Source organism: Streptomyces griseicoloratus, assembly GCF_014534645.1.
In the GTDB taxonomy this organism is placed as follows: domain Bacteria; phylum Actinomycetota; class Actinomycetes; order Streptomycetales; family Streptomycetaceae; genus Streptomyces; species Streptomyces griseicoloratus.
Genome location: NZ_JACVQF010000192.1, coordinates 57,672 through 114,325, shown reverse-complemented (window position 1 = coordinate 114,325; position 56,654 = coordinate 57,672). Strand labels below are relative to the sequence as shown.

The window sequence follows — 56,654 nt, the reverse complement described above, 5'->3', positions numbered from 1 at the left end:
TCGACTCCACGGGCCACCGCAGGGCCAGCGCCGTGGACAGGAACGCCACCAGCGTCCCCGCCGACAACTGCCCGTCCGCCACCCGCACCGCCCCGACCACCAGCGCCGCCCCGATCGCCAGCTCCGGCAGCGTCACGATGACCGCCCAGATCGCCGCCAGCAGCCGGGCCTTGCGCAGCTCCGTGCCCCGCAGCGTCCGCGACAGCTCCCGGAACTTCCGCGCCTGGCTGCGGTGCCGCCCGAAGCCCTTGACGATGCGGATGCCGAGCACACTCTCCTCGACGACCGTGGTCAGATCCCCGACCTGGTCCTGCGCGAGCCGCGCCACCTCGGAGTACTTCTTCTCGAAGACCGCGCAGGTCACCATGACGGGCACGGCCGGCCCGAGCACGACCAGCCCCAGCGTCCAGTCCTGCACCAGCATGATGACCACGCCGACGAGGATCGTCACCCCGTTGACCAGCAGGAACGTCAGCGGGAAGGCGAGGAACATGCGCAGCAGCATCAGGTCCGTCGTCCCGCGCGACAGCAACTGCCCCGAGGGCCACCGGTCGTGGAAGGCCACCGGCAGCCGCTGCAGATGCCGGTACAGAGCGGCCCGCATCTCCGCCTCGACGCTCGACAGCGGCCGGGCCACCAGCCACCGCCGCAACCCGAACAGCAACGCCTCCGCGAAGCCCAGGAGCAGCAGGTACAGCGCCCCGAGCCACACGCCCGCCGGGTCCCGGTCGGCGACCGGCCCGTCCACCATCCACTTCAGGACGAGCGGGATCACCAGCCCCACGCAGGAGGCGACGATCGCCACGAAGGCCGCCGTCAGCAGCCGCGCCCGCACGGGCCTCACGAACGGCCACAGGCGCAGCAGCGAACGCACGGCGGAGCGGTCCTCGGCGGAAACGGGTGTCGTGGGCATCAGCAGCGAGCCTACGGTTCACCACTGACACTGCCCACCGAGTTTTCGGTGCTCGCCGGGGTCGTACGGGGGCATCAACCGTTCGGCCGATGCGCCGGCCGGGGTCAGGACGCCGGGTACGGAAGCAGACCGCTGTCGATCTTCTCCCAGGCCGCCTTCAGCTCGGCGAGCAGCTGCGGCCGTGCGGCGGCGAGGTCGGCCTGCTCGCGGGCGTCGGCGGCGAGGTCGAACAGGTGGTCCCTGCCGTCCGCGTCCCGGTAGTACTTCCAGTCGCCGCGCCTGAGCGCCCGGTTGCCCCGCACCCGCCAGAACAGGTCGCGCTCGGGCACGTCCTCACCGCGCAGCAGGTAGCCCGCGAGGCTGTGCCCGTCCAGCGGGTACGCCGGGTCCGGCCGGGCCCCGCCCAGCTCCAGCAGGGTCGCCGTCCAGTCCGGGGAGTAGACGGGCTCGTGGCTGACCTGGCGGCCGTCGATCCGGGCCGGCCAGCGCAGGATGGTCGGCACGCGGATGCCGCCCTCCAGCAGTTCGGACTTGGCGCCGCTGAGCGGCCACTGGTACGAGAACCGCTCGCCGCCGTTGTCGCTGGCGAAGACGACGACCGTGTTCTCCTCCTGGCCAAAGCGGCGCAGCGCGGTGAGCACCTTGCCGACGGAGGCGTCCAGGCTCTCCACCATCTCCTTGTACTTCTCCACCGAGCCGCCGTCGTTGTGCCGCAGCCCGCCCAGCACGTTCCCGGCGCGGATCCGCGCGGCGATCTCGGCGCCCGTCTCCTCGTCGTCCTCGGTGAGCCAGGGCCAGTGCGGGGTCGTGAAGTTGAGGTTGAGCAGCCAGGGCCGGTCGTGGTCGCGGCCCACGTACTCGACGGCGCGCTCGGTGAGGACCGTCGTGTAGTAGCGCAGGTCCTGGTAGGTGGCGTCGCCCTCGTACAGGTCGTAGTCGCCGAGCTGTCCGAGCTTGGAGAAGTACTCCAGGGCGCCGCCGAAGTTGCCGAAGAACTCGTCCCAGCCGGACTTGGTGGGGCTGTAGTCCGGCAGCCAGCCGCAGTGCCACTTGCCGATGAGCGCGGTGGCGTAGCCCGCCTTCTTCAGCAGGGAGGCGAGGGTCGGGTGGTTCGGGTCCAGGCCCTGCGTGCGGTTGCCGATGGGCTCGGCGAGCCCGCCCTTCGTACGGCCCGGGTGGCGGCCCGTGTAGAGGCTGAACCGGGTCGGGGAGCAGGTCGCCGAGCCCGCGTAGGCGTTGGTGAACCGCACGCCCTGCGCGGCGAGCCGGTCCAGGTGGGGCGTCCTGATGTGCGGGGAGCCGTAGGAGGACAGGTCGGCCCAGCCGAGGTCGTCGCCGAGGATGAACAGGACGTTGGGGCGTCTGCCGGGCCGGCCGCCGGCACGGGCCTTGAACGGGCGTTCGGCGGGCGTGGCGGCCTCGGTGGTCGCGGACGTGCCGGCGACGGCCGTCACCGCGCCGCCGCCGACCAGACCACCGAACGCACGACGGGATATTTCGGGCATGCGTGATCCTCGGAGGAAGAGGCGGAACAAGGAGGAGGGGAGAAGAGGGCGCGGGTCAGCGACAGAGCGCGCCGGACTGGCGGCACAGGTCGACGTGGCGTCGCCGCACGAGCGCGACGCGCACGCACCGGCGAGCAGCGGCAGTCCTCATGACCAGGGACGTTCCCAGGCAGCCCGGCCGCCGGTCAACGAGATCGCCGCCGATTTCACGGAGCCGAAAAGATTGCTCAGCCGACGACCTTCAGCAGCAGTACCGTCCGGGCCGGCACCGTGACCGGCGCCCCCGCGGGGTGCCCGGTGCCCGGTGCCTCCGCCTGTTCCTCACGGCTGGTGTCGACGACGACCTCGTACCGCTCCGCCCACGGCGCCCCCGGCAGTACGAAGCTCACCGGCCGCTCGCCGGCGTGCAGCACGGCCAGGAAGCTGTCGTCGGTGACCGGCGCGCCGCGCTCGTCGCGCCCCGGGATGTCCCGCCCGGACAGGTACATGCCGAGGGTGGCGGCGGGCGCGTACCAGTCCTCTTCCGTCATCTCCGTGCCCCGGGACGTGAACCAGGCCAGGTCCCGCAGCCCGTCCGCGGAGTGCGCCCGGCCGGAGAAGAAGGCGCGGCGGCGCAGGACAGGGTGCCGGTGGCGCAGCGCGATCAGACGGGCGGTCAGCTCGGTCAGGGCCCGCCAGCCCGGGTCCTCCAGCAGGGTCCAGTCCACCCAGCCGGTCTCGTTGTCCTGGCAGTAGGCGTTGTTGTTCCCGCCCTGGGTGCGGCCCATCTCGTCGCCCGCCACGAGCATCGGCACCCCGGTCGACAGCAGCAGCGTGGTCAGCAGGTTCCGTATCTGCCGCCGCCTGAGACCGCGTACGTCCTCGTCGTCCGTCTCCCCCTCCGCGCCGCAGTTCCACGACCGGTTGTCGTTCGTGCCGTCCCGGTTGCCCTCGCCGTTGGCCTCGTTGTGCTTGCGTTCGTAGGAGACCAGGTCCCGCAGCGTGAAGCCGTCGTGCGCGGTGACGAAGTTGACCGACGCGTAGGGGCGCCTGCCGCCCCACGCGTACAGGTCGCTGGAGCCGGACAGGCGGTAGCCCATCTCCCGCACGTCCGGCAGGGAGTGCCGCCAGAAGTCCCGTACGGCATCCCGGTAGCGGTCGTTCCACTCCGTCCACAGCGGGGGGAACGCGCCCACCCGGTAGCCCCCCGAGCCGATGTCCCACGGCTCGGCGATCAGCTTCACCCGCCGCAGCACCGGGTCCTGCGCGATCACCGCGAGAAAGGGGGACAGCATGTCGACGTCGTGCATCGAGCGGGCCAGCGCCGCCGCCAGGTCGAAGCGGAAGCCGTCCACGCCCATCTCCGTCACCCAGTAGCGCAGGGAGTCGGTGATCAGGCGCAGCACGTGCGGCTGGACGACGTGCAGCGTGTTGCCGCAGCCCGTGTAGTCCGCGTACCTCCGGGCATCCGGCTGCAACCGGTAGTAGCCGCGGTTGTCGATGCCCTTCAGGGACAGCGTCGGGCCCAGCTCGCCCGCCTCGGCGGTGTGGTTGTAGACCACGTCGAGGATGACCTCGATCCCGGCCGCGTGCAGCGCGCGCACCATCCGCTTGAACTCGCCGACCTGCTGCCCGGTGGTGCCGGAGGCCGCGTAGGCCGCGTGCGGTGCGAAGTAGCCGATGGAGTTGTAGCCCCAGTGGTTCCGCAGGCCCCGCTTCAGCAGGTGGTCCTCGTGGGCGAACTGGTGGACCGGCAGCAGCTCCACCGCCGTCACGCCCAGCCGCACCAGGTGCTCGATCGCCGCCGGGTGCGCGAGACCGGCGTACGTGCCGCGCAGCTCCCCGGGGATGCCGGGGTGCAGCCTGGTGAAGCCGCGCACGTGCAGCTCGTAGATCACCGAGTCCGCCCACGGCGTCTTGGGCCGGTGGTCGTCCGCCCAGTCGTCGTCGTCATGGACGACGACGCCCTTGGGCACGAACGGCGCCGAGTCCCGGTCGTCGCGCACGGTGTCCGCCACATGCTGCTCCGGCCAGTCCCGGACGTGCCCGTACACCTCCGGCGGCAGCTCGTACTCGCCGTCCACCGCCCGCGCGTACGGGTCCAGGAGCAGCTTCGCCGGGTTCCAGCGGGCGCCGGTCCACGGGTCCCAGCGGCCGTGCACCCGGTAGCCGTAGCGCTGCCCCGGCAGCACGCCGGGCACGAAGCCGTGCCAGATCTCGTGCGTCAGCTCGGTCAGCCGCACCCGGCTCTCCACGCCCTGCTCGTCGAACAGGCAGAGCTCCACCGCCTCCGCCCCGCCCGCCCACAGTGCGAAGTTGGTCCCGGCCACCCCGTCCGGGCCGGTCCTGAACCGTGCGCCGAGCGGCACCGGCGTGCCCGGCCACGCGGGCACGGCGGGCGGCGGCGCCGCGCGCCGCACGCCGTTCACGGCGGCGGCCGTGCGCCCGTTCCCGGCGGCCCGCCGCTTCCCGGCCTCCGCCTCCTGCTCGGCTGCGCTGGACACCTGTCAGCCTCCCGCGGCTCGTGGAACGACTCGGGAAAGGGCATGCGGCGTCCCGACCGCTGCTCCCCGTCGCGTCGTCCTCCCCCCTGTTCTGCCCAGAGCTTGGCTCGCACTCACGTTTCCCCGGAGCGGACCGGTCGTTACGGGTGGATATGAGGCACGTACATGGACGCGCACGGCGCGCGGGGGCCGCACTGGCGGCCGCACTCACCTGGGCAGGACTGCTGGCCGCAGCCGCCGGCTGCACGTCGCACGGCACCGGCACCGGCACCGGCGGCGCGTTCGACAAACCCCCCGTCCCCGAGGACGTCATCCGCGTCTTTCCGGACGACGGCAGCAAGGACGTGCGGCCCGGGAAGAGGCTGTCGGTGTGGCTGCCGGAGGGCGGCCGGCTGGAGTCGGTACGGGTGGTGCGGTCGCAGGACGCGCGGGAGACCCCGGTGCCCGGGCGGATCTCCGCCGACGGGCTGCGCTGGGAGCCGGCCGAGGACCGCCTCGCGCTCGCCGCGCGGTACACCGTCGACGTCGTCGCCCGGGACGGCCGGGGGCGCCGCTCGGCCCGGCACACCACCTTCAGCACCCACGTTCCCGACCAGCGCTTCATCGGGTACGTGACCCCCGAGAACCGCTCCACCGTCGGCACCGGCATGATCGTCTCCCTGGAGTTCAACCGGGAGATCACCGACCGGGCCGCCGTCGAACGGGCCGTCACCGTGACCGCGGAGCCCGCCGTCGACGTCCGCCCCCACTGGTTCGGCGGCGAACGCCTCGACTTCCGCCCCGAGCACTACTGGAAGCCCGGCACCCGCGTCACCGTCTCCCTGCGCCTCAGGGACGTGGAGGCGGCACCGGGGGTGTACGGGATGCAGCACAAGACGGTCTCCTTCACGGTGGGCCGCAGCCAGGTCTCCGTGGTCGACGCGGCCCGGCACACCATGAGGGTCGAGCGGGACGGCGAACTGCTCGCCACCGTGCCGATCACCGCCGGGTCCCGGAAGAACCCCACCTACAACGGCACGATGGTCGTCACGGAGATGCACGACGTCACCCGCATGAACGGCGCCACGGTCGGCTTCAGGAAGACCAACGGCAAGAGCGAGTACGACATCCCCGACGTCCCGCACGCCATCCGCCTGACCGACTCCGGAACCTTCCTGCACGGCAACTACTGGGCGTCGGCCGGCACCTTCGGCCGGTACAACACCAGCCACGGCTGCATCGGCCTGCGCGACGAGAAGGGCGGCGCCGCCGACACCCCGGCGCGGTGGTTCTTCGACCGCACTCTCATCGGCGACGTCGTCGAGGTGGTCAACAGCATCGACGAGCAGGTCGCCCCCGACAACGGACTCGGGGGCTGGAACATGCCGTGGAAGGAGTGGAAGGCCGGAAGCGCGCTGACGTAGCCCGAGCCGAGGGGCCGGTTCCGTCCACCGTCCGGCGACGCCGGAACCGGTCCCGGTACGCCAACTCGGTACGGAACGGTGACAATTCCCCGACGCCGACGCCCCTGGCCTGCGGTTACTATGCGCCGGTGCGCGCGCGGGCGCGCAGGGGCGCGGGCCCGACCAGGCCCGGCGAGGGGAGACAACTTGAACGTGCGTCCGATATCGGGGGCGTCGTCGGCCGGCGTCCGGGGGCGGGGCGGCAACGGACTGCTGGCGCTGGTGCTCGGGGTGCTGCTGCTGGCGGTGACCGCGTGCGGCGGGGGAGGCTCGGGCACCGGATCCGGTGACGGCGAGGGCAAGGACGCCAAGGACTCCACCGCCGCCCAGAGCAAGCAGTCCGAGGCCGTCGTCACCATCGCCCCCGAGGACGGCGCCAAGTCCGTCGACACCAGCGGCGCCCTCAAGGTCGGCGCGGCGAAGGGCAGGCTCACCGAGGTCGTCGTCAAGGACGCCGACGGCGAGCGGGTCGACGGAGAGATATCCGGGGACGGCGCCACCTGGACGCCGTCCACCCATCTGGCCGCCTCCACCACGTACACCGTGCACGCGGTCGCCAAGGACGCCGAGGGCCGTACGGCCGCCGAGGACTCCCGCTTCACCACCCTGACGCCGAAGAACACCTTCATCGGCACCTTCACCCCCGAGGACGGCTCGAAGGTCGGCGTCGGCATGCCGTTCTCCCTCCGCTTCACCCGGGGCATCACCAACCCCGAGGACGTCGAGAACGCCATCCGCATCAAGACCGATCCGCCCGTCGAGGTCGCGGGCCACTGGTTCGGCAACGACCGCCTCGACTTCCGTCCCGAGAAGTACTGGAAGGCCGGCACCAAGGTCACCGTCGATCTCGACCTCGACGGCGTCGAGGGCCGTGACGGGGTCTACGGCAAGCAGGACAAGACCGTTTCCTTCACCATAGGCCGCAGCCAGGTCTCCGTCGTCGACGCCAAGAAGCTCACGATGAAGGTCATGCGGGACGGCAAGCTCGTCAAGACCATCCCGGTCACCACCGGCGCGCCCGGCTACGAGACCTGGAACGGCAAGATGGTCATCAGCGAGAAGCTCGCGGTGACCCGCATGAACGGCGAGACGGTCGGCTACGGCGGCGAGTACGACATCAAGGACGTTCCGCACGCCATGCGCCTGTCCACCTCCGGCACCTTCATCCACGGCAACTACTGGGGCGGCGGCGCCTTCGGCAACTACAACGCCAGCCACGGCTGCGTCGGACTGCGCGACGTGCGCGGCGGCTGGGACGAGAAGGCCCCGGGCGCCTGGTTCTTCGACAACTCGCTCATCGGCGACGTGGTCGAGGTCAAGAACTCCAACGACGCCACCATCGCCCCGGACAACGGCCTCAACGGCTGGAACATGTCCTGGGAGAAGTGGAAGGCCTGACAGGCGGGGCGTGACCACCACCGGCCGCGGCCGACGCCGTACCGAGACTGCCGAGGCGCGTGAACGACCGCTAACCTGCGGAGCATGACCGTACACCTCGAAGTCGCGGACGGCGTCGGCACGCTGCGCCTGGACCGCCCGCCCATGAACGCGCTGGACATCGCCACGCAGGACCGGCTGAAGGAACTCGCCGAGGAGGCCACGCGCCGCGAGGACGTGCGCGCCGTGGTGATCTACGGCGGCGAGAAGGTGTTCGCGGCGGGCGCGGACATCAAGGAGATGCAGGTGATGGACCACGCGGCGATGGTCCTGCGTGCCCGGGCCCTTCAGGACTCCTTCACGGCCGTGGCCCGCATCCCCAAGCCGGTGGTCGCGGCGGTGACGGGATACGCGCTGGGCGGCGGCTGCGAACTCGCCCTCTGCGCCGACTACCGCATCGCCGGGGACAACGCCAAGCTGGGCCAGCCCGAGATCCTGCTCGGCCTGATCCCGGGCGCGGGCGGCACCCAGCGGCTGTCCCGGCTGGTCGGTCCCTCCAAGGCCAAGGACCTGATCTTCACCGGCCGGCAGGTGAGGGCCGACGAGGCCCTGACGATGGGCCTGGTGGACCGGGTCGTGCCCGCCGCCGAGGTGTACGAGCAGGCGCACGCCTGGGCCGCGCGGCTCGCGCAGGGGCCCGCGATCGCGCTGCGCGCGGCGAAGGAGGCGATCGACACGGGCCTGGAGACGGACATCGAGACCGGCCTCGCCGTCGAACGGAACTGGTTCGCGGGCCTGTTCGCCACCGAGGACCGCGAGCGCGGCATGCGCAGCTTCGTGGAAGAAGGCCCCGGAAAGGCGAAATTCCTCTGAGTGACTTGCCGTTGACATGATGTCTGATACGGGTCCCTCGATGGGGCGGTCTGTGACAGCCTTGGGGCAGCCCTGAGAGCGCCTTGTCGAGGGGGTCCGTGGATTGCCTTCAACCGAGCCGTCCGCGCAGGTCACCGGGGCTTTTCCCGGCTCCGAACTGCCTGTGGCATATGCCGTTCGCCGCTCGCGGGGCCCGCACGGCGCTACGGCGTATTACTCCGGAACCGCCACGGAGCGTCTCCCGGGCGGCCATGATGGGGGCATGGCGGGGCTGGAGGGTACAGGACAGCCGCGGGGAGCCGGACGTGCGACCGTGGCGCGCTGGTCGCCGGCGGTCGAGGACGAACACGCTCTGAAGGCAGTGGAGTTGTTCGGCAATCCGACGGAGCGCGAGGTCCGGCTGCCGTCCCGTCCCGAGTCCGCGGCCACCGCGCGCCGGCTGGCCCAGGTCGTGTCCCTGCGCCAGTGGAAGCTCGGCCCGAAGGTGACGGAGGACGCCGTCCTGCTCGTCTCCGAACTGGTGGGCAACGCCGTACGCCACACCGGCGCCCGCGTCTTCGGCCTCCGCATGACCCGCCGCCCCGGCTGGATCCGCGTCGAGGTCCGCGACCCCTCCCGGGGGCTGCCCTGCCTGATGCCGGTGCAGGAGACGGACATCAGCGGGCGCGGACTCTTCCTCGTCGACAAGCTCTCCGACCGCTGGGGCGTCGACCTGCTGCCGCGAGGCAAGACGACCTGGTTCGAGATGCGGGTCACGGACCGCTGACGGCGGACGTACGCCCATCGGGGCGCACCGTCGGCCCGCTCCTTGAGTCTCCAGCCGCTGGAAGGCCCAGACTCGCAGACATGACCGACGACGGCACCGGACTCCTCACCATCGGCGAACTGGCCCGGGCCACCGGACTGACCGTGCGCACCATCCGCTACTGGTCCGACGAGGGCGTCCTGCCCCCGGTGGCCCGCTCGGCCGGCGGCTACCGGCTCTACGACGCCGAGTCCGCCGCCCGCCTGGAACTGATCCGCACCCTGCGCGAACTGGGGCTCGGCCTGGACGACGTACGCCGGATCCTGGCGGGCGAGACGACGGTCGCACAGGTCGCGGCGGCCCACGTCAGTGCGCTGGACGCACAGATCCGTTCCCTCAAAGTGACCCGTGCGGTGCTGTCGACCGTGGCACGACGCGGCTCGACCGCTGAGGAGATGACCCTGATGAACAAGCTGGCGCGACTGTCCGCCGCCGAGCGGAAGCGGATCGTCGAGGAGTTCGTGGAGGAGATGTTCCAAGGGCTGGACACCGCCGACCCGGTCGTCCTGGAGCGGATGCGCAACACCGCCGCCGACCTGCCGGACAACCCGACCCCGGAGCAGGTGGACGCCTGGGTGGAGCTGGCCGAGATGCTCCACGACCCCCGGTTCCGGGCCGAGATGCGGGCGGTCGCCGAGTTCAACGCGGCCGACCGGGGGTACGAGACGCCCGCCGGGGCGTCCCTGTGGTTCGCCCGCCGCCTGATCCAGCTGGCCGCCTCGGCCCGGGAGCGGGGGATCGCGCCGGAGTCGCCGGAGGCCGGCGAAGTGCTCCGAGACCTGCTCGGCGACGCGGACCGCGAGGCCGTACTGGAACGCATGGAATCGGCGTCCAACGACCGGCTCGCCCGCTACCGCGAACTGCTCGGCGTGCTCAAGGGCACTCCCGTGCCGCCGCACCGCGAGGAGTTCGCGTGGGTGGTCGCCGCACTGCGCGCTCGCGCGGGCAGTTAATCTGACCTGCGTCAGTACGACAGCAACGTGTAGCAAAGTGTGACGAAGAGGGGCGGACCGGTGGCCGACATCGAGGAAGCACGCAAGCAGTTCGAGCGGATCGACACGGACGGTGACGGTCAGATCACCGCGGCCGAGTTCAAGGCCGCCCTGGCCCAGGGGGGCGACTGGAATGTCACGGAGACGGTCGCCGAGGCGATCATCGCCAGCCGTGACCTCAACGGCGACAAGCTGCTGTCGTTCGACGAGTTCTGGGCCCACCTGAACAAGTGACGCGTGCCGCACGGGGCGCCCGCATCCCGGCTCCGGGAGCGGGCGCCCCTCTGCGTCATGCGCGGTGCCGGACCCGGACGCTCCAGCGTCCGTCCTGCCGCGTCAGGGTGAGCGGCAGGTCGAAGCACTTGCCGACCGCGTCGTCGGTGAGCACCCGCGCCACCGGGCCGGCCGCCAGGGTCCGGCCCTCGCGCAGCAGCAGCGCGTGCGTGGTGCCGGGCGGCAGTTCCTCCAGATGGTGGGTGACCAGGACCGTCGCCAGACGGGGATGTCCCCGGCGCAGCTCGTCCAGCGCACCGATCAACTGCTCCCGGCCCGGCAGATCCAGGCCGGTGGCCGGTTCGTCCAGGAGCAGCAGCCGGGGCTCCGGCATCAGGGCCCGCGCGATCAGGGTCCGGCCGCGCTGCCCCTGGGAGAGCGTGGGCCAGCGCGCCTCGCGCAGGCCCGCCACCCCGAGCGTCCGCATCAGCTGCTCGGCCCGCTCCTCCTGCTCCGGCGTCGGCCGCCAGCGCGGCAGCCGCTCCACCGAGTTGGTCAGCCCGGTCAGGACGACGTCCCGGACCCGCAGCGGAGAGGTGAGCGGATGACGCGGGTCGACATGGCCGACGTACGCGCGCAGTTCCCGCAGGTCGACGCGGCCCAGGCGGCGGCCCAGCACCTCCACCGAGCCCCGCGTCGGGTGGACCAGGGCGCCCAGCAGGCTCAGCAGCGTGGACTTGCCCGCTCCGTTGGCGCCGAGCAGCGCCCAGTGCTCGCCGGCCCGGACGGTGAGGGACACCTCCTGGAGGATCGGCCGGCCGTCGCGCACGACGTGGACGTCCTCGGCACGCAGGACCTCGGTCATCGCACCGCCGCCCGGTTCACCGCGGACAGCACCGCCCGCACGGTCGCCTCCGGTGCCGAACGGCCCTCGCCCGCACCCCACAGCGTCCTGCCGCCCACCCGGCACTCGGCGTAGGCGACGCAGCCGCCGTCCACCGGGTGCGCCGAGGTCTCCAGGACGTCCACGGCGAATCCGGCGCCCGCGAGCGCGTCGACGAAGGCGGCGAGGGTGTCCTCGCCGGTGCCCTCCTGGTCCCCGGGGCGGCCACCGGTCTCCAGGGTGCCCACGAAACGCCGGCCGCCGGACGGGTCGGGCTGCGCCGACCAGGCCGCGAGCCGCACCGCGGTGTCGCCGCCGTCGTCCAGATACGTCGTCCGGAACAGCTCGTGCAGCTCCTTGCCCGTGGCCTCCCGTCCGCTGTCGTCCGTCGCCTCCTGCACGAGGCGGGCGAACTCGGGCCGCATCCGCGGCGGCAGGTCGTAGCCGGCGTGCGTACGCAGCAGATACGCCACCCCGCCCTTGCCCGACTGGGAGTTCACGCGGATCACCGCCTCGTAGGACCGGCCCACGTCGGCCGGGTCGATCGGCAGGTACGGCACCGCCCACGGCGCCTGCCCCTCGGGCACCCCCGCCTCGGCCGCGGCACGGGCGTGGCGGGCCAGCCCCTTGCTGATCGCGTCCTGGTGGGTGCCGGAGAACGCCGTGTACACGAGCTCGCCGGCGTACGGGTGCCGGACGTGCACGGGCAGCCGGTTGCAGTGCTCGACGGTGTCGCGGACCGTGTCGATGTCGCTGAGGTCGACCATCGGGTCGACGCCCTGGGCGTACAGGTTGAGGGCGAGGGTGACCAGGTCGACGTTGCCGGTGCGCTCGCCGTTGCCGAACAGGCAGCCCTCCACCCGCTGGGCGCCGGCCAGCACGGCGAGTTCGGCGCAGGCGACGCCCGTGCCGCGGTCGTTGTGCGGGTGCACGGAGAGGATGACGCTGTCACGGCGGGCCAGATGCCGGTGCATGTACTCGATCTGGTCGGCGTAGACGTTCGGGGTGGCGATCTCGACCGTCGCGGGGAGGTTGTGCGTGACCGGCCGGTCCGGGCTCGCGTCCCACAGCTCCGTCAGCCCGTCGCACAGCTCCAGGACGAAGTCGGGCTCGGTGAGGTTGAAGGTCTCCGGCGAGAACTGGAAACGGACGCAGGCGGCGGGGTCGGCACGGCGGGCCATGTGCTCGGCGGCCTCCCGCACGGTCCGCCGCACCTCGTCCCGCCCCCGGCCCAGCACGACGTCCCGCCACACCGGCGAGGTCGCCACGTACAGGTGCACGACCGCCCGCGGCAGCCCCGCGATCGCGTCGAAGGTGCGGTCGATCAGGTCCCGCCGGGCGGGCGTGAAGACGACCGGCGTGACGTCGTCCGGCACGGCGCCGCTGGTCGCCAGGTGCCGTACGAAGTCGAAGTCGGTGCGGCTCGCGGACGGGTAGCCGACCTCGATCTCCTTGAAGCCGGTGGCGACCAGCAGGTCGAAGAACCGGCGCTTGCGGGGCGTGTCCATCGGCTCGGCGAGGGCCTGGTTGCCGTCGCGCAGATCGACGGGGACCCACAGCGGGGCCTGCCGGAGCCGGCCGGAGGGCCAGCTGCGGTCGGTGACGGGCACGTCGACGCGCTCGTCGAAGGGGCGGTAGCGGTGGAACGGCATGGGGCTGGGCCGCTGCGGGTTCCACAGCGGCCGCTCGTACGGGGTGGTGGTCATCGTCTGCTGGTGGCCTTCCGGCTCGGTCGGACGGTGACCGGCAGCACGGCGACCCGCGGCGGGGTGCCGGTCGCGTCAGGCCCCGCCGCGGCAGCCGAGGAGAAGGAGACCGCAGAGCGTCATGCCCGGTACGCTATCCACAACTCAGGTCCTCAGACAAGTGTGAAACCGGTAGGTGACCCCCGATGCCGCTAGGCGCCGTCCGCCCCAGCCCCCTGGTCGAACAGGCCGCCGAACGTCTGCGCGCGCAGATCACCGGCGGCCACTGGCCCGTCGGCACCCGGCTGCCCGGCGAGACGACCCTGGCCAAGGAACTCGGCGTGGGCCGCTCCACCGTGCGCGAGGCCCTGCGCGCGCTGGCCGGCGCGGGCCTCGTCCAGCCCCGGCAGGGCGCCGGCGTCTTCGTCATCGCCACCGAGCCCGTCGAGGACTGGCCCACCCGGCTGCGCCGGGCCGCGGTGACCGATGTGTACGAGGTCCGCATGGCGGTCGAGGTCCACGCCGCCCACCTGGCGGCGGCCCGGCGCACGGACGACGACACCGCCGCGCTGCGGACCGCGCTCGACGAACGCCGGGCCGCGTCGGCGCGGGACGACACCGCCTTCGTCGACGCCGACATCGCCCTGCACCGGGCCGTGGTCGCCGCCGCCCACAACCCCCTGCTCACCGACCTGTTCACCGAGTTCGTCCCCACACTGCGCGAGGGACTGCTCGACATGCTCGACCTCGTACGCGTCCGCGAGCACGACCCGAACACGGGCGACGACACCCACACCGCCCTCGTCGAGGCGGTCGTGGCCGGAGACCCGGAGGCCGCGGCGGCCGCGCTCCGGGGCGAACTGGAGAACACGCTGGCCCTGCTGCGGCGGAGTGAAGGCGGGCCGGCCGCGGAATAGCGGGCGCCGCGCGGAGGTTGGTGGTGATCACCGGCACTCATCGCCGGACGTCGCAGGACACGACCTCCGAAAGGCCAGGCGAGTCAGCATCATGAAGATCGGCATCATCGGCGCGGGCAACATCGGCGGCAATCTCACCCGGCGGCTGACCGCCCTCGGGCACGACGTCTCCGTCGCCAACTCCCGCGGGCCGCACACGCTCACCGAACTGGCCGAGGAGACCGGCGCACGACCGGTACGGGCCGAGGAGGCGGCGCGCGGCGCCGAGATCGTGGTCGTCACGGTCCCCTTCAAGGCGGTGCCCGACCTCCCGTCCGGCCTGCTCGACGGCGCCGCCGAGGGCGTGGCCGTCATCGACACCGGCAACTACTACCCCCGCGAGCGCGACGGGCGGATCGCGGCCGTCGAGGACGAGGGACTCACCGAGAGCCGCTGGACCGAACGCCACATCGGCCACCCGGTCATCAAGGCGTTCAACGGCACCTACGCCCAGGACATCCTGGACCGCCACCGCCCCGCCGGCGCCCCCGACCGCCTCGCGCTCCCGGTGGCCGGCGACGACGAGGCGGCCAAGGCCAAGGTGCGGGCCCTGATCGACGAACTCGGCTTCGACACCGTCGACGCGGGCGGCATCGACGACTCCTGGCGCCAGCAGCCCGACACCCCGGTCTACGGCCTCCGCGAGGGCGTCGAAGCCGTCACCAAGGCCCTCTCCGAAGCCTCGCCGGAACGCCCGGCCGCCTTCCGAGGCTGACCCGCCTCAGGCGCCCTCGGCCCACTCGCGCAACGCCGACTCGCTGGAGAAGTCCGCGACGTTCTTGTCCAGCGGGTCGTCGGTGTACTGGTGGAAGCGCCACTTGGCCTTGATGCGCGGCTCGCCGGCCGTCACGTAGTCGGCGATCCAGAGGCCGTCACCGGCGTAGGACGTCGTGTCCTTGGTGAGCCAGAAATGCCTGTTGCAGTAGAGGACGACCCTGTTGTCCGGCCGCAGCTCCTTCACCTTCCGGATGAAGCGGTCCTTCTCGGCGTTGCTCGCGTGGGTGCCCTCGCCCGTCGTCTCCCAGTCGACGGCGAGGAGGTCGCCCTTCTTCTCCGGGGCCTTGGAGACGAAGTACTCGGCCTGGGCGGTGAGGTTGCCGGGCCACAGGAAGTGGTAGAAGCCGACGACGAGACCGGCGTCGCGGGCCCGCTTCGTCTGGGCCTCGAGTTTGGGGTTGACGTAGGAACGGCCCTCCGTCGCCTTGATGAAGACGAAGGAGAGGCCGTCCGTGTCGTAGGTGGCGGACTGGTACGCGCTCACGTCGATGCCGCGCAGCATGGGGACTCCCTCGGGTGCCGGTGGGGCTCAAGTGCCCCGGGGGCGTGAGTTGTTGTTATGCCCCGCAGCGGCGGCCGTACGCCGGGCGCGTGGATGTCCGAAACCCGGTGGTGGTGAACGCCGGTCGGATCAGGAGGGAGAGGCTGACACGGCGGCCGCGGGGCGCGTGCCGTCGGCGGCGGAGGTGTCCTCGCCGTCGTCCAGGGAGATGTCCTTGGTCTCCTTGCCGAGGAGCAGCGCGATCAGCGTCAGCACCGCCATCGACGAGAGGTAGACGCCGACCAGCCACGGCGAGCCGTCGCCGGCCTCCCACAGCGCCACCGCGATGAACGGGGCGACGGCGGCGCCGAGGATCGAGCTGACGTTGTACGAGACGCCGGATCCGGTGTAGCGCACGCTCGTCGGGAACAGCTCGGGCAGCAGCGCGCCCATCGGGCCGAACGTCATGCCCATCAGGGTGAAGCCGAGCACGAGCCACAGCACCACGCCGAGCGTGCCCAGACCGATCAGCGGCACCCAGACCAGTCCGAAGACCACGATCGCGGCGGTGATCCAGATCAGGGTGGTGCGGCGCCCGTACTTGTCGGCGAGCGGGCCGGAGACCAGGGTGAACGCGGCGAAGAACAGCACCCCGAAGATCATCATCAGCACGAACGTGGTGTAGCTGTAGCCCAGGCCGGGCACGGCGGCGTCCTCGGCGGTGCGTCCGTAGCTCAGCGAGAACGTGGTCATCAGGTAGAAGAGCACGTACGTCGCCAGCATGATGAAGGTGCCGAGGATCAGCTGCTTCCAGTGGCCCCGGACCACGGTGGCCAGCGGCAGCTTGCGGACCTTCCCGGTCTCCTGCGTCTTGGTGAACACCGCCGACTCCACGAGCCGCGACCGCACCCACAGGCCGATCGCGACCATCACGGCGGAGAACAGGAACGGGATGCGCCAGCCCCAGCTGACGAAGGCGTCGGAGGGCTGCGAGGGGTCGGCGCCGGCGGCGGACGGCAGCAGCGCCCCGATGATCAGGAACAGGCCGTTGCCGATGATGAAGCCGAGCGGGGCGCCCAGCTGCGGGAAGGTGCCGTACAGGGCGCGCTTGCCGCTGGGGGCGTTCTCGGTGGCGACCAGGGCGGCGCCGCTCCACTCGCCGCCGAGCGCGAAGCCCTGCGCGAGCCGCATCAGCACCAGCAGTGCGGTGGCGATCCAGCCGGCCTGCGCGTAGGTGGGCAGCACGCCGATGAGGAACGTCGCTATGCCCATGGTGAGCAGCGAGACCACCAGCGTCTTCTTGCGGCCGAGCCGGTCACCGAGGTGTCCGAAGAAGACGGCCCCGATCGGGCGGGCGACCATCGCGGCGCCGAAGACCGCGAAGGACGACAGCAGCGCCGTGGTCGGGTCGCTGCTCGGGAAGAAGAGCTCGGGGAAGACCAGTACGGCCGCGGTCGCGTAGATGTAGAAGTCGTAGAACTCGATCGTCGTGCCGATCAGGCTGGCGACGAGGACGCGGGACCGCGGATTGACGGGCGTCTGGGCGGAGCCGGTGGCTGGTGCGGGCATGTGCTCGGTCTTTCACGTGCGAAAGGTGCTTGCACCGCAACGATCTCAGGCGTCTTATTTTTCGAAAAGCAGGTGTCAGGATGTGAGACGCGAGAAGCCCGTCCGCCGGCCCCGCTCAGCACTCGATGATGTTGACCGCCAGCCCGCCGCGCGCCGTCTCCTTGTACTTCACCGACATGTCGGCGCCGGTCTCCTTCATCGTCTTGATGACCTTGTCGAGGGACACCTTGTGGGACCCGTCGCCGCGCATCGCCATCCGGGCCGCCGTGACCGCCTTGACCGCGGCCATGCCGTTGCGCTCGATGCACGGGATCTGGACCAGGCCGCCGACCGGGTCGCAGGTCAGGCCGAGGTTGTGCTCCATGCCGATCTCGGCGGCGTTCTCCACCTGCTCGGGGCTGCCGCCCAGGACCTCGGCGAGCGCGCCCGCCGCCATCGAGCAGGCGGAGCCGACCTCGCCCTGGCAGCCGACCTCGGCGCCGGAGATGGAGGCGTTCTCCTTGAAGAGCATGCCGATCGCGCCGGCGGCCAGCAGGAAGCGGACCACGCCCTCCTCGTCGGCGCCGGGCACGAAGTTGACGTAGTAGTGCAGGACCGCCGGGATGATGCCCGCGGCCCCGTTCGTCGGGGCCGTGACGACCCGGCCGCCGGCCGCGTTCTCCTCGTTCACGGCCATCGCGTAGAGCGTGATCCACTCCATGGCGAGGGCCTGCGGGTCGCCCTCCGAGCGCAGCTTGCGCGCGGTGTTCGCGGCACGGCGGCGCACCTTCAGACCGCCGGGCAGGATGCCCTCGCGGGACATGCCTCGGGAGACGCACGCCTGCATCACCCGCCAGATCTCCAGCAGCCCCTCGCGGATCTCGTCCTCGGTGCGCCAGGCGCGCTCGTTCTCCAGCATCAGGGCGGAGATGGACAGGCCCGTCTCCCTGGTCAGCCGCAGCAGCTCGTCGCCGGTGCGGAAGGGGTACTTCAGCACCGTGTCGTCGAGCTTGATGCGGTCCGCGCCCACCGCGTCCTCGTCGACGACGAAGCCGCCGCCGACGGAGTAGTACGTCTTCGACAGCAGCTCGGTGCCCCGGGCGTCGTACGCCCACAGGGTCATGCCGTTCGCGTGGTAGGGGAGGGCCTTGCGGCGGTGCAGGACCATGTCGTCGTCGAAGGAGAACGCGATCTCGTGGTCGCCGAGGAGGCGCAGGCGGCCCGTGGCCTTGATCGTCCCGACGCGTTCGTCCGCCGTCTCGACGTCCACCGTGCGCGGCGATTCGCCCTCCAGGCCGAGCAGCACCGCCTTGGGCGTGCCGTGGCCGTGGCCGGTCGCGCCGAGCGAGCCGTACAGCTCGGCCCGGACCGTGGCGACCGAGCCCAGCAGTTCCTCGTTGCGCAGCCGCCGGGCGAACATGCGGGCCGCGCGCATCGGGCCCACCGTGTGGGAGCTGGACGGGCCGATGCCGATCGAGAACAGGTCGAAGACCGAGATGGCCACGGGGGGACTCCTCAAGACGGGGGTGGTGCAGAGGGGCGGGGCACCGTGCTCACTTGTGGCGGGCACGGTGCCCCAGGGGTTCTTCTTGTTGTTCGTCCGGACTCGGTTTGGTACTCGTCCGGACCCGGTTACTTGTTCAGGCCCGGGTACAGCGGGTGCTTGTCGGCCAGGGCCTTCACCCGGGCCTTCAGCGCCTCGGCGTCGTACGACGGCTTCAGCGCCTCGGCGATGACGTCCGCGACCTCGGCGAAGTCCTCGGCCGTGAAGCCGCGGGTGGCCAGGGCCGGGGTGCCGATCCGCAGACCCGACGTCACCATCGGCGGGCGCGGGTCGTTCGGGACGGCGTTGCGGTTGACCGTGATGCCGACCTCGTGGAGGCGGTCCTCGGCCTGCTGACCGTCCAGCTCGGAGTCGCGCAGGTCGACCAGGACCAGGTGGACGTCCGTGCCGCCGGTGAGGACGGAGACGCCCGCGGCCTTCGCGTCGTCCTTCACCAGGCGCTCGGCGAGGATGCGGGCACCCTCCAGCGTACGACGCTGGCGCTCCCGGAAGTCCTCGCTCGCCGCGACCTTGAAGGCGACCGCCTTGGCGGCGACCACGTGCTCCAGGGGACCACCCTGCTGACCGGGGAAGACAGCGGAGTTGATCTTCTTCGCCAGCTCGGCCGTGGAGAGGATCACACCGCCGCGCGGGCCGCCCAGCGTCTTGTGCGTGGTGGTCGTCACCACGTGCGCGTGGGGGACCGGGTTGGGGTGCAGGCCCGCCGCCACCAGTCCGGCGAAGTGCGCCATGTCGACCATCAGGTACGCGCCGACCTCGTCGGCGATCCGGCGGAAGGCGGCGAAGTCCAGCTGCCGCGGGTAGGCCGACCAGCCGGCCACGATCAGCTTCGGCTTGGACTCCTTGGCCAGCCGCTCCACCTCGGCCATGTCGACCAGGCCGTCCTCGCCCACGTGGTAGGCGACGACGTCGTAGAGCTTGCCGGAGAAGTTGATCTTCATGCCGTGGGTCAGGTGCCCGCCGTGGGCGAGGTTCAGACCCATGATCGTGTCGCCCGGCTTGAGCAGCGCGAACATCGCGGCGGCGTTGGCCTGGGCGCCCGAGTGCGGCTGCACGTTGGCGTGCTCGGCGCCGAAGAGCGCCTTGATGCGGTCGATGGCGATCTGCTCGACCACGTCGACGTGCTCGCAGCCGCCGTAGTAGCGGCGGCCGGGGTAGCCCTCGGCGTACTTGTTGGTGAGGACCGAGCCCTGGGCCTCCATGACCGCGACCGGCGCGAAGTTCTCGGAGGCGATCATCTCGAGGGTGGACTGCTGGCGGTGCAGCTCGGCGTCGACGGCGGCGGCGACGTCGGGGTCGAGCTCGTGCAGGGGCGTGTTCAGGATCGACATGTCGATACGGCTCCTCAGCCGGCGATGAAGGCGGTGTACTCGTCGGCGGAGAGCAGGTCGGCCGGCTCGTCCGTGACGCGCACCTTGAAGAGCCAGCCGCCCTCGAAGGGCGCGGAGTTCACCAGCGACGGGTCGTCCACGACGTCCTCGTTGACCTCGGTGACCTCGCCGGAGACGGGGGAGTACAGGTCGGAGACCGACTTGGTCGACTCCAGCTCGCCGCAGGTCTCGCCCGCGGACACCGAGTCGCCGACCGTCGGGAGCTGGACGAAGACGACGTCACCGAGCGCGTTGGCCGCGTGCTCCGTGATGCCGACCGTCGAGACGCCGTCCTCGGCGGCCGACAGCCACTCGTGCTCCTTGCTGTAGCGCAGCTGCTGGGGGTTGCTCATGGCCTGAATTCTCCTGTACGCGGGGGAGTGCTGATGAAGGGGGACTGATGGCACCGCTGATGAGCAGCGCGAATGTGCGCGGAGTCACGGAGGACGACCGCGGCCGGTGTCCGTCTGCTGTCTACTTCTGGCGCTTGTAGAACGGCAGCGCAACGACCTCGTAGGGCTCGTGGCTGCCCCGGATGTCCACGCCGACCCCGGGCGTGCCCGGTGCCGCGTGCGCCGCGTCGACGTAGGCCATGGCGATCGGCCTGCCCAGCGTCGGGGAGGGGGCACCGGAGGTGACCTCGCCGATCACCTCGCCGCCCGCGACGACCGCGTACCCGGCGCGCGGGACCCGGCGGCCCTCGGCGACCAGTCCGACCAGGACGCGGGGCGGCTCGGCGGCGGCGCGCTCGGCGGCCTCGGCCAGCGCCGCGCGCCCCACGAAGTCGCCCTCCTTCTCGAACTTCACCACCCGGCCCAGCCCGGCGTCGAAGGGGGTCAGCGAGGTCGTCAGCTCGTGCCCGTACAGGGGCATGCCCGCCTCCAGGCGGAGCGTGTCCCGGCAGGACAGACCGCAGGGGACGAGCCCGGCGCCCTCGCCCGCCTTGGTCAGCGCCTGCCACAGCTCGACGGCGTGCTCGGGCTTCACGAACAGCTCGAAGCCGTCCTCGCCGGTGTAGCCGGTGCGCGCGATGAGCGCCGGGACGCCGGCCACGGTGCCGGGCAGGCCCGCGTAGTACTTCAGGCCGTCCAGGTCGGCGTCGGTGAGGCTGCCGAGGATCCCCGGGGACTCGGGGCCCTGCACGGCGATCAGCGCGTAGGCGTCGCGGTCGTCGCGCACCTCGGCGTCGAAGCCGGCGGCCCGCTCGGTCAGCGCGTCCAGCACCACCTGGGCGTTGGAGGCGTTGGCGACGACCATGTAGTGAGAAGACCCGGCCTCGGTGTCGGCCAGCCGGTAGACGATCAGGTCGTCCAGGATGCCGCCGTCCTCGCGGCAGATCATGGTGTACCGGGCGCGGCCCGGCTTGACGCTCCCGATGTGGCCGACCAGCGCGAAGTCCAGCAGGGCGGCGGCGCCGGGGCCGGTGACCGTGATCTCACCCATGTGCGAGAGGTCGAAGAGACCGGCCCGGGTGCGCACGGCGAGGTGCTCGTCGCGCTCGGAGCCATAGCGCAGGGGCATGTCCCAGCCGGCGAAGTCGGTCATCGTCGCGCCCAGTGCGCGGTGCACGGCGTCGAGCGCGGTGCGGCGGAGTTCGGTACTGCTCATCGGTCGGTCGTCTCCCAGGACAGGACGGCACGGGCGAGGGGGATCCTCCCCATCTGTCATCGGAACCTGAGAGGTTCGCCATGACCACCGGGACGCGGCGGCCAGGACTTGCACCTTGGGTGGGGCAGCCGTCGGACGGCGGCCCGCTTTTCAGATGTGCCTCGCCCGCGCGGTAACGGGGCCTGAGAGATTCAAGGGAGGGACTTGCTCCTTCGGCGCCCCGGCGACGGCCGGGGACTCTCCCGCGCGGATTCAAACGGCCGGTATGCAGTTGGCGCGGACATCATTGCACGCCTCGCCCTCCGGCGGCAGGCCGCGATCTGTAACCGGCTTGTGGCACTGAGCGAACGAAATCGCGAGACTGCCGCATTACCTTCTCTTTACACTCGACGGGGATGGAACTCGTGAACCGCCCCAGGGGAGGACGATCACGGTGAACAGGACCACGGCGTACGCCACCACCTCGGGCCTCGCGCTGCCCAAGCAGCCCGTCACCCCGGCCCCGCAGGCGTGCGCCGGGGTGCCCGCACCCGTCGTCCGCGACCTGCGGGACCGCTCCGGCCACAGCCCGCACGCCCTGCTCTTCGGCCCCCGCGACCTCGTCGTCGTCACCGGCCTGCCCGGCAGCGGCAAGTCCACGCTGATGGAGCGCACGGTGCGCGGCAGGCGCATCGACTCCCAGGACACCCGCGACCGCTTCGACCGCCGCATGCCGCGCTTCCTGCCGTACGCGCTCTACCGCCCCCTCGTCCGCCTCGCCCACTACGCCGGGCTGCGCCGCGCGCTGCGCTCCGGCGAGGGCGTCGTCGTGCACGACTGCGGCACCCAGGCATGGGTGCGCGCCTGGCTGGCCCGCGAGGCCCGCCGCCGGGGCACCACCCTGCACCTGCTGCTGCTCGACGTCGGCGCCGAGACGGCGCTGGCGGGCCAGCGCGAGCGCGGCCGGGGCGTCTCCCGGTACGCGTTCCGCCGGCACCGGGCGGCCACCGCCCGCCTGCTGCGCTCCGCGGCGAAGGGCGAGCTGCCCGCCGGGTGCGCCTCGGCGATCCTCCTGGACCGGGCCGCGGCCGACACCCTGCGCCGGATCGCCTTCACGGGCTGACGGCCCGTGGGTGCCGCGGCCCCCACGCGTTAGCCTTTCAGCCACAGCAGCGGTACCAGGCAGGCGGTAGGCAGATGGACTTCCCGGCGGACCACTCCGCGCACTTCCCGGCGCAGGCGCACCCCCACCCGCACGGCGGATGGCCCGGCAACGAGCTGGAGGAGGTGCTGTCGGCCTCCCTCGGCGTCCCCGGCGCCGGCGGCCGGATCGTGGAGGTGCTCGGCCGCAGCTTCGTCTGGATACCGCTGCCGAACGGCGGCGGTCCGCACAGCGGACCGCTCGACCTGCCCACCGTGGAGATCGAGGGCCAGGCCTACGTGCCGGTGTTCAGCTCCGAGGAGCAGTTCCGGCAGGTCGTCGGCGCCCACATGGCGTACACCATCGCCCCGGCCGCGGAGTTCGCCCGCGGCCTGCCCCCGCAGGTCGGCATCGCGGTGAACCCGGACGGCGTGGTCGGCGTCCCGCTCCCGCCGCCGGCCGTGGCCGAACTGTGCCGGGCCGGACGGACCCCGCTGGACGGGCCCGCGAGCGGCGGCCGGGTCCGGCTGTTCGAACCCGACTGGCAGGACGACCCGGTGGACTTCCTGTCCGCGGCCTCCGCCGAGTTCGCCGCCACCGGCGTCGTCCGCACCGCCCGCCGCTGCCTGGCCGCCGTCGAGACCGCCGACCCGGTCATGTTCGTCGGCGTCGAACTCTCCCACTGGGAGGGTGACGCCCGGGCCGTCCCCCTGGACGCCCTGGGCCGGGCGCTCGGCAAGGTGCCGGTCCGCTGGCCGGTCAACCTGGTCCTGCTGGAAGCCGCCCAGGACCCGGTGTGCGACTGGCTGCGGGAGAAGGTCCGGCCGTTCTATCAGCAAGACTTCTGAACGCCGGTCCGGGGCAACCCCGTCGGGGCGCGGGGCTGTGACGGCATGCGGCTCCGCCGCGTGGGCGCGACCAGCCACGACGGACCGCACCCGCCCATGGGCAACAAGCCCCGCGCTCTCCCGCGCAAGCTGTCCGCCAAGCCACCTAAGCTGGTTTCATAACAGGGGACGATTCTCGAAGGGTCGGTAAAAGGTGAGCGCGAGCGGTACCGCCGCGACCGGGCAGGTCGAGCACATGCTGCGCCAGGTGACGCCCGGGCGCTACGACGCCTACGAGGCACTCCTGCGCGCGCTCGCCACCCCCACCTCCGGCCAGATCTGGATGCTGCTGTGGCACGGCCAGGCCGGCTCCCCCGACGCCCAGTACGGAAACATGGAGGTCGACGGCTACGGCTACGCGCCCTGCGTCACCTCCGCCCAGGAGCTGTCGGCCAGCGGCTGGAACCGGTCGTACGAGGTGGTCGACGGCCTGGAAGTGGCCCGCGCCCTCTACCCCGACCACTACGGACTCTGGCTGAACCCGCACGCCCCCGGCGGCGGGGTCGGCATCCCCTGGCTGGACCTGCGCCGCATCGCCACCGGCCTGGACCGCCAGCCCGCCGGGCCCCTGCGGCTGTCCGAACCGGCCATCGAGATCCCCCAGTTCTACGCCCTGCTCGCGCAGAACGCCCACCGCACCGCCGCCGTCCGCGCGCTGCGCCGTGCCTGGGTGCAGCCGGCGCTGGGAGCGCCGTACCTCGCCATCGGACTCGACGTGTACGACACCTCCCCGCCCGCCGTCGACGCGGTGCGCGCGATGATGCAGCAGTCGGTCGGCGCGGTACCGGACGGGCTGCCGGTGTCGACGGTGGCGATGTCGGACACCCACGACCCGGTCGCCATGTGGCTGCGGCACAACGCCCGGCCCTTCTACGACCGCGAGGCCCACGCGGCCCCCGCCCAGGCCCCGGCGGGCGGATACGGCTACCCCCCGGCCGGGGGCCGGTACTGACCGCCATACGGTCCGCCCCACCGGTGGGCGAACATCTTCGCGCGTAGAGAGGGGCGTAAAGGCCCGCTCTGCCTGTGATGTCCAACTCGTCCGCGTCCGGCCCCCGTTACCTGGTGTCCGGATAACGGAACCCCTCAGACAGCATCACGTTTACGCATCCATTCCCCGTCAAGTCTGGCAACAGATCGCCAAAGCGTTGAAGACTCCCGCACCAAGGGGTGTTCGCCCCTGTGTACGACGGACTGATCACGCCGCTACAGCGGCAAGTGCGGGCCGGCTACCGCCGGTTGAGAGGGGTCCCTGCCAGATGACGGCACCATTGCACGAGCCGACCGCGGAAGCGGCCCCGAGTGCGGCCGAGGAAGCGGCGGTTGCCGGCGCCGAGGCCAAGGCGGTTCAGGGGCGTTCCCTGGGCCGGATCGCCTGGGAGCGCCTGAAAAGGGACAAGCTGGCCCTCACGGGCGGCATCGTGGTGCTCATCCTCGTCGCGGTCGCGCTGCTCGCGCCGGTCATCACGGGCCTGCTCGGACAGGACCCCAACGAGTACCATGAGGACCTGATCGACCCGCTCTTCGGCACCCCCGTGGGGTCGCTCGGCGGCATCAGCGGCGAGCACCTGCTGGGCGTCGAGCCGGTCAACGGCCGTGACATCCTCGCCCGCATCCTCTACGGAGCCCGGATCTCCCTGCTGGTCGGCTTCCTGTCCGCCGTCGTGGCCGTGATCCTCGGAACCGTCCTGGGCATCCTGGCGGGCTTCTTCGGGGGCTGGGTCGATTCCCTCATCAGCCGGATCATGGACGGCCTGCTCGCCTTCCCGCAGCTGCTGTTCATCATCGCGCTCGTCTCCGTGATGCCGAACGACATGCTGGGTCTGCACGGCACCGGCGTGCGCGTCTTCGTGATGATCCTGGTCATCGGGTTCTTCGGCTGGCCTTACATCGGACGGGTGGTCCGCGGCCAGACCATTTCGATGCGTGAGCGCGAGTACGTGGAGGCAGCCCGGTCACTGGGCGCGGGACGCTTCTACATCCTGTTCAAGGAGCTGCTGCCGAACCTGGTCGCGCCGATCATCGTGTACACGACGATGATGATCCCGACCAACATCCTCACCGAGGCGGCGCTCAGCTTCCTGGGCGTGGGCGTCAAGCCGCCCACCGCGTCCTGGGGCCAGATGCTGTCGAGCGCGATCGAGTACTACGAGTCGGATCCCATGTACATGGTGGTCCCCGGTGTCGCGATCTTCATCACCGTGCTTGCCTTCAATCTCTTCGGCGACGGCGTGCGTGACGCGCTGGACCCGAAGGCCTCCCGCTGAACTGCCGTACAACAAGCGTCCCGTGGCTCCTGACACGGGGTCTCTCATCTAATCCGGAGGATCCGAGATCGTGACTACCCAACGCACCTCAGGGCGGCGCAAGCAGGCTTTGGCCGCTGCCGCAGTGGTCGCCGCGCTGCTGACCACGGCGGCGTGCGGCGGCGGCGACAGTGACGGCGACGGCGGGGGATCGAAGAACGGCGCGGCCGGCTTCGACGCCGCCAACAACAAGGTCGCCCAGGCCGACCTGGCCAAGAAGGGCGGCACGCTGAAGTTCGGCGGCGCGCAGGACGCCGACTCGTGGGACACCACGCGCGGCTACTACGGCTTCATGTGGAACTTCTCGCGCTACTACTCCCGTCAGCTCGTCACGAACGCGGCCGAGCCGGGCAAGGCCGGCGCCGGGGTCACCCCGGACCTCGCCACCGGGCTCGCCAAGGTCTCCGACGACGGCAAGACCTACACGTACACCCTGCGTGACGGCATCACCTGGGAGGACGGCAAGCCGATCACCTCCAAGGACATCAAGTACGGCATCGAGCGCGTGTGGGCCCAGGACGTGCTGTCCGGCGGCCCGACGTACCTGAAGGAGGTGCTCGACCCCAAGGGCGAGTACCAGGGTCCGTACAAGGACAAGTCCAAGGACAAGCTCGGTCTGAAGGCGATCGAGACGCCGGACGACAAGACCATCATCTTCAAGCTGCCGAAGGCCAACTCGGACTTCGAGGAGATGCTGGCGCTCACGTCCGCCTCCCCGGTCCGCCAGGACAAGGACACCAAGTCCAAGTACGGCCTGCACCCGTTCTCCTCGGGTCCGTACAAGTTCCAGTCCTACAACCCGGGCAAGGACCTGACCCTGGTCCGCAACACCGAGTGGAAGCAGGAGTCGGACCCGGTCCGCAAGGCGTACCCGGACAAGATCACCGTCCAGTTCTTCTCGGACGCCAACCAGCTCGACCAGCGTCTGCTCAGCGGTGACCTGGACCTCGACATCAACCAGACGGGCATGTCCCCGCAGGGCCGCACCACCGCCCTGAAGGAGCACAAGGCCAACCTGGACAACCCGGTCTCCGGCTACATCCGCTACGCGGTCTTCCCGCAGAGCGTGAAGCCGTTCGACAACATCGAGTGCCGCAAGGCCGTCATCCTCGGCGCCGACCACGTCTCGCTCCAGACCGCGCGCGGCGGCCCGGTGGCCGGTGGTGAGATCGGCACCAACATGCTCCCGCCGTCCGTCCCGGGTGCCGAGGGTCAGAAGTACGACCCGTACAAGATCGCCGGTGAGAACAAGAAGGGCAACGTCGCCGAGGCCAAGAAGGCACTCGAGGCCTGCGGCAAGCCCAACGGCTTCAAGACCACCATCGCCGTCCGGAACAACAAGCCGGTCGAGGTGGCCACCGCCCAGTCCCTCCAGGCGTCGCTGAAGAAGATCGGCATCACCGCCGAGATCGACCAGTACGACGGTTCGCAGACCGCCGGCATCATCGGCAGCCCTTCGAACGTCAAGAAGAAGAACTACGGCATCATCATCATGGGCTGGGGCCCGGACTTCCCGTCCGTGCAGGGCTACGGTCTGCCGCTGTGGGACAGCGACTACATCCTCGAGAGCGGTAACAACAACTACGCGCTCATCAAGGACAAGGAGATCGACGGCCTGTTCGACAAGTACGTCGACACGCTGGACGACGCCGGCAAGCAGCAGATCGCCACGGACATCAACCACAAGGTGATGGAGGGCGCGTACTACCTGCCCTTCGTCTTCGAGAAGTTCGTCAACTGGCGCTCCAGCCGACTGGCCAACGTCTACACCACGGACGGCTACAGCGGCATGTACGACTTCGTCAACCTCGGTCTGAAGTCCTCGAAGTAACCGGCACACCCGCCGTACGGCACGAAAGGCAGGTGAAGGCCGGCGCGGCGTGACCGCGGGCCACGGAAGACCTCCGTGCGCCCGCGGTCCGCGGCGGGCCGTAAGCTGTGCTCGCTTACCTCATCAGGCGGCTGTTCGCCGCCGCAGTGATGCTCGTGGTCATCATCATGGTGGTCTTCGGCATCTTCTTCCTCGTCCCCAAGTGGGCGGGCGTCGACATCGCCTCGAGCTTCGTGGGCAAGCAGGCCGACCCGGCCGCCGTGGAGGCGGTGCGGCAGAAGCTGGGCCTGAGCGACCCGATCTACTCCCAGGTCTGGGAGTTCTTCAAGGGCATCTTCACGGGCCGCACCTACTCGGGTGGCGGGGACGTCACGCACTGCTCCGCTCCGTGCTTCGGCTACTCCTTCCGCAGTGAGCAGGCCATCTGGCCCGTGCTGACCGACCGCTTCCCGGTGACCCTGGCGCTGGCGCTCGGTGCGGCCCTGCTCTGGCTGCTCTTCGGTCTGGCCGCCGGTGTGCTCTCCGCGCTGAAGCGGGGCAGCTTCTGGGACCGCGGCGCCATGGTCGTGGCCCTGGCGGGCGTCTCCCTGCCCGTCTACTTCACCGGCATGATCGCCCTGGCGGTCTTCGCCTTCGGGCTCGACTGGCTCGACGCCCAGTACGTGCCGCTGGCCGACAGCTTCACCGGCTGGCTCGGCGGCCTGATCCTGCCGTGGATCACCCTGGCGTTCCTCTACGCGGCGATGTACGCCAGGATCACCCGCGCGACCATGCTGGAGATCCTCGGCGAGGACTACATCCGCACCGCCCGCGCCAAGGGTCTGCGGGAGCCGGTCGTCATCCGCAAGCACGCCATGCGCTCGACGCTGACGCCCATCCTCACCATGCTCGGCATGGACCTCGGCGCCCTCATCGGCGGTGCGATCCTCACCGAGTCCACGTTCAACCTGCCCGGCCTCGGCCAGGCGGTGCTGAACGCGATCAAGACCCAGGACCTGCCCGTCATCCTGGGCGTCACCCTGATCACTTCTCTCGCGGTGCTCATCGCCAACCTCGTGGTGGACGTCCTGTACGCCGTGATCGACCCCCGAGTGAGGCTCGCATGACCGAACTCAGCAAGAGCGGAGCCGCGGTGGGCGAGCCCACCGTCGCCTCTCCCGCGCCGAGTGCCTTCCTGGAAGTGCGCGACCTGAAGGTGCACTTCCCCACCGACGACGGTCTGGTCAAGTCCGTCGACGGGCTCACCTTCCAGCTGGAGAAGGGCAAGACCCTCGGCATCGTGGGCGAGTCCGGCTCCGGCAAGTCGGTGACCAGCCTCGGCATCATGGGCCTGCACACGGCCGGCCAGTACGGCAAGCGCAAGGCGCGGATCTCCGGCGAGATCTGGCTCGACGGCACCGAGCTGCTGTCGGCCGACCCCGACCACGTGCGCAAGCTGCGCGGCCGCCAGATGGCGATGATCTTCCAGGACCCGCTGTCCGCGCTGCACCCGTACTACACGATCGGGCAGCAGATCGTGGAGGCGTACCGCATCCACCACGACGTGGACAAGAAGACCGCCAAGCGCCGGGCCGTGGAGATGCTCGACCGCGTCGGCATCCCGCAGCCGGACAAGCGGGTGGACAACTACCCGCACGAGTTCTCCGGCGGTATGCGCCAGCGCGCGATGATCGCGATGTCGCTGGTCAACAACCCCGAACTGCTGATCGCGGACGAGCCGACGACCGCCCTGGACGTGACCGTCCAGGCGCAGATCCTCGACCTGATCCGGGACCTGCAGAAGGAGTTCGGCTCCGCGGTCATCATCATCACCCACGACCTGGGCGTCGTCGCCGAACTCGCCGACGACCTGCTGGTGATGTACGGCGGACGCTGTGTGGAGCGTGGCCCGGCCGAGAAGGTGTTCTACGAGCCCCGCCACCCCTACACCTGGGGTCTGCTCGGCTCGATGCCGCGGCTCGACCGCGACCAGCAGGAACGCCTCATCCCGGTCAAGGGCTCCCCGCCCTCCCTCATCAACGTCCCGTCCGGCTGCGCCTTCAACCCGCGCTGCCCGTACGCCGATGTGCCCAAGGACAACGTCACCCGCACGGTCCGCCCCGAGCTCACCGAGGTCGGCAGCAAGCACTGGGCCGCCTGCCACATGTCGCAGGAGCAGCGGGAGCGTATCTGGACCGAAGAGATTGCGCCGAAGCTGTGAGCGACAAAGCCAAGGACGAAGCAGTGGCCATCCCCGCGCAGAGCGACGGCACCACGCTCACTAAGGACCCCGCCGCCGGCGACGTCCTGCTGAAGGTGACCGGACTGCAGAAGCACTTCCCGATCAAGAAGGGCCTGCTCCAGCGGCAGGTCGGGGCGGTGCACGCGGTCGACGGCCTCGACTTCGAGGTCCGCGCCGGTGAGACCCTCGGCGTTGTGGGCGAGTCGGGCTGCGGCAAGTCCACGATGGGCCGGCTGATCACCCGGCTGCTCGAACCGACCGGCGGCAAGATCGAGTTCGAGGGCACGGACATCACCCACCTCGGGGTCGGCGGGATGCGCCCGCTGCGCCGCGACGTGCAGATGATCTTCCAGGACCCGTACTCGTCGCTGAACCCGCGCCACACGATCGGCACGATCATCGGCGCCCCCTTCAAGCTCCAGGGCGTCGAGCCCGAGGGCGGCATCAAGAAGGAGGTGCAGCGGCTGCTGTCGGTGGTCGGTCTCAACCCCGAGCACTACAACCGCTACCCGCACGAGTTCTCCGGCGGTCAGCGCCAGCGCATCGGCATCGCCCGTGCCCTCGCGCTGAACCCGAAGCTGGTCGTCGCCGACGAGCCGGTCTCCGCGCTCGACGTGTCGATCCAGGCCCAGGTCGTCAACCTGCTCGACGACCTCCAGCAGGAGCTGGGCCTGACGTACGTGATCATCGCGCACGACCTCTCGGTCGTCCGGCACGTCTCGGACCGGATCGCGGTGATGTACCTCGGCAAGATCGTGGAGCTGGCCGACCGCGACCTGCTGTACAAGACGCCGATGCACCCCTACACCAAGGCGTTGATGTCTGCGGTCCCGATCCCGGACCCGGCGCGCAAGTCGGCCAAGAGCGAGCGCATCCTGCTCAAGGGCGACGTGCCCTCGCCGATCTCCCCGCCGAGCGGCTGCCGCTTCCACACCCGGTGCTGGAAGGCGACGGAGATCTGCAAGACCAAGGAGCCGCCGCTGCTGGAGCTGCGGCCCGGTCAGCAGGTGGCCTGCCACCACCCGGAGAACTTCGAGGACCAGGCCCCGCAGGACACCGTCCTGCTCTCCGACGCCAAGGAGGCGGCGGAGCTGGTGTCGGAGGAGGCCCTGGCCGAGTCGGCGGCGACCTCGGCGGCGCTGGCCGCGGAGGTGGAGGCGGCTTCCGGAGCCGGTGACGCGGAGTCCGGCGACGCCGAGTCCCGGGACGCGGAGGCCGGTGACGCGGAGGCCGGTGACGCCGAGGCCGACGGGTCCGCCGAGTCGGAGTCGGCCAAGGAGGAGGCAGCGGCTTCGGAGTCCGCCGAGTCGGAGTCCGCCGAGTCGGAGTCCGCCGAGTCGGAGCCGGCCGAGTCGGAGCCGGCCGCTTCCGAGCCGGTCGCTTCCGAGCCGGCCGCTTCGGAGTCCACCGAGAGTGAGCCCCCGGCCAAGGAGAAGTGACCTTCCCTGTCAGCGAGCCCCCGCCTTCATTTGTAAGGCGGGGGCTCCTCGGCAGGTGAGAATGGCAGGGTGTACGAGGAACTCTTCACCCCCACCGTCCAGCACACGCTCGACCTGATCGGCATTTTCGTCTTCGCGATCTCCGGTGCGCTGCTGGCCGTGCGCAAGAACTTCGACGTGTTCGGCATCGCCGTCCTCGCCGAGGTCACGGCGCTGGGCGGCGGGCTGTTCCGGGACCTGATCATCGGAGCCGTACCGCCCGCCGCGTTCACGGATCTCGGGTACTTCGTCACCCCGCTGCTCGCCGCCCTGCTGGTCTTCTTCCTGCACCCCCACGTCGAGCGCCTCCAGACCGGCGTGAACATCTTCGACGCGGCCGGCCTCGGCCTGTTCTGCGTCGCCGGGACGACCAAGGCGTACGACTACGGGCTCGGCCTGACCGCCTCCGCCTGCCTGGGCCTGGCGACCGCCGTGGGCGGCGGTGTGCTGCGGGACGTCCTGGCCAACGAGGTGCCCTCACTGCTGCGCTGGGACCGCGACCTGTACGCGGTCCCGGCGATCGTCGGCTCCGCGATGGTCGCCCTGTGCATCCGCTTCGAGGCCCTGACGCCGTTCACCAGCGGCCTCGCGGTGGTCACCGCCTTCCTGCTGCGCCTGCTCGCGATGCGCTTCCACTGGCGGGCGCCGCGCGCGTGGAACCGGCGGTCGGCCGTGGTCGAGGGGGAGTGAGCGGCCGGCACCGGACCCGATCCCAAGCTACCGCTTAGTAATTTCATGTTGTACCGTGCAGCCATGCCAGAAGCAGCCTCCGCACCGGCCGCGCGGGCCACCATCGGCGACAGCGAGTTCGACCGGGACACCTCGCTCACCCGGCGCTCACCCGGCGTCTACGACATCGACCTCTCCGCCGGCTGGACGATCATGAACGCCGTCAACGGCGGATACCTGCTGGCCGTCCTGGGCCGCGCCCTCGCGGACGCCCTCCCGCACCCCGACCCGTTCACCATCTCGGCGCACTACCTCACGGCCTCCCGGCCGGGCCCCGCCGTGGTGCGCACGGAGACCGTCCGCACGGGCCGGACGCTCTCCACGGGCCAGGCGTCCCTCTTCCAGTACGACGACCGGGGCAACGAGGTCGAGCGCATCCGCGTCCTCGCCTCCTACGGCGATCTCGGCGCCCTCCCCGCCGACGTGCGCACCTCGGCGCAGCCGCCCGCCCTGCCGCCCATGGACCAGTGCTTCGGCCCGGAGGACGGACCCTCCCCCGTCGACGGGGGCTCGGCCATCGCCGACCGGCTGATGCTCAAGCTGGACCCGGCCACCCTGGGCTGGGCGCTCGGGCAGCCCTCGGGCAAGGGGGAGATGCGGGCCTGGTTCGGGCTCGCCGACGGTCGTGACGCCGACCCCTTCTCCCTGCTGCTGGCGGTGGACGCGCTGCCCCCGACCGCCTTCGAGCTCGGACTGAAGGGCTGGGTCCCGACGGTCGAGCTGACCGTGCACGTGCGGTGCCGCCCCGCGCCGGGGCCGGTGCGCGTGTCCATCACGACCCGTAACCTCGCCGGCGGCTTCCTGGAGGAGGACGCCGAGGTCTGGGACAGTGCCGGCCGGCTGGTGGCGCAGTCCCGGCAGCTGGCCCGCGTCCGGCTCGGCTGACCCGGCGCCCGGGGAGGGGGCAGGCTGGGTGCCGTGAAATCCGACCGCCTGCTGTCCATCCTGCTGCTGTTGCAGACCCGCGGCCGCGTCCCCGCCCGCGAACTCGCCGAGCGGCTGGAGGTGTCCGTACGCACCGTCTACCGGGACGTGGAGGCCCTTTCCGCCTCCGGCGTCCCGGTCTACGCCGAACGCGGGCGGCACGGCGGCATCGCGCTGCTCGAAGGGTTCCGTACGGACGTCACCGGGCTGACCGCCGACGAGTCCCGCGCGCTGTTCGTGCTGGCCGCCCGGGGCGCGCACGCCGCCCTCGGGCTGGACGAGGCGCTCGGCTCGGCGCTGCGCAAGGTGATGGCGGCGCTCCCGGCACCGTTCCGGCCGGCCGCGGAGACGGCCTCCCGCCGGATCCTCGTCGACGCCACCCGCTGGAAGGGCGGGCCGCAGCCCGCCGTCGACCTGGACACCCTGAAGGACGCGGTGTTCGCCGACCGGCGGTTGCGCCTGCGCTACCGGCACAGCGGGGAGCGGCGGACGAGGACGTACACCGTCGACCCGTACGGCCTCGTCGCCAAGGCCGGGGTCTGGTACCTCGTCGCCGACCTGCTCGGCAGCCCCCGGCTCTTCCGCGCGGACCGGGTGCGTGGGGCGACCGTCCTCGACGACGCCGTGCGGCGCCGGCCGGGCGCGGAACTCGCCGATGTCTGGGAGGTGTTGCGCCGCGGGGTCGAGGAACGTCCCGGCGGGCTCGTCGTCACCGTCCGCGTCCGTCCCGACCGCCTCGACATGTTCCTGCGGCTGAACGCCGCGTCGCTGGCCGGCCGGCCCGAGGGCGGTGGTGGCGGTGACGACGAGTGGGCGACCGTACGGCTCGCGTACGGCTCCGTCGTCGAGGTCCGGCAACTGCTCGCGTTCTCCGACCGGATCGAGGTGGTCGACCCGCCCGAGGCGCGGGAGGAGCTGGCCCGTGCCGCGACCGCCGTCGTGGAGATGTACCGGTCCGACGGCTGACGTGCCGTCAGCCCGCTTGTCGGGCCGGTCGGTCCGCCCAGTGCCGGCGGCCGATGGCGATCAGCCGCATCCGGCGGGTGGCGACCTCGGTGACGCGCCGCCGTTCCTCCTCCGGGGCGTCCAGGGCCTCCAGGAACAGCGAGGCCGTGATCAGCATCTGGTCGACGTACAGGCCCGCCAGCATCAGCAGGTCGTCGTCGCTCCAGCCCGCCGAGAGGGGGTCCTTGGCCAGCTCGGCCTTCACCTCCTCGGCGAACCGCGCCAGTTGGGCCCGTATCGCCTCCCGCACCGGCTGCACCCCGCCGTGCCGCTCCCGGGCGATGAAGCGTACGTGGGCGGGGTGCGCGGCCACGTGGCCCGCGATCAACTCCACGGCGCGGTCGATCCGTTCGTCACCGTCCTCCGCCGGGGACACCGTCGTCCGGATCATCGGGTGCAGACTGCCCAGGGCCTCCTCGACCAGGGCCACGCCGAGGTCGGCCGTGGAGCGGAAGTGCCGGTAGAAGGCGGTCGGCGCGACGCCGACGGCACGGGTGACCTCGCGCAGTCCCAGGCTGCTCAGGCTCTGCTCCTCCAGCAGTGCGAGCGCCGCGTCCAGGAGCGCCCGCCGGGTCTTCTGTTTCTGGGCCTGCCGGACGCCGAGGGTGTGACTCATGCCATGCAGTTAACAACTGTTCTCTGGAATTGGAAAGCCGCGGGACGCGCTAGACTCAGTAGTCAGTGAACAACTGTAACTACAAGCGTTCACCGAATCCTGGGGGTCCGCTCCATGCTGTTTCTCGTCGCCGCCCTCCTGCTCCTCGGCGTCGTCCTGGGCACCGTCGCCCACGCGCCGCTCACCTTCTCCGTCGCGGCCGGGGCCGTCATCGCCGTCTGGCTCGGCGTCTTCGCGGTCCGCGAGCGGCACGGCCGCCGCCGCAGCAGCACCTCCGCCCGCTGACGCACCGTCGGGAGACCACCATGCAGCTCACCGCACCGGCCGCGCGCCGAACCGGCATCCGGGACACCGACGGCATGGCCGTCGCCTCCTTCGTCCTGGGCCTGCTCGGCCTGCTGGTCCTCAACGTCTTCCTGGGCCCGGTCGCCATCGCCCTCGCGGGCATCGCCCTGGTGAGGGGCACCACCCGCCGCGGCCGCGCCCTCCTCGGCCTCGGACTCGGTGTCGCCGACCTCCTGGTCCTGGCGGCTTTCATGTCCGCGGACAACACCCTGTCGTGGAGTCTGTGAACCGTCCGCCGAAGAGGCCAACCTTGATCTGAGGCCGAGCGGGGCCGCCCCGTAGAATCGGCCTCACCATGGCTTACCTCGACCACGCCGCGACCACCCCGATGCTTCCCGAGGCGGTCGAGGCACTCACCGCGCACCTCGGCGTCACCGGGAACGCCTCCTCCCTCCACGCGTCCGGCCGCCGCGCGCGCCGCACCGTCGAGGAGGCCCGCGAGACCCTTGCCGAGGCCCTGGGCGCCCGCCCCAGCGAGGTCGTCCTCACCTCCGGCGGCACCGAGGCCGACAACCTCGCCGTCAAGGGCCTGTACTGGGCGCGCCGCGCCGCCGACCCGGCCCGCACCCGCATCCTGGCCAGCCCCGTCGAGCACCACGCCGTCCTCGACGCCGTGCACTGGCTCGGCGAGCACGAGGGCGCGACCGTCGAGTACCTGCCGGTCGACACCCACGGCCGCGTCCACGCCGACGTCCTGCGCGAGGCCATCGCCCGCAACCCCGACGACGTCGCCCTCGCCACCGTCATGTGGGCCAACAACGAGATCGGCACGATCATGCCGGTCCGCGAACTCGCCGACGTCGCCGCCGAGTTCGGTGTTCCGCTGCACGCCGACGCGGTCCAGGCGTTCGGCCAGCTCCCCGTCGACTTCGGCGCGTCGGGCCTCGCCGCGATGACCGTTTCCGGCCACAAGATCGGCGGGCCGTACGGCATCGGCGCGCTGCTCCTCGGCCGCGAGTACGCCCCCGTGCCCGTCCTGCACGGCGGCGGACAGGAACGCCACGTCCGCTCGGGCACCCTCGACGTCCCCGCGATCGCCTCCTTCGCCGTCGCCGGCCGGCTCGCCGCCGGGCAGCGCGAGTGGTTCGCCCGCGAGATCGGCGCCCTGCGCGACGACCTGGTCGACGCGGTCCGCAAGGCGGTCCCCGACGCGATCCTCGGCGGTGACCCGGCCCCCGGCGGCCGCCTCCCGGCCAACGCCCACTTCACCTTCCCGGGCTGCGAGGGCGACTCCCTGCTGCTCCTGCTCGACGCCCAGGGCATCGAGTGCTCCACCGGCTCCGCCTGCACCGCGGGCGTCGCCCAGCCCAGCCACGTCCTGCTGGCCACCGGCACCGACCCCGACCTGGCCCGAGGCACCCTGCGCTTCTCCCTCGGCCACACCTCCACCGAGGCCGACGTCGAGGCGCTGGCCAAGGCGATCGGCCCGGCGGTGGAACGGGCCCGGGCCGCGGGGCTGACCTAGGACGCCGTCCCCGTGGCGCCGGCCGTCCGGGCGGTCTCGGCAGTGCCGGCCGTGCGGGCGCGTCGCACCAGCTCCATGTACCGGTCCCAGTCCCAGTGCGGCCCCGGATCGGTGTGGTCGGTGCCCGGCACCTCCACGTGGCCGATGATGTGCTCGCGGTCGACGGGTATGCCGTACCGCTCGCAGATCCCCGCCGTCAGCCGCGCCGAGGCGGCGTACATCGCGTCCGTGAAGTCCTGCGGCCGGTCCACGAAGCCCTCGTGCTCGATGCCGACACTGCGCTCGTTGTAGTCGCGGTTGCCCGCGTGGTACGCCACGTCCAGCTCGCGGATCATCTGCGTGACCCGGCCGTCCTGACCGACGATGTAGTGCGTGGCCGCCTGGTGCCCCGGGTCCTGGAACGCCTTCACCGCGCTCGCGAAACTGCCCTGGGTGACATGGATGACCACCATGTCGACGCCGTAGTCGTCGGGCCGGTCGGCGCGCCGCCAGTTCGCCTCCGACGCCGCCACCCACCGGGCGCCCCGGTAGTCGACCGCCCCCTCCTCGCGGGGCCTCTCCACGCCGGGCACCCGCCACCACAGGCGGCCCAGCTCGTCGCGTGCCAGCACCGCCGTGCCCACGGCCGCCGCCGTGCCGCCGATGATCAGCGCCCGGCGGCCGATGCGCCGGTCGGTGTCCTTGGATCCGCTCGCGGATCGGCTGCTCGCCCCCATGTGATCGTGAACGGATACTCGCGGGCTCTGGTTCCCGGTCCCCCGTACTCTGGAAGGGCTATGACTGACACCCCGCAGCGCACCCGCCCCCTCCGCGTCCTCGCCGCCATGTCGGGCGGAGTCGACTCCGCCGTCGCCGCCGCCCGTGCGGCCGAGGCGGGGCACGACGTGACCGGCGTCCACCTCGCGCTCTCCGCGAACCCGCAGTCCTTCCGCACGGGCGCGCGGGGCTGTTGCACCATCGAGGACTCCCGTGACGCCCGCCGCGCCGCGGACGTCATCGGCATCCCGTTCTACGTGTGGGACCTCGCCGACCGCTTCCGCGAGGACGTCGTCGAGGACTTCGTCGCCGAGTACGAGGCCGGGCGCACCCCCAACCCGTGCCTGCGCTGCAACGAGAAGATCAAGTTCGCCGCGCTCCTGGACAAGGCGCTCGCGCTCGGCTTCGACGCGGTCTGCACCGGTCACTACGCCAAGGTGATCACCAAGGAGGACGGCACGCGCGAGCTGCACCGCGCCTCCGACATGGCGAAGGACCAGAGCTACGTCCTCGGCGTGCTGGACGACCGGCAGCTCGCCCACGCGATGTTCCCGCTGGGCGACACCGTCACCACCAAGGACGAGATCCGCGCGGAGGCCGAGCGCAGGGGACTGGCGGTGGCCAAGAAGCCCGACTCCCACGACATCTGCTTCATCGCCGACGGCGACACCCAGGGCTTCCTCGCCAAGAGGCTGGGCCGCGCCGAGGGCGACATCGTCGACGAGGCCGGCAACAGGCTCGGCACCCACGAGGGCGCCTACGGCTTCACCATCGGCCAGCGCAAGGGACTCAGGATCGGCACCCCCGCCCCCGACGGCAAGCCCCGCTACGTCCTCGACATCTCCCCGGTGACCAACACGGTGACGGTCGGCCCGGCCGACGCCCTGGACGTCGGCGCGCTCACCGCGATCAAGCCCCGCTGGTGCGGCGCCGCCCCTTCCGGCCCCGGCACCTACACGGCCCAGCTGCGCGCCCACGGCGGCGAGACCGAGGTGAGGGCCGAACTGGTCGACGGCACCCTCCAGGTCACCTTCACCGAGTCGGTCCGGGGCGTCGCCCCCGGCCAGGCGATCGTGCTGTACGACGGCACGCGCGTGGTGGGCTCGGCGACGATCGCGTCCACCACGCGCGCGACGGCCGGCGTGGCCTGAGACGACGGCGGGGCCACCGCCCGCGTCACTGCGCGAAGTACTCCATGAGCACCGGCGCCAGCACTCCCGGCTCCACCATGTGGCTCTGGCCCTCCAGGGTGCGGTAGGTGCCCTGGGGGACCGTCTCCGCCACCGCCCGGGCCGCCTCGCGCATCCAGCCGGCGCTCGCCCCGCCCGCGAGCGACAGCACCGGCACGGCGATCGAGGCCAGCAGCGACCGGGGGAGGCGGCCGTCGCCCATCACGGCGTCGTCGTACGCCAGACTCGGCGCGATCGACTCCATGCCGGCCCACATGGGGGACTGACGGGCACCCCGGATCACTGCCTCGCCCAGTCCCGTGAGCCGCAGGAACAGCTCCACCGCGTCCCCGCGCCGGCCCTGTGCGAGCGCCTCGGTCAGCCGCGCGGTGTACTCCGCGCGGGCCCCGGCCTCGGCGTCGTCCATGGCGTACGGCACCTCGTACACGGCGAGCCGGCGCACCGGCAGTCCGCTAGCCGCCGCCCGGAGCACCAGCGCGCCGCCCGACGAGATGCCGTACAGCGACGCCTCGCCGCCCACCGCGTCGATCAGCGCCGCCAGGTCCTCGATCTCGCGTTCCACCGCGTAGGGCGGCGTGTCACCGCTCTCGCCGCGTCCCCGGCGGTCGTACACGGTGACGCCGAAACGCTCCGCCAGCGGCAGGGCCAGGGGCGCGAGCGTGGCGCCCGTCGACATCGCGCCGCTGACCAGGACGACCGCCGGCCCCTGCCCCGAGCGTTTCCAGGCGATGCGTGTGCCGTCGCGCGAAAGGGTCTTCGTCTCCATGCCTGTGCAGACTGCCCTACAGCGCGCGATTAATCCCTCATGACACTTCCACCTCGTAGAAGCAGAGGTGGTCCTTGATCTCCTTCACGTCCGGCTTCGGCTCCGGGTACGCCCAGACCGCGTCCGCCGCGTCCGGCAGCGACCAGTAGGACGCGGTTCCCTTGAAGGGGCAGTACGTGTGCGTCCCGGACGGCGTCAGCAGGTCCAGGCGTACGTCGTCCGCCGGGAGGTAGTAGCGGTCGGGACAGCCCGTCTCGCGCAGGACCAGCGCCTCGTCGCTCTCCGCCAGCACCTGGCCGCCGTGCACCACGCGCACGTGCCGGCCGCTCCGCTCGATGGTGATGCGATGCCCTTCGGTCACGATCGCCCTCCTTGGGTAGCCGAGTCACCACCTTCAGCGCACGCTGGACCCGAGTTCTTCCCCCGCTTCCGCAGGAGGCCGCCATGGGAGCCACGCACCCCGACCGGAACCGCAGCAGCCTCGCCCACCGGGCCCGGTACGCCCTGCGCCACCCGGAGCGCGTCCCCGCCCACGCGCGCAGGGCGGCGCGGGACGCCTGGCTGCGGCTGCGGTACCGCGGCGACCACATCGCGTACTACCGGGCCGTGATGGCCTCCGACACGGCCCGCAGCGCCGAGGGGGCCGTGGGACACAACCCCTCCCGCGAGAGCTGGGAGCGCATCGGCCGCATGCAGTTCGACTACCTGGTGGCGCACGGGCTGAAGCCGCACCACCGGATGCTGGAGATCGGCTGCGGCAACCTGCGCGCGGGCCGGCTGTTCATCGACCACCTCGACACCGGCCACTACTACGGCATCGACATCTCCCCGCACATCCTGCTCGCCGCCCAGGACACCCTCGTACGCGAGGGGCTGCAGGCGAAACTGCCCCACCTGACGCTCGCCGCCGACCTGACCTTCGCCTTCCTGCCCGAGGGCCACTTCGACGTCGTGCACGCGCACAGCGTCTTCTCGCACTCGCCGCGCCACATCGTGGAGGAGTGCCTCGCCCACGTCGGCCGGGTGCTCGCGCCCGGCGGGTTCTTCGACTTCACGTTCGACCGGACCGAGGGCGAGGAGCACCAGGTGCTGCGGGAGGACTTCTACTACCGGACGCAGACCCTGGTCGAACTCGCCGCGCGCCACGGCCTGTCGGCCCGCTTCATGGACGACTGGGAGCGGCTGCCGCACCGGCAGTCGAAGATCCGGGTGACCGCGATGCCGGACCCGGCCCGTACGGTGGGGGCATGAACATCTGCGTCTTCCTCTCCGCCGCCGACCTCGACGAGCGCTACACGCGCCCCGCGAAGGAGTTCGCCACCCTGCTGGGCAAGGGCGGGCACACACTCGTGTGGGGCGGCTCCGACGTCGGGCTGATGAAGGTGGTCGCCGACGGCGTGCAGGAGGCCGGAGGGCGGCTCCTGGGGGTCTCCGTGGACTTCCTGGCCGCCAAGGCGCGCGAGGGTGCCGACGAGATGGTCGTCGCCAAGGACCTCGCCGAGCGCAAGCGGCTGCTGCTGGAGAAGTCCGACGCCGTGGTGATCATGGTCGGCGGCACCGGCACGCTGGACGAGGCCACGGAGATCCTGGAGCTGAAGAAGCACGGGCACACCGACAAGCCGGTCGTCCTGCTCAACACGGCGGGCTTCTACGACGGCCTCAAGGAGCAGTTCCGCCGCATGGAGGACGAGGGCTTCCTGCCCCGTCCGCTCACCGAGCTGGTGTTCTTCGCCGAGGAGCCGGTCGGGGCGCTCGCCTACCTGGAGGAGAGCCGGGGCGTGGTCTGAGCCCGCGGTGATGCGAGCATGGCGGGCATGGCTACACATGTGATCACCGGAGCGGGCTCCGGCATCGGCGCGGCCGTCGCCCGCCGCCTGCACGAGCGCGGCGACGACATCGTGCTGCACGCGCGCGACGCGGGCCGGGCGAAGGAACTGGCGGCCGCGTTCCCCGGCGCGCGGACGCTGGTGGGCGACCTGGGCGACCCCGACAAGCTGTCCTGGGCCCTCTCCCACCAGTCCCTGCCCGAGCGCGTGGACTCCCTGCTCCACATCGCGGGCGTGGTCGACCTCGGCCCGGTCGGCGAGCTGACCCCCAAGACCTGGCGCAACCAGCTCAACGTCAACCTGATCGCGCCCGCCGAGCTGACCCGCCTCTTCCTGCCCCAGCTCCGCGTCGCCCAGGGCCACGTCGTCTTCGTCAACTCCGGCGCCGGCCTCAGCGCCCACGCGGACTGGTCCGCGTACGCCGCCTCCAAGCACGGGCTGAAGGCCCTGGCCGACTCCCTGCGCCAGGAGGAGCACGCGAACGGCGTCCGCGTCACCTCGGTGTACCCCGGCCGCACCGCCAGCCCCATGCAGGCCAAGGTGCACCGGCAGGAGGGCAAGGAGTACGACGCGTCGAGGTGGATCGACCCCGAGTCGGTCGCCACGACGATCCTGATGGCCCTGGATCTGCCCAGGGACGCCGAGGTCAACGACCTGACGGTGCGTCCGGGGCGGTGATGTCCGCCGCGTCGTTCCGTAGGCTGCCGGTGTGAGTGAGAACAGCCAGTTCAGGTTCGGTGCCGCCACCGGCGTCGGCTCCCTGCCGGGGGACGACGCGCGCGAGGCCGTCAAGACCGCCGCCGGCACCTTCGAGGACTTCCCCTTCCTGCCCGAGCTGCCCGCCCGCGGGCCCGGCGCGGACATGATCGGCCGCAGCGCCGGGATGCTCGTCGAGCTCTACGCGCGCGTGGAGCCCAGCGGCTGGCGGCTCGGCGACCGCCCGGGCCGGGACACCCGGCGGGCGCGGGCGTGGCTCCGGGAGGACCTCGACGCGCTGGAGGAGTTCACCCAGGGCTACGAGGGCCCCCTGAAGGTGCAGGCCGTCGGCCCCTGGACGCTGGCCGCCGCCCTGGAACTGCGAGGCGGCGAGGCGGTCCTGTCCGACGCCGGCGCCTGCCGGGACCTGGCCGCCTCGCTCGCCGAGGGGCTGCGCCTGCATCTCGCGGAGGTGCGGCGCCGGGTGCCGGGCGCCCAGCTCGTGCTCCAGCTCGACGAGCCGTCCCTCACCGCCGTCCTGCGCGGCCGGGTCAGGACCGCCAGCGGCTACCGCACCCACCGGGCCGTCGACCGGCAGATCGCCGAGGCCACGCTGCGGGACGTCGTCGGCGTCCACGACGACGGCCCCGTCGTGGTCCACTCGTGCGCACCGGAGGTCCCCTTCGCCCTGCTGCGCCGGGCGGGAGCGGCGGGCGTCTCCTTCGACTTCTCCCTCCTCACGGAGCGTGACGACGAGGCGATCGGCGAGGCCGTGGAGGGCGGCACCCGGCTGTTCGCCGGTGTCGTCCCGGGCACGGACGGCCCATTGTCAGACCCTGCCGGTAGCGTCATGGGTGTCAGGACGCTGTGGCGCAGGCTGGGACTGCATCCGGGGCTTCTCGCCCGGGCGGTCACGGTCACTCCGTCGTGCGGACTCGCGGGCGCGTCCCCCGAGTACGCCCGCCGGGCGCTGGCCCACTGCGTCCGGGCGGCGAGATCCCTCGCGGACAACCCAGAGTAACGGGAGGACGACACGGTGGCCGGCGACAAGCAAGCGGAGACGACGAGCGTGCCCGCCGAGGCACGGGAGAAGCACGCGCAGCTCGCTGAGCAGATCGAGGAGCACCGCTTCCGGTACTACGTGAAGGACGCCCCCGTCATCAGCGACGCGGACTTCGACCGGCTGCTGCGCTCTCTGGAGGCCCTGGAGGACGAGTATCCGGCGCTGCGCACCCCGGACTCGCCGACGCAGAAGGTCGCCGGCTCCTACGAGACGGAGTTCACGGCCGTCGAGCACCGCTCGCGCATGCTCTCCCTCGACAACACCTTCAACGACGACGAGCTCGCCGCCTGGACCGAGCGCATCCGCAAGGAACTGGGCGAGCAGAAGTACCACTTCCTGTGCGAGCTGAAGGTCGACGGACTCGCCGTCAACCTCACCTACGAGCGCGGCCGCCTGACCCGGGCGGCCACCCGCGGCGACGGCCGCACCGGCGAGGACATCACACCCAACGTCCGCACGATCGCCGAGATCCCCGAGCGCCTCAAGGGCGACAAGGTGCCCGACCTCGTGGAGATCCGCGGCGAGGTCTACTTCCCGATGGAGAAGTTCCAGGAGCTCAACGCCCGTCTGGTCGCCGCCGGTGACAAACCCTTCGCCAACCCGCGCAACGCGGCGGCCGGTTCGCTGCGCCAGAAGGACCCGCGGGTCACCGCCACCCGCCCGCTGCACATGGTCGTCCACGGCATCGGGGCCCTGGAGGGCTTCGACGGCATGACCCGCCTCTCCGAGGCGTACGACCTGCTGAAGACCTGGGGCCTGCCCACCTCCGGGCACAACAGGGTGGTCGACGACCTCGGCGGCGTACGGGAGTTCATCGCGTACTACGGCGAGAACCGGCACTCCGTGGAGCACGAGATCGACGGCGTCGTCGTCAAGCTCGACGAGATCCGCCTCCAGGGGCGGCTCGGCTCCACGGCCCGCGCACCCCGCTGGGCCATCGCCTACAAGTACGCGCCCGAAGAGGTCAACACCAAGCTCATCGACATCAAGGTGGGCGTGGGCCGCACCGGCCGCGTCACCCCGTACGCGCAGGTCGAGCCGGTCACGGTGGCCGGCAGCGAGGTGGAGTTCGCCACCCTCCACAACCAGGAGGTCGTCAAGGCCAAGGGCGTGCTCATCGGCGACACGGTGGTGCTGCGCAAGGCCGGTGACGTCATCCCCGAGATCCTGGGGCCGGTCGCCGACCTGCGGGACGGCAGCGAGCGGGAGTTCGTGATGCCGGCCGAGTGCCCGGAGTGCGGGACGCCGTTGCGGCCCATGAAGGAGGGCGACATCGACCTCCGCTGCCCCAACGCGCGGACGTGTCCCGCCCAGTTGAGGGAGCGCGTCTCCTACCTCGCCGGCCGGGAGTGCCTGGACATCGAGCACTTCGGCGACGTCGCGGCCGCCGCGCTCACCCGTCCCCTGGAGCCGGCCGACCCGCCGCTCGTCGACGAGGGCGACCTCTTCGACCTCACGGTGGAGAAGCTGCTGCCCATCAGGGCGTACGTCCTCGACCCGGACAGCGGCCTGCCCAAGCGGGACCCCAAGACCGGCGAGGAGAAGATCGTCACGGTCTTCGCCAACCAGAAGGGCGAGCCGAAGAAGAACACCCTCGCGCTGCTCAAGAACATCGAGGAGGCCAAGAGCCGCCCGCTCGCCCGCTTCCTCAACGGGCTGTCCATCCGGCACGTCGGCCCGGTCGCCGCCCAGGAACTGGCCCGCCAGTTCCGCTCCGTCGACCGCATCGAGCAGGCCACGGAGGAGGAGCTGGCGAACACCGACGGCGTCGGGCCCGTCATCGCCGCCTCCCTCAAGGAGTGGTTCGCCGAGGAGTGGCACCGCGAGATCATCCGCAAGTGGAAGGCCGCCGGAGTCCCGCTGGAGGAGCAGTCCACCGGGGAGGACGAGGGGCCGGGTCCGCTCGACGGGCTCACCGTCGTCGTCACCGGAACCCTCGAAGGGTTCACCCGGGACGGGGCCAAGGAGGCGCTGCAGGGCCGGGGCGCGAAGGTGACCGGATCCGTGTCCAAGAAGACCTCGTTCGTCGTGGTGGGTGACAACCCCGGTTCGAAGTACGACAAGGCGATGCAGCTCAAGGTGCCGGTTCTGAACGAGGACGGTTTCGTCGTCCTGCTCGAACAGGGGCCCGAAGCGGCGGCCGGCGTCGCACTTTCGGCCGAGTAATAGCGGTTGAAGGCCACCCGATCGGCGCATACCAGATGCATACGGGTGGCCGGGGCGCATTCGGGCAACCGCCGACGACCGCTGCCCGTGGAAGCCTTCTGCGGCCTACTGTTGAGGTGTGCGCCTGCCGTGCCCAGCTGCGGTCGGGGCATTCCCCTGCCACCGAGGAGCGGGGGGAAGGGTTCTCCAACGCGGAGCCGTTGATGGTTGTCGGGCGTCGGGCCGCGTGGCGTGGGCACCGCCGGCTGTGAGAGGGACGGGAATGGAACCGACCGAGAGCGCCGCCGCGGGCTCACGGCTGCGCCTGCGCCGCCTGGTGGGCGCATGGCACGAGAGCCGGCGGCCCGTGCGGCGCGGCGGTGGCGCACGGCGGACCGCGGCGGTCGGCCGCGGCTCCGCACCGCCGGCCGCCGACCGCGCCTCCGGACTGTCCGACGCCGACACCGAACGGCACGTGTCCTGGCCCGCGTTGCCCGCGGTGGTCGTCGCGGCGGCCGGGTTCGTCCTCGGCGCCGGTTTCTACCGGGCGTTCACCGGCGGCCACGCCCTCTTCCCGTCCGGCACCGTCGGCTGGTCCCTGGCCGTGCTCACCGGTGTCGTCGTCGGCCATCTGGTCATGCTGGGGCGCTCCCGCTGGTGGGGCGGCACCGGCTCGGGCGCCGCCCTCACCCTCGCCGTCCTGCTGCTGTACGGCTGGGTGCCGGCCGGCATGGTCAGCCTCACCGTCGTCGTCCTGGTCGGCGTCGCCCGCCGGGGCCGCTGGCGGCAGGGCATCCTGCACGGCGCGGTGGACATCCTCGGCATCGCCGCCGGAGCCCTGCTGCTCGGTGCGTGCGGTTCCGTGCCGTCCGTGGAGAGCCCCTGGGATCCCGACACCTGGACGGTCTACGCGGCGCCCAAGGTGGTGCTGGTCGCCGTCGCCTACCTCGCGGTCACCCGCGCCCTGCTGTGGTATCTCCAGACGCCGCGCGCCGGGCTGCCCACCGTCGCCCGCACCGCCCTGGTCAGACAGGGCCTGGTCGCCGTCGCGCTGCTCGGCATCGCCCCGCTGATCTGCGTGGTCGCCGTCGCCAAGCCTCTGCTGCTGCCGCTGTTCTCGATCCCGCTGATCGCCCTCGACTCCACGCTGTGGATCGCCCGCGCCCGGGCCGAGGAGCAGCTGCGCGACCCGCTGACCGGGCTGCCCAACCGGCAGTGGCTGCTGGAGCGGACGTGGACCGCGCTGGACGACGCCGAGCGCATCGGTGCCCGCGCCGCCCTGATGCTGATCGACCTCGACCGCTTCCGTTCGGTCAACGACACGCTCGGCCACCTGGCCGGCGACCGGCTGCTGCTGCAGACCGCCGACCGACTGCGGCAGGCGCTGCCGCGCGGGGCGGAGGCCGCGCGGCTCGGCGGCGACGAGTTCGCCGTCTTACTGCCCGTCGCCGACTCCACCACGTCGGCGACCCGGGTCGCCCGTCAACTGGTCGCCGCGCTCGGCTCCCCGCTCGACCTGGACGGGCTCACCCTCGTCCTGGAGGCCAGCGCCGGGGTCGCCGTCTTCCCCGACCACGCGCTCGACGCCGAAGGGCTGCTGCGCCGGGCGGACGTGGCGATGTACCAGGCGAAGCGGGACCGCACGGGCGTCGAGGTCTACGAGTCCAAGCGGGACTCCAACACCCCCGACCGGCTGGGGCTGCTGGGCGATCTGCGCCGGGCCCTGGACGCCCACGAGGTGCAGCTGCACTACCAGCCCAAGGTCCGCTTCGACGGACAGGTCGCGGGCCTGGAGGCCCTGGTGCGGTGGGTGCACCCGGAACGGGGCAAGGTGCCGCCGGACGAGTTCATAGCGATCGCCGAGTCCTCCGGGCTGATGCCCCATCTGACGGAGTACGTGCTGGAGACGGCGCTCGGGCAGGTCGCCCGCTGGCGCGCCCAGGGCCTGTTCGTGCCGGTCGCGGTCAACGTCTCGCCGCGCGACGTCCACACCCCCGGCTTCGCGGGCTCGGTGGCCGCCCGGCTGGCCCGGCACGGCGTCCCGGCGGGAGCGCTGCAACTGGAGATAACGGAACACGTGCTGCTGGAGGACCCGCAGCGCGCCGCCGACACCCTCGCCGGACTGACCGGGCACGGCGTGAAGATGTCCCTGGACGACTTCGGCACCGGCTATTCCTCGCTCGTGCATCTGCGCCGGCTCCCCGTGAGCGAGCTGAAGATCGACCGCTCGTTCGTCGCCCGGCTGGCCGTCGACACCGAGGACGCCGAGATCGTGCGCTGCACGGTCGACCTCGCGCACTCGCTCGGCCTGCTCGTCGTCGCCGAGGGCGTCGAGGACGACGAGACCTGGGAACGGCTGCGCGACCTCGGCTGCGACGCCGTACAGGGCTGGCTGGTCGCGGCGGCGATGCCACCGGACGAGACCACCGCCTGGCTGCTGGCCCGCGGCTCCCGGGGCTGGCAGCGCCCCGCCGCGGCCCTCCCGGCGGCCACGGCGGACGACCCGGGCCGCGTCGGCTGACGGGACCACGCCCCGAACCGGCGCCCGTGCGCACCATCCGCCGGTACACCCGTCCAGCGGCGGGTACCCCGCTCCACCGGCGCCGCGTCCCGCGCGCGGCGTCCCTGTCCGCCAGGTGCCCGCACCCAGGAGCCGAGCCATGTCACTGTCCGTACCGAGGTTCGACGACTCCGTCGTCGTGCGCGAGGCCGGGGCCGAGGTCCTCGGCCCCGCCCCCGTCACCGTCAGGCTGCTGGCCGACAGCAGCGCGACCGGCGGAGCGCTCACCACCCAGCGCGTCACCCTCGCCGACGGCGCCGACGGCGCCCGCCCCCACTTCCACAGGGGCTCGGCCGAGATGTTCTTCATGCTGGACGGCGAGGCCCTGCTGCTCTCCGGCGACGACATCGTCACCGCCGAACGCGGCGACCTGGTCGTCGTCCCGCCCGGCCGGCCCCACGCCTTCGCCGCCGCGCCCGGCGCCGACGCCGACATCCTGATCGTCCTGACGCCCGGCGTCGAACGGTTCGAGTACTTCCGGCACCTGCGGCGCATCCGGCTCGGCGAGGTTCCGGCGGACAGCATCCTGGACGTCCAGGACCTGTACGACAACCACTTCCTGAGCAGTCCGGCCTGGGACGCGCGGCGCTGAGCGGACCGGCTCGCGGAAACCGTTTCACGGGCACTGGGCCCCGCCCCATAGGATTGGGCCCAAACCACACACACTCACCCCAGAGGAACGCTGCATGCCTGGCATCACGCGCGAGGAGGTCGCCCACCTCGCCCGGCTGGCGCGTCTGGAGCTGAAGCCCGAAGAGCTCGATCACTTCGCGGGACAGCTGGACGACATCATCGGCGCGGTGGCCCGCGTCAGCGAGGTCGCCGACCAAGACGTACCGCCGACCTCGCACCCGCTCCCGCTGACGAACGTCATGCGGCCGGACGAGGTCCGTCCGTCGCTCACGCCCGAGCAGGCGCTCTCCGGCGCCCCGGCCCAGGAGCAGCAGCGTTTCAAGGTGCCGCAGATCCTGGGGGAGGAGTAACCCGCCATGAGCGATCCCATCATCAAGCTCACCGCGGCCGAGATCGCCGCGAAGATCGCCTCCGGCGAGCTGACCGCGGTCGAGGTCACCGAGGCGCACCTGGCCCGGATCGAGGCCGTCGACGAGAAGGTGCACGCCTTCCTGCACGTGGACCGCGAGGGCGCCCTCGCCCAGGCGCGAGCCGTGGACGAGAAGCGGGAGCGCGGCGAGAAGCTCGGCCCGCTGGCCGGCGTCCCGCTCGCGCTCAAGGACATCTTCACCACCGAGGGCGTGCCCACGACCGTCGGCTCGAAGATCCTGGAGGGCTGGATCCCGCCGTACGACGCGACGGTCACCAGGAAGCTGAAGGCCGCCGACGTCGTCATCCTCGGCAAGACCAACATGGACGAGTTCGCCATGGGGTCCTCGACCGAGAACAGCGCCTACGGCCCGACCGGCAACCCCTGGGACCTCACCAAGATCCCCGGCGGGTCCGGCGGCGGCTCCTCCGCCGCGCTCGCCGCCTTCCAGGCCCCGCTCGCCATCGGCACCGACACCGGCGGCTCCATCCGCCAGCCCGCGGCCGTCACCGGCACCGTCGGCGTCAAGCCGACGTACGGCGGCGTCTCCCGCTACGGCATGGTGGCCTTCTCCTCCTCGCTGGACCAGGGCGGCCCCTGCGCCCGCACGGTCCTGGACGCCGCCCTCCTGCACGAGGTGATCGCCGGGCACGACCCGATGGACTCCACCTCGATCGACGCCCCGGTCCCGCCGGTCGTCGAGGCCGCTCGCAACGGCAGTGTCGAGGGCATGCGCGTCGGCGTCGTCAAGCAGTTCCGCGGCGAGGGCTACCAGGCCGGCGTCATCCAGCGCTTCGACGAGTCCGTCGAGCTGCTCAAGGAGCTGGGCGCCGAGATCGTCGAGCTGGACTGCCCGTCCTTCGACCTCGCGCTGTCGGCGTACTACCTGATCGCCCCCTCCGAGTGCTCGTCCAACCTCGCTCGCTTCGACGGCCTGCGCTACGGCCTCCGGACCGGCGACGACGGCGGCCACTCTGCCGAGGAGGTCACGTCCCTGACCCGTGAGGCCGGCTTCGGTCCCGAGGTCAAGCGCCGCATCATGCTCGGCACGTACGCCCTGTCGAGCGGCTACTACGACGCCTACTACGGCAGCGCCCAGAAGGTCCGCACCCTCATCACGCGGGACTTCGAGAAGGCCTTCGAGCAGGTCGACGTGATCGTCTCCCCGACGACCCCGACCACCGCCTTCCCGATCGGCGAGCGCGCCGACGACCCGATGGCCATGTACCTCGCCGACCTGTGCACCATCCCCACCAACCTGGCGGGCAACGCGGCCATGTCGCTGCCCTGCGGCCTCGCCCCCGAGGACAACCTGCCGGTGGGCCTGCAGATCATCGCCCCCGCCATGAAGGACGACCGGCTGTACAAGGTCGGCGCCGCCGTCGAGGCCGCCTTCGTGGAAAAGTGGGGTCACCCGCTGCTGGAGGAGGCTCCGTCGCTGTGAGCAAGCTGTCGAAGGCCAAGGGCTTCAAGAAGTCCAAGAACGGCCTGTACCTGTCCATGGCCACCACCGCGTTCGGTGCGTTCAGCGTCGCCAAGCAGGCGAAGCTCGCCCGCGCCGAGAGCGACACGCTCCGCCTGGTCGACGCCGCCGTGTCCGCCGCCGCCATCGTCACCGGCCTCGCCATCCTCTACCGCGAGCTGAAGCGGCTGGGCGACGACGACGTCCTGCTGGGCTGAGAGGGAAGTTTCACCGTGACCACCACGACCGACCTGGTGTCGTACGAGGACGCGCTGGCGTCGTACGACCCCGTCATGGGCCTTGAGGTCCATGTCGAACTCGGCACCAAGACCAAGATGTTCTGCGGCTGTTCGACCGCGCTCGGCCAGGACGCCAACACGCAGACCTGCCCGGTCTGTCTCGGCCTGCCCGGCGCGCTCCCGGTCGTCAACGCGACCGGCGTCGAGTCCGCGATCAAGATCGGTCTCGCACTGAACTGCGAGATCGCCGAGTGGTGCCGCTTCGCCCGGAAGAACTACTTCTATCCGGACATGCCGAAGAACTTCCAGACCTCCCAGTACGACGAGCCGATCGCCTTCAACGGCTACCTGGACGTCCAGCTGGAGGACGGCGAGACCTTCCGCGTGGAGATCGAGCGCGCCCACATGGAGGAGGACACCGGCAAGTCGACGCACGTCGGCGGCGCCACCGGCCGTATCCACGGCGCGTCCCACTCCCTGCTGGACTACAACCGCGCCGGCATCCCGCTCATCGAGATCGTCACCAAGCCGATCGTGGGGGCGGGCGAGCGCGCCCCCGAGGTCGCGCGGGCGTACGTCCGTGAGCTGCGCGAGCTCATCCGCGCCCTCGGCGTGTCCGAGGCCCGCATGGAGATGGGCCAGATGCGCTGCGACGTGAACCTGTCGCTGATGCCGAAGGGCGCCGACAAGTTCGGCACCCGCAGCGAGACGAAGAACGTCAACTCGCTGCGTTCGGTGGAGCGTGCCGCCCGCTACGAGATCCAGCGGCACGCGGCCGTCCTGAGCGGCGGCGGCACGGTGATCCAGGAGACCCGCCACTTCCACGAGGACACCGGGTCGACGACCTCGGGCCGTGTGAAGGAGGAGGCCGAGGACTACCGGTACTTCCCGGAGCCCGACCTGGTGCCGGTCGCCCCGTCCCGCGAGTGGGTCGAGGAGCTGCGGGCGGGCCTGCCCGAGCTGCCGCTGGTGCGCCGCAACCGGCTCCGTGAGGAGTGGGGCATCTCGGCGACCGACATGCAGGCGATCCTCAACGCCGGCGCGCTGGACCCGATCGTCGCCACGATCGAGGCCGGTGCCGATGCGGCCTCCGCCCGCAAGTGGTGGATGGGCGAGCTGGCCCGCAGCGCCAACGAGTCCGGAAAGTCCCTGGATGAGCTGGCCATCACCCCGCAGCAGGTCGCCCGCGTCACCGAGCTGGTGGCCTCCGGCGACCTGAACGACAAGCTGGCCCGCCAGGTCATCGAGGGCGTCCTCGCGGGCGAGGGCACCCCGGACGAGGTCGTCGACAAGCGCGGTCTGAAGGTCGTCTCCGACGAGGGCGCGCTGACCGCCGCCGTCGACGAGGCCATCGCCGGCAACCCGGCCATCGCGGACAAGATCCGCGGCGGCAAGGTGGCGGCGGCCGGCGCCCTGGTCGGCGCGGTCATGAAGGCGACCCGCGGTCAGGCGGACGCCGCCCGCGTCAAGGAGCTGATCCTGGAGAAGCTCGGCGTCGCCGAGGGCTGACACCCGCTGCTCCGCACACCCGGGGGATGCATCGTTCGCGATGCATCCCCCGCGGTGCATGCACAGCAGCGGACCGCCGCCGGCCGCAGCCGGTTTCCGGACGGCGGGTTCTGACACGTTTCACCCGATCGTCCTGTGAGCTGTCTCCCGCTGTTGTGAATAACGCCACGAAGTCCGCAAACGATCACTTCGGCCTGCAAGAGTGGCTTCGCATTGCTCATGCGTTCTTTGCGGGCCGTTCACCTCATGAACGACTGTTCCCGGTCAAAGATCCACAATCAGACACCCTGGGAGCACGTTCGTGGCAGCCCTTGCACGCTGGTGTGTCCGTCGCCGCCTCGTCGCCGTCCTGCTCTGGCTCCTCGCCTTCGGCGGGGTCGCCGCGGCGGCCGCCGTGACCGGCTCCGCGTACTCCAACGACTACAAGGTCCCCGGCACCGACTCCGACCGTGCCTCCCAGCTGCTCGCCTCCGGCTTCCCCGGCCTCGGAGGCGACGGCGACACGATCGTCTGGCACACCGACTCCGGCACCGTCCGCGCCGCCGACGTCGAACAGACGATGACCCGCACCCTGGACCGCGTCGCGGACCTGCCCGGGGTGGCCTCGGTGACGAACCCGTACGACGACCCCGAGTCGGGCCAGGTCAGCGAGGACGGCCACACGGCGTACGCCACGGTCGCCTTCGAGGACGCGGCCGAGGACATCGATGCGGCCGAGGCGCGGGCCGTCGTGGACACCGCGAAGGCGGCCGAGACCGACGGGCTCCAGGTCGAACTGGGCGGCGGCGCCGTCGCCCTCACCGAGGTGCCGGGCGGACATCTCGCCGAGGTCCTGGGCGTGGCCGTCGCCGCGGTCGTCCTCTTCCTCGCCTTCGGCTCCCTGGCCGCCTCACTGCTGCCCATCGCCACCGCGCTGGTCTCCGTCGGCACGGCCTACGCGGGCATCACCCTCCTCGGCCACGTCATGACCGTCGCCGACTTCGCGCCCATGCTGGGCACCCTGATCGGGCTCGGCGTCGGCATCGACTACGCGCTGTTCATCGTCACCAGACACCGGCGCGGACTGAAGCGGGGACTGTCCGTCACCGAGGCCGCCACGAACGCCGTCGCGACCACCGGACGCGCGGTCGTCTTCGCGGGCGCCACCGTCTGCATCGCCCTGCTGGGGATGCTCATCCTGCGGCTGAGCTTCCTCAACGGCGTCGCCATCGCCGCCTCGCTGACCGTCGTCCTCACGGTCGCCGCCTCCGTGACGCTGCTGCCCGCCCTGCTGTCCCTCATCGGCCCGCGCGCCCTGAGCCGGCGCGAGCGGCGCCGGCTGGCCGAGCACGGCCCCGAACCCGAGGTACCCACCGGGCTCGCCGCCCGCTGGTCGGGGTTCGTCGAGCGCCACCCCCGGCTGCTCGGCGTCCTCGCCCTGGTCGTCATCACCGTGCTCGCCCTGCCCACCCTCGGGCTGCGCCTGGGCACCTCCGACCAGGGCAACGACCCCCGGGGGACCACCACCCGCCAGGCCTACGACCTCCTCGCCGACGGTTTCGGGCCCGGCGTGAACGGCCCGCTCACCCTCGTCACCGAGGTCGGCGGGGCCGAGGACCGGCTCGCCCTGGACAACCTCGACACCTCGCTGCGCACCACCGAGGGCGTCGCCTCGGTGACGCCCGTGACGTACAACTCCGGAGGCGACGCCGCCTATCTCTCCGTCGTCCCCGAATCGGCACCGCAGTCCCGGGCGACCAGTGACCTCGTCGACCGACTGCGCGACGAGGTACTGCCCCGGGCCGAGGCCGGCACCGCGCTCGACGTGCACGTCGGCGGCGTCACGGCCGGCTACGACGACTTCGCCGACGTCATCGTCGGCAAGCTGCCCCTCTTCGTCGGCGTCGTCATCGGCCTGGGCTGCCTGCTGCTCCTGCTGGCCTTCCGGTCCGTCGGCATACCGCTGAAGGCCGCGGCGATGAACGTCGCCGCCGTGGCCGCCTCCTTCGGCATCGTCGTGGCGATCTTCCAGTGGGGCTGGGGGAGCGAACTGCTCGGCCTGGGCAGCGCCGGCCCGATCGAGCCCTTCCTGCCCGTGATCATGGTGTCGGTACTGTTCGGGCTCTCCATGGACTACCAGGTCTTCCTGGTCAGCCGGATGTACGAGGAGTGGCTGGAGACCGGCGACAACCGGCGGGCCGTCCGCGTCGGACTCGCCGAGACCAGCCGGGTGATCAACTCCGCCGCGGTCATCATGATCTCGGTCTTCCTCGCCTTCGTCCTCAGCGGCGACCGGGTGATCGCCATGTTCGGCATCGCCCTGGCCGCCGCCGTCGCCCTGGACGCCTTCGTCCTCCGTACGCTCCTGGTGCCCGCCCTGATGCACATGCTCGGCAGCGCCAACTGGTGGCTGCCCCGCTGGCTGGACGCCCGTCTGCCGCGCATCAGCATCGAGCCGCCCGAGTGCCGTGCCGCCCATGAGAGGCTGGCCGCGGCGACGGACGCCGAAGTGGCGGACGTCCTTGCGGAGGAGGAACGGCAGCGGGATGTACGCGATACCACTGGGTGACGACGGGGCCGAACTGCGCCCCCTGGAGACCTGGCACGCCGAGGAGTTCCTGGCCCACCTGGACCGGGGCAGGGACTTCATCACACAGCACATTCCGTTCGGGTCGAAGGCCACCGACGTCGAGTCCGCGCGGGCGCTGCTCCAGTCGTACGCCGACAAGCGCGCCGCGGACAGCGGCTTCCTGCACGGGCTCTGGCTGGACGGCAAGCTCGTCGGCGGTCTGCTCTTCCGGGTCTTCGACGCCGCCACCGGCGTGTGCGAGATCGGCTGCTGGCTGGAGCCCGCCGGGACGGGCCGCGGACTCGTCACGCGCGGTGCCCGGGTCCTGATCGACTGGGCCTTCGAGGAGCGCGGCATGCACCGCGTGGAGTGGCACGCCTCCTCCGCCAACACCCCCAGCGTCAACGCCGCGCGGCGACTCGGCATGATGCGGGAGGGCGTACTGCGCGAAAGCTTCCCGTACCGGGGCGTCCGCCAGGACATGGAGGTGTGGGCGGTGCTCGCGCCCGAGTGGCGTGAGGCACGCGCGCGTACCGCTCACAGCGATCATTAAGGGACCTCTCAGACAGCGTCCGTACGGTGCGAGACATGGGAACGAAGACAGTGGACGAGACCGGCGTGAAGACTGACGAGGAAAAGGTGGACGAGGCGGCGGAGGCGAAGGCCGCCGAGGGCACCGCAAGCACCGAGGGCACGGAGGACGCCGTCGCGGAGCAGGACGCCGCGGAGGGCGACGCCGGCGCCGGGGCGGCCGCCGCGGAGGGCCCGACCGGTGTCGGGCAGGGCGCGGGTGCCGTGGTCTCCGCCGGGCTCGGCATCGTCTCGCTGACCGGGAGCTGGGTCGGAACCGTGGCCTCCGCCCGCGAGTCGCTGATCGGCCAGCTGGAGACCTCCACGTCCTCGAACGTCGCCACGATGATCGAGAAGGGCTACGGCGACGCCTGGCACGCCACCGCGCTGTGGGGCGGGCTGTTCGCGCTGTTCGCGCTGGTCGTCGGCGTCGTGGTGCTCGCCCGGCCCGCGTTCGGGGCGCCCGGCAGGCCGCAGGCGCCGTGGATCAAGTCGGTCGCCTGGGCCGGCGTCGCGCTCGGCGTCATCGGCCTTCTCCTGGCCGTGCTGAAGTACACCGACGTCCTGCTGGGCCTGCCCTCCACGGGCTGATTCCGCAGGTCGTCCCGGGGGTCTTAGGGCATCCGCGCACCGATGCGCGCGCCCTAAGACCCCTCACGCGTATCTAAGGCATGGCCCGCCGCCGAAGATGCGGAACTTACCCGATGTGGCCGGCCCCCCTGGGAGACGAAGGTTGAGGCATCGCAACGAGCGAAGCCCCGACCGACCTCTCACCAAGGACACGCCATGTTCGAGTACGAGCTCCAGCAGTACCGTTCCGCCGATCTGATCCGCCGCGCCGAGCGGGAACGGCTGGCCCGCGAGGCCGTCCTGGCCCGTCGCGCCGAGCGCCGGGCGGCGGCACGGCGCACCGCCGAGACGGAGAGCCATAGCCCGCGCCCGAGGAGGCACCGGTTCGCCCGGGCCGCATGAGCGCCGGAACCCGGGAGGACGACCCGTCGGCCGTCCTCCCGGAGGCCGTTCCTCCGCGCGCCGTACTCCGGAAATCCGGTGCCGCACCGCCGGCGCCGCATGCGATGCTCTGGCCCGTGGAGACCAGGTCCGTCAGTCCCGTTTTCATCGGCCGCACCGGCGAGCTGAGCATGCTGAACGACGCGCTCGTCCGTGCGGAGGCGGACGAGCCGCAGGCGCTGCTGCTCGGCGGTGAGGCCGGCGTCGGCAAGACCCGCCTCGTCGAGGAGTTCGCCGCCGCGGCCCGCCGGCAGGGCGCCGTCGTCGTCCTGGGCGGCTGCGTCGAGATCGGCGCGGACGGCCTGCCCTTCGCGCCCTTCTCCACCGCGCTGCGCGCCCTGCGCCGCGAACTGCCCGGAGAACTGGCCGCCGCTGCCGCCGGCCAGGAGGAGGAACTCGCCCGCCTGCTGCCCGAACTGGGCGAGCCGGCCACGGCCGGAGGAACCGGGCGGCACGACGAGGAGAGCATGGCCCGCCTCTTCGAACTCACCGCCCGCCTGCTGGAACGCCTCGCCGCCCGGCGGACCGTCGTCGTCGCCCTGGAGGACCTGCACTGGGCCGACGCCTCCACCCGCCATCTCATCGCCTACCTCTTCCGCACCCTGCGCACCGGCCGCCTCGTCGTCCTGGCCACCTACCGCTCCGACGACATCCACCGCCGCCACCCGCTGCGCCCCCTGCTCGCCGAACTCGACCGGCTGCGCACGGTCCGCCGCATCGAACTCGGCCGCTTCACCCGCGAGGAAGTGGGCCGCCAGATCGCCGGCATCCTCGCCCATGAACCCGACCCCCGCCAGGTCGACGAGATCTTCGAACGCTCCGACGGCAACGCCTTCTTCGTCGAGGAACTCGCCGTCGCCGCCCACGAG

Annotated in this window: 55 protein-coding genes and 2 riboswitches (2 of these 57 cut by a window edge); of the genes, 39 read left to right on the top strand and 16 right to left on the bottom strand. The window is 71.6% G+C overall.

Annotated features, from left to right (window positions below):
* From H0H10_RS18335 to glgX, 4 genes are all read right to left on the bottom strand, one after another.
* Positions 1–913, bottom strand: the start of a protein-coding gene (locus H0H10_RS18335; protein WP_188182076.1) for an ABC transporter ATP-binding protein. Its footprint begins 992 nt before the window's first position; 913 of the gene's 1,905 nt are visible here — the first part of the coding sequence; the start codon lies at positions 911–913; the stop codon falls past the left edge of the window.
* A 104-nt stretch (positions 914–1,017) separates the two neighbouring features.
* Positions 1,018–2,418: a sulfatase family protein gene (locus tag H0H10_RS18330; RefSeq protein ID WP_188182075.1), complete on the bottom strand. Its 1,401-nt coding sequence runs from the start codon at positions 2,416–2,418 to the stop codon at positions 1,018–1,020.
* Between the two features lie 55 nt (positions 2,419–2,473).
* Positions 2,474–2,569, bottom strand: coding sequence for a putative leader peptide (locus H0H10_RS41265; RefSeq protein WP_361738619.1), 96 nt, complete (start codon positions 2,567–2,569; stop codon positions 2,474–2,476).
* 76 nt (positions 2,570–2,645) lie between these two features.
* Positions 2,646–4,901 carry a glycogen debranching protein GlgX gene (gene glgX / locus H0H10_RS18325; RefSeq protein WP_188182074.1) on the bottom strand — a complete coding sequence of 752 codons (2,256 nt, stop codon included), beginning with the start codon at positions 4,899–4,901 and terminating at the stop codon, positions 2,646–2,648.
* A 152-nt stretch (positions 4,902–5,053) separates the two neighbouring features.
* Between glgX and H0H10_RS18320 the strand changes: the two genes are divergently transcribed.
* From H0H10_RS18320 to H0H10_RS18295, 6 genes are all read left to right on the top strand, one after another.
* The gene (locus H0H10_RS18320; RefSeq protein ID WP_188182073.1) at positions 5,054–6,304 is read left to right on the top strand and encodes a L,D-transpeptidase; all 1,251 of its coding nucleotides are present in this window, start codon (positions 5,054–5,056) and stop codon (positions 6,302–6,304) included.
* 186 nt (positions 6,305–6,490) lie between these two features.
* Entirely contained in the window at positions 6,491–7,741 is a 1,251-nt protein-coding gene (locus H0H10_RS18315) for a L,D-transpeptidase (RefSeq protein WP_223180054.1), read from the top strand.
* Positions 7,742–7,825: 84 nt separating this feature from the next.
* Positions 7,826–8,593: an enoyl-CoA hydratase/isomerase family protein gene (locus H0H10_RS18310; RefSeq protein ID WP_188182071.1), complete on the top strand. Its 768-nt coding sequence runs from the start codon at positions 7,826–7,828 to the stop codon at positions 8,591–8,593.
* Between the two features lie 262 nt (positions 8,594–8,855).
* Positions 8,856–9,359 carry an ATP-binding protein gene (locus H0H10_RS18305; RefSeq protein WP_188182070.1) on the top strand — a complete coding sequence of 168 codons (504 nt, stop codon included), beginning with the start codon at positions 8,856–8,858 and terminating at the stop codon, positions 9,357–9,359.
* Positions 9,360–9,439: 80 nt separating this feature from the next.
* Entirely contained in the window at positions 9,440–10,351 is a 912-nt protein-coding gene (locus H0H10_RS18300) for a helix-turn-helix domain-containing protein (protein WP_188182069.1), read from the top strand.
* A gap of 60 nt (positions 10,352–10,411) precedes the next feature.
* A complete protein-coding gene (locus H0H10_RS18295) occupies positions 10,412–10,624 on the top strand; it encodes an EF-hand domain-containing protein (RefSeq protein WP_188182068.1) in 213 nt (70 codons plus the stop codon).
* A gap of 55 nt (positions 10,625–10,679) precedes the next feature.
* On the opposite strand, the gene H0H10_RS18290 is transcribed toward H0H10_RS18295, so the two are convergent.
* Together H0H10_RS18290 and H0H10_RS18285 are read right to left on the bottom strand one after the other, a co-directional pair.
* Positions 10,680–11,468: an ABC transporter ATP-binding protein gene (locus H0H10_RS18290; RefSeq protein ID WP_188182067.1), complete on the bottom strand. Its 789-nt coding sequence runs from the start codon at positions 11,466–11,468 to the stop codon at positions 10,680–10,682.
* Positions 11,465–13,192, bottom strand: a complete 1,728-nt coding sequence (locus tag H0H10_RS18285; protein WP_188182066.1) for a 2-isopropylmalate synthase — start codon at positions 13,190–13,192, stop codon at positions 11,465–11,467. The genes H0H10_RS18290 and H0H10_RS18285 overlap by 4 nt, the downstream gene beginning before the upstream one ends.
* 185 nt (positions 13,193–13,377) lie before the next feature.
* On the opposite strand from H0H10_RS18285, the gene H0H10_RS18280 reads away from it, so the two are divergent.
* Both H0H10_RS18280 and H0H10_RS18275 read left to right on the top strand, forming a co-directional pair.
* On the top strand, positions 13,378–14,088 hold the full coding sequence (locus H0H10_RS18280; protein WP_188182065.1) for a FadR/GntR family transcriptional regulator: 711 nt from the start codon (positions 13,378–13,380) through the stop codon (positions 14,086–14,088).
* A complete protein-coding gene (locus H0H10_RS18275; RefSeq protein ID WP_309141825.1) occupies positions 14,063–14,842 on the top strand; it encodes an NADPH-dependent F420 reductase in 780 nt (259 codons plus the stop codon). Before H0H10_RS18280 ends, H0H10_RS18275 begins: the two co-directional genes overlap by 26 nt.
* A 6-nt stretch (positions 14,843–14,848) precedes the next feature.
* Here H0H10_RS18275 and H0H10_RS18270 read toward each other — a convergent pair whose 3' ends face one another.
* The 6 genes from H0H10_RS18270 to gcvT all read right to left on the bottom strand — a co-directional run bounded on the left by H0H10_RS18270 (position 14,849) and on the right by gcvT (position 21,475).
* Positions 14,849–15,406 carry a glycoside hydrolase family 25 protein gene (locus H0H10_RS18270; RefSeq protein WP_188182063.1) on the bottom strand — a complete coding sequence of 186 codons (558 nt, stop codon included), beginning with the start codon at positions 15,404–15,406 and terminating at the stop codon, positions 14,849–14,851.
* Between the two features lie 129 nt (positions 15,407–15,535).
* Positions 15,536–16,954, bottom strand: coding sequence for an MFS transporter (locus H0H10_RS18265; RefSeq protein ID WP_188182062.1), 1,419 nt, complete (start codon positions 16,952–16,954; stop codon positions 15,536–15,538).
* Positions 16,955–17,069: 115 nt separating this feature from the next.
* Positions 17,070–18,437 carry an L-serine ammonia-lyase gene (locus tag H0H10_RS18260; RefSeq protein WP_188182061.1) on the bottom strand — a complete coding sequence of 456 codons (1,368 nt, stop codon included), beginning with the start codon at positions 18,435–18,437 and terminating at the stop codon, positions 17,070–17,072.
* Between the two features lie 128 nt (positions 18,438–18,565).
* Positions 18,566–19,828 (bottom strand): serine hydroxymethyltransferase, encoded by a 1,263-nt coding sequence (gene glyA / locus H0H10_RS18255; protein ID WP_188182060.1) that lies wholly within the window; start codon positions 19,826–19,828, stop codon positions 18,566–18,568.
* A gap of 14 nt (positions 19,829–19,842) precedes the next feature.
* Complete coding sequence (gene gcvH, locus H0H10_RS18250; protein ID WP_188182059.1) at positions 19,843–20,220, bottom strand: glycine cleavage system protein GcvH; 378 nt, start codon at positions 20,218–20,220, stop codon at positions 19,843–19,845.
* Between the two features lie 121 nt (positions 20,221–20,341).
* Positions 20,342–21,475: a glycine cleavage system aminomethyltransferase GcvT gene (gene gcvT / locus H0H10_RS18245; RefSeq protein WP_188182058.1), complete on the bottom strand. Its 1,134-nt coding sequence runs from the start codon at positions 21,473–21,475 to the stop codon at positions 20,342–20,344.
* 43 nt (positions 21,476–21,518) lie between these two features.
* A riboswitch (glycine riboswitch) is annotated at positions 21,519–21,635 on the bottom strand.
* A riboswitch (glycine riboswitch) is annotated at positions 21,636–21,730 on the bottom strand.
* A 178-nt stretch (positions 21,731–21,908) separates the two neighbouring features.
* Here gcvT and H0H10_RS18240 point away from each other — a divergent pair.
* The 11 genes from H0H10_RS18240 to H0H10_RS18190 all read left to right on the top strand — a co-directional run bounded on the left by H0H10_RS18240 (position 21,909) and on the right by H0H10_RS18190 (position 33,937).
* Complete coding sequence (locus H0H10_RS18240; protein ID WP_188182057.1) at positions 21,909–22,577, top strand: AAA family ATPase; 669 nt, start codon at positions 21,909–21,911, stop codon at positions 22,575–22,577.
* Positions 22,578–22,651: 74 nt separating this feature from the next.
* On the top strand, positions 22,652–23,443 hold the full coding sequence (locus H0H10_RS18235) for an enhanced serine sensitivity protein SseB (RefSeq protein ID WP_188182056.1): 792 nt from the start codon (positions 22,652–22,654) through the stop codon (positions 23,441–23,443).
* A 193-nt stretch (positions 23,444–23,636) separates the two neighbouring features.
* Entirely contained in the window at positions 23,637–24,434 is a 798-nt protein-coding gene (locus H0H10_RS18230; protein WP_188182055.1) for an enhanced serine sensitivity protein SseB C-terminal domain-containing protein, read from the top strand.
* A 307-nt stretch (positions 24,435–24,741) separates the two neighbouring features.
* A complete protein-coding gene (locus tag H0H10_RS18225) occupies positions 24,742–25,749 on the top strand; it encodes an ABC transporter permease (protein WP_188182054.1) in 1,008 nt (335 codons plus the stop codon).
* A 70-nt stretch (positions 25,750–25,819) separates the two neighbouring features.
* Positions 25,820–27,619 (top strand): ABC transporter substrate-binding protein, encoded by a 1,800-nt coding sequence (locus H0H10_RS18220; protein WP_188182053.1) that lies wholly within the window; start codon positions 25,820–25,822, stop codon positions 27,617–27,619.
* Positions 27,620–27,726: 107 nt separating this feature from the next.
* Positions 27,727–28,725: an ABC transporter permease gene (locus H0H10_RS18215; RefSeq protein WP_188182052.1), complete on the top strand. Its 999-nt coding sequence runs from the start codon at positions 27,727–27,729 to the stop codon at positions 28,723–28,725.
* On the top strand, positions 28,722–29,819 hold the full coding sequence (locus tag H0H10_RS18210; protein ID WP_188182051.1) for an ABC transporter ATP-binding protein: 1,098 nt from the start codon (positions 28,722–28,724) through the stop codon (positions 29,817–29,819). The genes H0H10_RS18215 and H0H10_RS18210 overlap by 4 nt, the downstream gene beginning before the upstream one ends.
* Positions 29,816–31,279 (top strand): ABC transporter ATP-binding protein, encoded by a 1,464-nt coding sequence (locus H0H10_RS18205; RefSeq protein WP_373566851.1) that lies wholly within the window; start codon positions 29,816–29,818, stop codon positions 31,277–31,279. The genes H0H10_RS18210 and H0H10_RS18205 overlap by 4 nt, the downstream gene beginning before the upstream one ends.
* Positions 31,280–31,348: 69 nt before the next feature.
* Complete coding sequence (locus H0H10_RS18200; RefSeq protein ID WP_188182050.1) at positions 31,349–32,008, top strand: trimeric intracellular cation channel family protein; 660 nt, start codon at positions 31,349–31,351, stop codon at positions 32,006–32,008.
* Positions 32,009–32,071: 63 nt separating this feature from the next.
* The gene (locus tag H0H10_RS18195; protein WP_188182049.1) at positions 32,072–32,932 is read left to right on the top strand and encodes a thioesterase family protein; all 861 of its coding nucleotides are present in this window, start codon (positions 32,072–32,074) and stop codon (positions 32,930–32,932) included.
* Positions 32,933–32,965: 33 nt separating this feature from the next.
* Positions 32,966–33,937: a helix-turn-helix transcriptional regulator gene (locus H0H10_RS18190; protein ID WP_188182048.1), complete on the top strand. Its 972-nt coding sequence runs from the start codon at positions 32,966–32,968 to the stop codon at positions 33,935–33,937.
* Positions 33,938–33,944: 7 nt separating this feature from the next.
* Here H0H10_RS18190 and H0H10_RS18185 read toward each other — a convergent pair whose 3' ends face one another.
* Positions 33,945–34,592 carry a TetR family transcriptional regulator gene (locus tag H0H10_RS18185; protein WP_188182047.1) on the bottom strand — a complete coding sequence of 216 codons (648 nt, stop codon included), beginning with the start codon at positions 34,590–34,592 and terminating at the stop codon, positions 33,945–33,947.
* A 114-nt stretch (positions 34,593–34,706) separates the two neighbouring features.
* On the opposite strand from H0H10_RS18185, the gene H0H10_RS18180 reads away from it, so the two are divergent.
* The 3 genes from H0H10_RS18180 to H0H10_RS18170 all read left to right on the top strand — a co-directional run bounded on the left by H0H10_RS18180 (position 34,707) and on the right by H0H10_RS18170 (position 36,402).
* Positions 34,707–34,877, top strand: coding sequence for a hypothetical protein (locus H0H10_RS18180; protein WP_188182046.1), 171 nt, complete (start codon positions 34,707–34,709; stop codon positions 34,875–34,877).
* Positions 34,878–34,897: 20 nt separating this feature from the next.
* Complete coding sequence (locus tag H0H10_RS18175; protein ID WP_188182045.1) at positions 34,898–35,164, top strand: DUF4190 domain-containing protein; 267 nt, start codon at positions 34,898–34,900, stop codon at positions 35,162–35,164.
* A gap of 68 nt (positions 35,165–35,232) precedes the next feature.
* The gene (locus tag H0H10_RS18170) at positions 35,233–36,402 is read left to right on the top strand and encodes a cysteine desulfurase family protein (RefSeq protein WP_188182044.1); all 1,170 of its coding nucleotides are present in this window, start codon (positions 35,233–35,235) and stop codon (positions 36,400–36,402) included.
* Here H0H10_RS18170 and H0H10_RS18165 read toward each other — a convergent pair.
* The gene (locus H0H10_RS18165; protein ID WP_188182043.1) at positions 36,399–37,118 is read right to left on the bottom strand and encodes an N-acetylmuramoyl-L-alanine amidase; all 720 of its coding nucleotides are present in this window, start codon (positions 37,116–37,118) and stop codon (positions 36,399–36,401) included. The two genes, H0H10_RS18170 and H0H10_RS18165, sit on opposite strands and share 4 nt — an antisense overlap.
* Positions 37,119–37,178: 60 nt before the next feature.
* Here H0H10_RS18165 and mnmA point away from each other — a divergent pair, with 60 nt between their 5' ends.
* Positions 37,179–38,309, top strand: coding sequence for a tRNA 2-thiouridine(34) synthase MnmA (gene mnmA, locus H0H10_RS18160; RefSeq protein WP_188182042.1), 1,131 nt, complete (start codon positions 37,179–37,181; stop codon positions 38,307–38,309).
* Positions 38,310–38,334: 25 nt separating this feature from the next.
* On the opposite strand, the gene H0H10_RS18155 is transcribed toward mnmA, so the two are convergent.
* Positions 38,335–39,114, bottom strand: coding sequence for an alpha/beta fold hydrolase (locus H0H10_RS18155; RefSeq protein ID WP_188182041.1), 780 nt, complete (start codon positions 39,112–39,114; stop codon positions 38,335–38,337).
* 37 nt (positions 39,115–39,151) lie between these two features.
* Complete coding sequence (locus tag H0H10_RS18150; protein WP_188182040.1) at positions 39,152–39,475, bottom strand: DUF427 domain-containing protein; 324 nt, start codon at positions 39,473–39,475, stop codon at positions 39,152–39,154.
* An 83-nt stretch (positions 39,476–39,558) separates the two neighbouring features.
* Between H0H10_RS18150 and H0H10_RS18145 the strand changes: the two genes are divergently transcribed.
* The 16 genes from H0H10_RS18145 to H0H10_RS18070 all read left to right on the top strand — a co-directional run.
* Positions 39,559–40,365, top strand: a complete 807-nt coding sequence (locus H0H10_RS18145) for a class I SAM-dependent methyltransferase (protein ID WP_188182039.1) — start codon at positions 39,559–39,561, stop codon at positions 40,363–40,365.
* The gene (locus tag H0H10_RS18140; protein WP_188182038.1) at positions 40,362–40,901 is read left to right on the top strand and encodes an LOG family protein; all 540 of its coding nucleotides are present in this window, start codon (positions 40,362–40,364) and stop codon (positions 40,899–40,901) included. The genes H0H10_RS18145 and H0H10_RS18140 overlap by 4 nt, the downstream gene beginning before the upstream one ends.
* Before the next feature lie 18 nt (positions 40,902–40,919).
* Entirely contained in the window at positions 40,920–41,618 is a 699-nt protein-coding gene (locus tag H0H10_RS18135) for an SDR family oxidoreductase (protein ID WP_188182037.1), read from the top strand.
* 31 nt (positions 41,619–41,649) lie between these two features.
* Complete coding sequence (locus tag H0H10_RS18130) at positions 41,650–42,657, top strand: methionine synthase (RefSeq protein ID WP_188182036.1); 1,008 nt, start codon at positions 41,650–41,652, stop codon at positions 42,655–42,657.
* Positions 42,658–42,672: 15 nt separating this feature from the next.
* The gene (gene ligA / locus H0H10_RS18125) at positions 42,673–44,865 is read left to right on the top strand and encodes an NAD-dependent DNA ligase LigA (protein ID WP_188182035.1); all 2,193 of its coding nucleotides are present in this window, start codon (positions 42,673–42,675) and stop codon (positions 44,863–44,865) included.
* A 262-nt stretch (positions 44,866–45,127) separates the two neighbouring features.
* Entirely contained in the window at positions 45,128–47,365 is a 2,238-nt protein-coding gene (locus H0H10_RS18120) for a putative bifunctional diguanylate cyclase/phosphodiesterase (protein ID WP_188182034.1), read from the top strand.
* A 139-nt stretch (positions 47,366–47,504) separates the two neighbouring features.
* Positions 47,505–47,996 (top strand): cupin domain-containing protein, encoded by a 492-nt coding sequence (locus H0H10_RS18115; RefSeq protein WP_188182033.1) that lies wholly within the window; start codon positions 47,505–47,507, stop codon positions 47,994–47,996.
* Positions 47,997–48,090: 94 nt separating this feature from the next.
* Positions 48,091–48,387: an Asp-tRNA(Asn)/Glu-tRNA(Gln) amidotransferase subunit GatC gene (gatC, locus tag H0H10_RS18110; RefSeq protein ID WP_004925108.1), complete on the top strand. Its 297-nt coding sequence runs from the start codon at positions 48,091–48,093 to the stop codon at positions 48,385–48,387.
* A gap of 6 nt (positions 48,388–48,393) precedes the next feature.
* Positions 48,394–49,890, top strand: a complete 1,497-nt coding sequence (gene gatA, locus H0H10_RS18105; RefSeq protein ID WP_188182032.1) for an Asp-tRNA(Asn)/Glu-tRNA(Gln) amidotransferase subunit GatA — start codon at positions 48,394–48,396, stop codon at positions 49,888–49,890.
* The gene (locus H0H10_RS18100; RefSeq protein WP_043504295.1) at positions 49,887–50,126 is read left to right on the top strand and encodes a hypothetical protein; all 240 of its coding nucleotides are present in this window, start codon (positions 49,887–49,889) and stop codon (positions 50,124–50,126) included. The genes gatA and H0H10_RS18100 overlap by 4 nt, the downstream gene beginning before the upstream one ends.
* Positions 50,127–50,141: 15 nt before the next feature.
* Positions 50,142–51,656, top strand: a complete 1,515-nt coding sequence (gene gatB, locus H0H10_RS18095; RefSeq protein WP_188182031.1) for an Asp-tRNA(Asn)/Glu-tRNA(Gln) amidotransferase subunit GatB — start codon at positions 50,142–50,144, stop codon at positions 51,654–51,656.
* Between the two features lie 301 nt (positions 51,657–51,957).
* A complete protein-coding gene (locus H0H10_RS18090) occupies positions 51,958–54,204 on the top strand; it encodes an MMPL family transporter (protein WP_188182030.1) in 2,247 nt (748 codons plus the stop codon).
* Entirely contained in the window at positions 54,182–54,757 is a 576-nt protein-coding gene (locus H0H10_RS18085) for a GNAT family N-acetyltransferase (protein ID WP_188182029.1), read from the top strand. The genes H0H10_RS18090 and H0H10_RS18085 overlap by 23 nt, the downstream gene beginning before the upstream one ends.
* 35 nt (positions 54,758–54,792) lie before the next feature.
* Positions 54,793–55,365: a hypothetical protein gene (locus H0H10_RS18080; RefSeq protein ID WP_188182028.1), complete on the top strand. Its 573-nt coding sequence runs from the start codon at positions 54,793–54,795 to the stop codon at positions 55,363–55,365.
* A gap of 195 nt (positions 55,366–55,560) precedes the next feature.
* Positions 55,561–55,746, top strand: a complete 186-nt coding sequence (locus tag H0H10_RS18075; protein ID WP_188182027.1) for a hypothetical protein — start codon at positions 55,561–55,563, stop codon at positions 55,744–55,746.
* A gap of 104 nt (positions 55,747–55,850) precedes the next feature.
* On the top strand, positions 55,851–56,654 hold the 5' end (the start) of the coding sequence (locus H0H10_RS18070; RefSeq protein ID WP_188182086.1) for a helix-turn-helix transcriptional regulator. 2,289 nt of this gene lie beyond the right edge of the window; the window shows 804 of its 3,093 coding nt (coding positions 1–804); its start codon is at positions 55,851–55,853; its stop codon lies off the right edge, out of view.

Excerpts from the sequence above, each read along its gene's own strand:
- H0H10_RS18185 (WP_188182047.1), bottom strand. The coding sequence starts at position 34,592 with ATGAGTCACACCCTCGGCGTCCGGCAGGCCCAGAAACAGAAGACCCGG.
- H0H10_RS18270 (WP_188182063.1), bottom strand. The coding sequence starts at position 15,406 with ATGCTGCGCGGCATCGACGTGAGCGCGTACCAGTCCGCCACCTACGAC.
- H0H10_RS18235 (WP_188182056.1), top strand. The coding sequence starts at position 22,652 with ATGGACTTCCCGGCGGACCACTCCGCGCACTTCCCGGCGCAGGCGCAC.
- H0H10_RS18075 (WP_188182027.1), top strand. The coding sequence starts at position 55,561 with ATGTTCGAGTACGAGCTCCAGCAGTACCGTTCCGCCGATCTGATCCGC.
- H0H10_RS18225 (WP_188182054.1), top strand. The coding sequence starts at position 24,742 with ATGACGGCACCATTGCACGAGCCGACCGCGGAAGCGGCCCCGAGTGCG.
- H0H10_RS18115 (WP_188182033.1), top strand. The coding sequence starts at position 47,505 with ATGTCACTGTCCGTACCGAGGTTCGACGACTCCGTCGTCGTGCGCGAG.
- mnmA (WP_188182042.1), top strand. The coding sequence starts at position 37,179 with ATGACTGACACCCCGCAGCGCACCCGCCCCCTCCGCGTCCTCGCCGCC.
- glyA (WP_188182060.1), bottom strand. The coding sequence starts at position 19,828 with ATGTCGATCCTGAACACGCCCCTGCACGAGCTCGACCCCGACGTCGCC.
- H0H10_RS18310 (WP_188182071.1), top strand. The coding sequence starts at position 7,826 with ATGACCGTACACCTCGAAGTCGCGGACGGCGTCGGCACGCTGCGCCTG.
- H0H10_RS41265 (WP_361738619.1), bottom strand. The coding sequence starts at position 2,569 with ATGAGGACTGCCGCTGCTCGCCGGTGCGTGCGCGTCGCGCTCGTGCGG.
- H0H10_RS18155 (WP_188182041.1), bottom strand. The coding sequence starts at position 39,114 with ATGGAGACGAAGACCCTTTCGCGCGACGGCACACGCATCGCCTGGAAA.
- H0H10_RS18120 (WP_188182034.1), top strand. The coding sequence starts at position 45,128 with ATGGAACCGACCGAGAGCGCCGCCGCGGGCTCACGGCTGCGCCTGCGC.
- H0H10_RS18330 (WP_188182075.1), bottom strand. The coding sequence starts at position 2,418 with ATGCCCGAAATATCCCGTCGTGCGTTCGGTGGTCTGGTCGGCGGCGGC.
- H0H10_RS18135 (WP_188182037.1), top strand. The coding sequence starts at position 40,920 with ATGGCGGGCATGGCTACACATGTGATCACCGGAGCGGGCTCCGGCATC.
- gcvH (WP_188182059.1), bottom strand. The coding sequence starts at position 20,220 with ATGAGCAACCCCCAGCAGCTGCGCTACAGCAAGGAGCACGAGTGGCTG.
- H0H10_RS18180 (WP_188182046.1), top strand. The coding sequence starts at position 34,707 with ATGCTGTTTCTCGTCGCCGCCCTCCTGCTCCTCGGCGTCGTCCTGGGC.
- H0H10_RS18210 (WP_188182051.1), top strand. The coding sequence starts at position 28,722 with ATGACCGAACTCAGCAAGAGCGGAGCCGCGGTGGGCGAGCCCACCGTC.
- gatA (WP_188182032.1), top strand. The coding sequence starts at position 48,394 with ATGAGCGATCCCATCATCAAGCTCACCGCGGCCGAGATCGCCGCGAAG.
- H0H10_RS18280 (WP_188182065.1), top strand. The coding sequence starts at position 13,378 with ATGCCGCTAGGCGCCGTCCGCCCCAGCCCCCTGGTCGAACAGGCCGCC.
- H0H10_RS18165 (WP_188182043.1), bottom strand. The coding sequence starts at position 37,118 with ATGGGGGCGAGCAGCCGATCCGCGAGCGGATCCAAGGACACCGACCGG.
- gatC (WP_004925108.1), top strand. The coding sequence starts at position 48,091 with ATGCCTGGCATCACGCGCGAGGAGGTCGCCCACCTCGCCCGGCTGGCG.
- H0H10_RS18265 (WP_188182062.1), bottom strand. The coding sequence starts at position 16,954 with ATGCCCGCACCAGCCACCGGCTCCGCCCAGACGCCCGTCAATCCGCGG.
- H0H10_RS18285 (WP_188182066.1), bottom strand. The coding sequence starts at position 13,192 with ATGACCACCACCCCGTACGAGCGGCCGCTGTGGAACCCGCAGCGGCCC.
- H0H10_RS18145 (WP_188182039.1), top strand. The coding sequence starts at position 39,559 with ATGGGAGCCACGCACCCCGACCGGAACCGCAGCAGCCTCGCCCACCGG.
- H0H10_RS18320 (WP_188182073.1), top strand. The coding sequence starts at position 5,054 with ATGAGGCACGTACATGGACGCGCACGGCGCGCGGGGGCCGCACTGGCG.
- H0H10_RS18140 (WP_188182038.1), top strand. The coding sequence starts at position 40,362 with ATGAACATCTGCGTCTTCCTCTCCGCCGCCGACCTCGACGAGCGCTAC.
- H0H10_RS18290 (WP_188182067.1), bottom strand. The coding sequence starts at position 11,468 with ATGACCGAGGTCCTGCGTGCCGAGGACGTCCACGTCGTGCGCGACGGC.
- H0H10_RS18080 (WP_188182028.1), top strand. The coding sequence starts at position 54,793 with ATGGGAACGAAGACAGTGGACGAGACCGGCGTGAAGACTGACGAGGAA.
- H0H10_RS18170 (WP_188182044.1), top strand. The coding sequence starts at position 35,233 with ATGGCTTACCTCGACCACGCCGCGACCACCCCGATGCTTCCCGAGGCG.
- H0H10_RS18085 (WP_188182029.1), top strand. The coding sequence starts at position 54,182 with ATGTACGCGATACCACTGGGTGACGACGGGGCCGAACTGCGCCCCCTG.
- H0H10_RS18305 (WP_188182070.1), top strand. The coding sequence starts at position 8,856 with ATGGCGGGGCTGGAGGGTACAGGACAGCCGCGGGGAGCCGGACGTGCG.
- gcvT (WP_188182058.1), bottom strand. The coding sequence starts at position 21,475 with ATGAGCAGTACCGAACTCCGCCGCACCGCGCTCGACGCCGTGCACCGC.
- H0H10_RS18175 (WP_188182045.1), top strand. The coding sequence starts at position 34,898 with ATGCAGCTCACCGCACCGGCCGCGCGCCGAACCGGCATCCGGGACACC.
- H0H10_RS18300 (WP_188182069.1), top strand. The coding sequence starts at position 9,440 with ATGACCGACGACGGCACCGGACTCCTCACCATCGGCGAACTGGCCCGG.
- H0H10_RS18195 (WP_188182049.1), top strand. The coding sequence starts at position 32,072 with ATGCCAGAAGCAGCCTCCGCACCGGCCGCGCGGGCCACCATCGGCGAC.